The 57,671-nt window shown below is 36.6% G+C and carries 53 protein-coding genes and 2 tRNA genes; 44 read left to right on the top strand and 11 right to left on the bottom strand.

Translation table 11 applies throughout. The annotated features are described in order from the left end of the window. Window positions 1–680 precede the first annotated feature (680 nt). From G525_RS0114165 to G525_RS0114050, 23 genes are all read left to right on the top strand, one after another. The gene (locus tag G525_RS0114165) at window positions 681–1,016 is read left to right on the top strand and encodes a single-stranded DNA-binding protein (RefSeq protein WP_008992779.1); all 336 of its coding nucleotides are present in this window, start codon (window positions 681–683) and stop codon (window positions 1,014–1,016) included. A gap of 81 nt (window positions 1,017–1,097) precedes the next feature. Continuing rightward, window positions 1,098–1,478 carry a DUF6876 family protein gene (locus tag G525_RS0114160; protein WP_025743391.1) on the top strand — a complete coding sequence of 127 codons (381 nt, stop codon included), beginning with the start codon at window positions 1,098–1,100 and terminating at the stop codon, window positions 1,476–1,478. A gap of 11 nt (window positions 1,479–1,489) precedes the next feature. Further along, window positions 1,490–1,687, top strand: coding sequence for a hypothetical protein (locus tag G525_RS0114155; RefSeq protein ID WP_008992777.1), 198 nt, complete (start codon window positions 1,490–1,492; stop codon window positions 1,685–1,687). Window positions 1,688–2,218: 531 nt separating this feature from the next. Beyond that, entirely contained in the window at window positions 2,219–2,767 is a 549-nt protein-coding gene (locus G525_RS0114150) for a BfmA/BtgA family mobilization protein (protein ID WP_027126753.1), read from the top strand. After that, a complete protein-coding gene (gene mobB / locus G525_RS0114145) occupies window positions 2,767–3,795 on the top strand; it encodes a MobB family relaxase (RefSeq protein ID WP_027126752.1) in 1,029 nt (342 codons plus the stop codon). The genes G525_RS0114150 and mobB overlap by 1 nt, the downstream gene beginning before the upstream one ends. Continuing rightward, window positions 3,792–5,237 (top strand): type IV secretory system conjugative DNA transfer family protein, encoded by a 1,446-nt coding sequence (locus tag G525_RS0114140; protein WP_027126751.1) that lies wholly within the window; start codon window positions 3,792–3,794, stop codon window positions 5,235–5,237. The genes mobB and G525_RS0114140 overlap by 4 nt, the downstream gene beginning before the upstream one ends. Window positions 5,238–5,311: 74 nt before the next feature. After that, window positions 5,312–5,707 carry a hypothetical protein gene (locus tag G525_RS0114135; RefSeq protein WP_228547182.1) on the top strand — a complete coding sequence of 132 codons (396 nt, stop codon included), beginning with the start codon at window positions 5,312–5,314 and terminating at the stop codon, window positions 5,705–5,707. Window positions 5,708–5,825: 118 nt separating this feature from the next. Next, entirely contained in the window at window positions 5,826–10,241 is a 4,416-nt protein-coding gene (locus tag G525_RS0114130) for a CusA/CzcA family heavy metal efflux RND transporter (RefSeq protein WP_027126749.1), read from the top strand. A 16-nt stretch (window positions 10,242–10,257) separates the two neighbouring features. Beyond that, complete coding sequence (locus tag G525_RS0114125) at window positions 10,258–11,517, top strand: efflux RND transporter periplasmic adaptor subunit (RefSeq protein WP_027126748.1); 1,260 nt, start codon at window positions 10,258–10,260, stop codon at window positions 11,515–11,517. A gap of 108 nt (window positions 11,518–11,625) precedes the next feature. Next, window positions 11,626–11,964 (top strand): P-II family nitrogen regulator, encoded by a 339-nt coding sequence (locus G525_RS0114120; protein ID WP_027126747.1) that lies wholly within the window; start codon window positions 11,626–11,628, stop codon window positions 11,962–11,964. 15 nt (window positions 11,965–11,979) lie between these two features. Then, the gene (locus tag G525_RS0114115) at window positions 11,980–12,402 is read left to right on the top strand and encodes a Fur family transcriptional regulator (RefSeq protein ID WP_027126746.1); all 423 of its coding nucleotides are present in this window, start codon (window positions 11,980–11,982) and stop codon (window positions 12,400–12,402) included. Between the two features lie 44 nt (window positions 12,403–12,446). Beyond that, window positions 12,447–12,809, top strand: a complete 363-nt coding sequence (locus G525_RS0114110; RefSeq protein ID WP_027126745.1) for a SpoIIAA family protein — start codon at window positions 12,447–12,449, stop codon at window positions 12,807–12,809. Further along, on the top strand, window positions 12,806–15,334 hold the full coding sequence (locus G525_RS0114105) for a heavy metal translocating P-type ATPase (RefSeq protein WP_027126744.1): 2,529 nt from the start codon (window positions 12,806–12,808) through the stop codon (window positions 15,332–15,334). The genes G525_RS0114110 and G525_RS0114105 overlap by 4 nt, the downstream gene beginning before the upstream one ends. Before the next feature lie 37 nt (window positions 15,335–15,371). Continuing rightward, window positions 15,372–15,806: a Fur family transcriptional regulator gene (locus G525_RS0114100; RefSeq protein WP_026753622.1), complete on the top strand. Its 435-nt coding sequence runs from the start codon at window positions 15,372–15,374 to the stop codon at window positions 15,804–15,806. Between the two features lie 80 nt (window positions 15,807–15,886). Further along, the gene (locus tag G525_RS0114095) at window positions 15,887–17,203 is read left to right on the top strand and encodes an APC family permease (protein ID WP_027126743.1); all 1,317 of its coding nucleotides are present in this window, start codon (window positions 15,887–15,889) and stop codon (window positions 17,201–17,203) included. Between the two features lie 9 nt (window positions 17,204–17,212). Then, window positions 17,213–17,389, top strand: a complete 177-nt coding sequence (locus G525_RS22395) for a hypothetical protein (protein WP_164674149.1) — start codon at window positions 17,213–17,215, stop codon at window positions 17,387–17,389. A gap of 23 nt (window positions 17,390–17,412) precedes the next feature. Beyond that, the gene (locus tag G525_RS0114085) at window positions 17,413–17,772 is read left to right on the top strand and encodes a SpoIIAA family protein (RefSeq protein WP_027126742.1); all 360 of its coding nucleotides are present in this window, start codon (window positions 17,413–17,415) and stop codon (window positions 17,770–17,772) included. Window positions 17,773–18,231: 459 nt separating this feature from the next. Beyond that, the gene (locus G525_RS0114075; RefSeq protein ID WP_027126741.1) at window positions 18,232–18,774 is read left to right on the top strand and encodes a hypothetical protein; all 543 of its coding nucleotides are present in this window, start codon (window positions 18,232–18,234) and stop codon (window positions 18,772–18,774) included. A 33-nt stretch (window positions 18,775–18,807) separates the two neighbouring features. Then, the gene (locus G525_RS0114070; protein ID WP_027126740.1) at window positions 18,808–20,766 is read left to right on the top strand and encodes a heavy metal translocating P-type ATPase; all 1,959 of its coding nucleotides are present in this window, start codon (window positions 18,808–18,810) and stop codon (window positions 20,764–20,766) included. 506 nt (window positions 20,767–21,272) lie between these two features. Next, the gene (locus G525_RS0114065; RefSeq protein WP_027126739.1) at window positions 21,273–22,124 is read left to right on the top strand and encodes an RteC domain-containing protein; all 852 of its coding nucleotides are present in this window, start codon (window positions 21,273–21,275) and stop codon (window positions 22,122–22,124) included. A gap of 276 nt (window positions 22,125–22,400) precedes the next feature. Continuing rightward, window positions 22,401–22,679 carry a helix-turn-helix domain-containing protein gene (locus tag G525_RS0114060; protein ID WP_025743375.1) on the top strand — a complete coding sequence of 93 codons (279 nt, stop codon included), beginning with the start codon at window positions 22,401–22,403 and terminating at the stop codon, window positions 22,677–22,679. 99 nt (window positions 22,680–22,778) lie between these two features. Further along, a complete protein-coding gene (locus G525_RS0114055; protein WP_245577802.1) occupies window positions 22,779–23,372 on the top strand; it encodes a hypothetical protein in 594 nt (197 codons plus the stop codon). Next, complete coding sequence (locus G525_RS0114050) at window positions 23,369–24,031, top strand: P-loop NTPase family protein (RefSeq protein WP_110355858.1); 663 nt, start codon at window positions 23,369–23,371, stop codon at window positions 24,029–24,031. The genes G525_RS0114055 and G525_RS0114050 overlap by 4 nt, the downstream gene beginning before the upstream one ends. Before the next feature lie 2 nt (window positions 24,032–24,033). Here the strand turns inward: G525_RS0114050 and G525_RS0114045 are convergent, their stop codons facing one another. Continuing rightward, window positions 24,034–24,459, bottom strand: coding sequence for an exodeoxyribonuclease X C-terminal domain-containing protein (locus tag G525_RS0114045; protein ID WP_027126737.1), 426 nt, complete (start codon window positions 24,457–24,459; stop codon window positions 24,034–24,036). Window positions 24,460–24,694: 235 nt separating this feature from the next. Between G525_RS0114045 and G525_RS0114040 the strand changes: the two genes are divergently transcribed. From G525_RS0114040 to G525_RS0114030, 3 genes are read left to right on the top strand one after another with little or no spacing between them, the layout of a single operon-like run. Then, entirely contained in the window at window positions 24,695–26,809 is a 2,115-nt protein-coding gene (locus G525_RS0114040; protein ID WP_027126736.1) for an ATP-dependent nuclease, read from the top strand. Next, window positions 26,806–28,581 (top strand): ATP-dependent helicase, encoded by a 1,776-nt coding sequence (locus tag G525_RS0114035; protein WP_027126735.1) that lies wholly within the window; start codon window positions 26,806–26,808, stop codon window positions 28,579–28,581. Before G525_RS0114040 ends, G525_RS0114035 begins: the two co-directional genes overlap by 4 nt. Window positions 28,582–28,641: 60 nt before the next feature. Further along, window positions 28,642–30,351, top strand: a complete 1,710-nt coding sequence (locus tag G525_RS0114030; protein WP_027126734.1) for a hypothetical protein — start codon at window positions 28,642–28,644, stop codon at window positions 30,349–30,351. A gap of 72 nt (window positions 30,352–30,423) precedes the next feature. On the opposite strand, the gene G525_RS0114025 is transcribed toward G525_RS0114030, so the two are convergent. Beyond that, window positions 30,424–31,089 carry an N-acetylmuramoyl-L-alanine amidase family protein gene (locus G525_RS0114025; RefSeq protein WP_035479736.1) on the bottom strand — a complete coding sequence of 222 codons (666 nt, stop codon included), beginning with the start codon at window positions 31,087–31,089 and terminating at the stop codon, window positions 30,424–30,426. Window positions 31,090–31,255: 166 nt separating this feature from the next. Here G525_RS0114025 and G525_RS0114020 point away from each other — a divergent pair, with 166 nt between their 5' ends. From G525_RS0114020 to G525_RS0113980, 9 genes are all read left to right on the top strand, one after another. Then, the gene (locus G525_RS0114020) at window positions 31,256–31,543 is read left to right on the top strand and encodes a hypothetical protein (RefSeq protein WP_025743366.1); all 288 of its coding nucleotides are present in this window, start codon (window positions 31,256–31,258) and stop codon (window positions 31,541–31,543) included. Next, window positions 31,543–31,827: a hypothetical protein gene (locus tag G525_RS0114015; RefSeq protein WP_027126732.1), complete on the top strand. Its 285-nt coding sequence runs from the start codon at window positions 31,543–31,545 to the stop codon at window positions 31,825–31,827. The genes G525_RS0114020 and G525_RS0114015 overlap by 1 nt, the downstream gene beginning before the upstream one ends. Then, complete coding sequence (locus tag G525_RS0114010) at window positions 31,814–34,216, top strand: TraG family conjugative transposon ATPase (RefSeq protein ID WP_025743365.1); 2,403 nt, start codon at window positions 31,814–31,816, stop codon at window positions 34,214–34,216. The genes G525_RS0114015 and G525_RS0114010 overlap by 14 nt, the downstream gene beginning before the upstream one ends. Before the next feature lie 35 nt (window positions 34,217–34,251). Next, complete coding sequence (locus G525_RS0114005; protein WP_425402524.1) at window positions 34,252–34,809, top strand: conjugal transfer protein; 558 nt, start codon at window positions 34,252–34,254, stop codon at window positions 34,807–34,809. Further along, window positions 34,809–35,648, top strand: a complete 840-nt coding sequence (locus tag G525_RS0114000) for a hypothetical protein (protein ID WP_034230060.1) — start codon at window positions 34,809–34,811, stop codon at window positions 35,646–35,648. Before G525_RS0114005 ends, G525_RS0114000 begins: the two co-directional genes overlap by 1 nt. A 21-nt stretch (window positions 35,649–35,669) precedes the next feature. Beyond that, on the top strand, window positions 35,670–36,296 hold the full coding sequence (locus tag G525_RS0113995; protein WP_027126730.1) for a conjugal transfer protein TraK: 627 nt from the start codon (window positions 35,670–35,672) through the stop codon (window positions 36,294–36,296). After that, window positions 36,277–37,251, top strand: coding sequence for a conjugative transposon protein TraM (traM, locus tag G525_RS0113990; protein ID WP_025743361.1), 975 nt, complete (start codon window positions 36,277–36,279; stop codon window positions 37,249–37,251). Before G525_RS0113995 ends, traM begins: the two co-directional genes overlap by 20 nt. Window positions 37,252–37,264: 13 nt before the next feature. Then, window positions 37,265–38,065 carry a DUF4138 domain-containing protein gene (locus G525_RS0113985; RefSeq protein WP_027126729.1) on the top strand — a complete coding sequence of 267 codons (801 nt, stop codon included), beginning with the start codon at window positions 37,265–37,267 and terminating at the stop codon, window positions 38,063–38,065. A gap of 84 nt (window positions 38,066–38,149) precedes the next feature. After that, the gene (locus tag G525_RS0113980) at window positions 38,150–39,016 is read left to right on the top strand and encodes a cation diffusion facilitator family transporter (RefSeq protein WP_025743359.1); all 867 of its coding nucleotides are present in this window, start codon (window positions 38,150–38,152) and stop codon (window positions 39,014–39,016) included. 53 nt (window positions 39,017–39,069) lie between these two features. Here the strand turns inward: G525_RS0113980 and G525_RS0113975 are convergent, their stop codons facing one another. The 6 genes from G525_RS0113975 to G525_RS0113950 all read right to left on the bottom strand — a co-directional run bounded on the left by G525_RS0113975 (window position 39,070) and on the right by G525_RS0113950 (window position 43,822). After that, a complete protein-coding gene (locus G525_RS0113975) occupies window positions 39,070–39,591 on the bottom strand; it encodes an ORF6N domain-containing protein (RefSeq protein ID WP_025743358.1) in 522 nt (173 codons plus the stop codon). 21 nt (window positions 39,592–39,612) lie between these two features. Further along, window positions 39,613–40,878, bottom strand: coding sequence for a site-specific integrase (locus tag G525_RS0113970; protein ID WP_027126728.1), 1,266 nt, complete (start codon window positions 40,876–40,878; stop codon window positions 39,613–39,615). 254 nt (window positions 40,879–41,132) lie between these two features. Further along, window positions 41,133–41,207, bottom strand: a tRNA-Pro gene (locus G525_RS0113965). Further along, window positions 41,198–41,446 carry a GIY-YIG nuclease family protein gene (locus G525_RS21825; protein WP_027126727.1) on the bottom strand — a complete coding sequence of 83 codons (249 nt, stop codon included), beginning with the start codon at window positions 41,444–41,446 and terminating at the stop codon, window positions 41,198–41,200. Before G525_RS21825 ends, G525_RS0113965 begins: the two co-directional genes overlap by 10 nt. A gap of 147 nt (window positions 41,447–41,593) precedes the next feature. Further along, window positions 41,594–41,680, bottom strand: a tRNA-Ser gene (locus tag G525_RS0113955). 96 nt (window positions 41,681–41,776) lie between these two features. Then, a complete protein-coding gene (locus G525_RS0113950; RefSeq protein WP_027126726.1) occupies window positions 41,777–43,822 on the bottom strand; it encodes an HD family phosphohydrolase in 2,046 nt (681 codons plus the stop codon). A 130-nt stretch (window positions 43,823–43,952) separates the two neighbouring features. Between G525_RS0113950 and G525_RS0113945 the strand changes: the two genes are divergently transcribed. Together G525_RS0113945 and G525_RS0113940 are read left to right on the top strand one after the other, a co-directional pair. Then, window positions 43,953–45,131, top strand: a complete 1,179-nt coding sequence (locus tag G525_RS0113945) for an acetyl-CoA C-acyltransferase (RefSeq protein ID WP_027126725.1) — start codon at window positions 43,953–43,955, stop codon at window positions 45,129–45,131. A 102-nt stretch (window positions 45,132–45,233) separates the two neighbouring features. After that, window positions 45,234–45,983: a C40 family peptidase gene (locus tag G525_RS0113940; protein WP_027126724.1), complete on the top strand. Its 750-nt coding sequence runs from the start codon at window positions 45,234–45,236 to the stop codon at window positions 45,981–45,983. 158 nt (window positions 45,984–46,141) lie between these two features. Here G525_RS0113940 and ytxJ read toward each other — a convergent pair whose 3' ends face one another. Next, window positions 46,142–46,549, bottom strand: a complete 408-nt coding sequence (ytxJ, locus tag G525_RS0113935; RefSeq protein ID WP_027126723.1) for a bacillithiol system redox-active protein YtxJ — start codon at window positions 46,547–46,549, stop codon at window positions 46,142–46,144. Window positions 46,550–46,900: 351 nt separating this feature from the next. On the opposite strand from ytxJ, the gene clpB reads away from it, so the two are divergent. From clpB to G525_RS0113910, 5 genes are all read left to right on the top strand, one after another. Next, on the top strand, window positions 46,901–49,513 hold the full coding sequence (gene clpB / locus G525_RS0113930; RefSeq protein WP_027126722.1) for an ATP-dependent chaperone ClpB: 2,613 nt from the start codon (window positions 46,901–46,903) through the stop codon (window positions 49,511–49,513). Between the two features lie 177 nt (window positions 49,514–49,690). Next, complete coding sequence (locus G525_RS21035) at window positions 49,691–50,110, top strand: hypothetical protein (RefSeq protein ID WP_051209950.1); 420 nt, start codon at window positions 49,691–49,693, stop codon at window positions 50,108–50,110. A gap of 533 nt (window positions 50,111–50,643) precedes the next feature. Beyond that, the gene (gene deoC, locus G525_RS0113920; protein WP_027126721.1) at window positions 50,644–51,306 is read left to right on the top strand and encodes a deoxyribose-phosphate aldolase; all 663 of its coding nucleotides are present in this window, start codon (window positions 50,644–50,646) and stop codon (window positions 51,304–51,306) included. 30 nt (window positions 51,307–51,336) lie between these two features. Beyond that, window positions 51,337–52,035 carry a purine-nucleoside phosphorylase gene (gene deoD / locus G525_RS0113915; RefSeq protein WP_027126720.1) on the top strand — a complete coding sequence of 233 codons (699 nt, stop codon included), beginning with the start codon at window positions 51,337–51,339 and terminating at the stop codon, window positions 52,033–52,035. A gap of 23 nt (window positions 52,036–52,058) precedes the next feature. After that, complete coding sequence (locus G525_RS0113910; protein ID WP_027126719.1) at window positions 52,059–52,568, top strand: SixA phosphatase family protein; 510 nt, start codon at window positions 52,059–52,061, stop codon at window positions 52,566–52,568. Here G525_RS0113910 and G525_RS0113905 read toward each other — a convergent pair. Continuing rightward, window positions 52,561–53,322: a DUF6503 family protein gene (locus G525_RS0113905; RefSeq protein ID WP_027126718.1), complete on the bottom strand. Its 762-nt coding sequence runs from the start codon at window positions 53,320–53,322 to the stop codon at window positions 52,561–52,563. The genes G525_RS0113910 and G525_RS0113905 overlap by 8 nt on opposite strands. 90 nt (window positions 53,323–53,412) lie before the next feature. On the opposite strand from G525_RS0113905, the gene smpB reads away from it, so the two are divergent. Both smpB and G525_RS0113895 read left to right on the top strand, forming a co-directional pair. After that, the gene (smpB, locus tag G525_RS0113900; protein WP_027126717.1) at window positions 53,413–53,871 is read left to right on the top strand and encodes an SsrA-binding protein SmpB; all 459 of its coding nucleotides are present in this window, start codon (window positions 53,413–53,415) and stop codon (window positions 53,869–53,871) included. A 303-nt stretch (window positions 53,872–54,174) separates the two neighbouring features. Further along, window positions 54,175–56,655 (top strand): DUF5686 and carboxypeptidase regulatory-like domain-containing protein, encoded by a 2,481-nt coding sequence (locus G525_RS0113895; RefSeq protein WP_027126716.1) that lies wholly within the window; start codon window positions 54,175–54,177, stop codon window positions 56,653–56,655. 36 nt (window positions 56,656–56,691) lie between these two features. On the opposite strand, the gene G525_RS0113890 is transcribed toward G525_RS0113895, so the two are convergent. Continuing rightward, window positions 56,692–57,333 (bottom strand): protein-L-isoaspartate(D-aspartate) O-methyltransferase, encoded by a 642-nt coding sequence (locus tag G525_RS0113890; RefSeq protein WP_027126715.1) that lies wholly within the window; start codon window positions 57,331–57,333, stop codon window positions 56,692–56,694. Window positions 57,334–57,671 lie beyond the last annotated feature (338 nt).

Genomic DNA, 57,671 nt, shown 5'->3' with positions numbered 1-57,671 from the left:
TTGGTTCTATAATCCGTTCAGCACTTTCCCGCTACATTTCGCAAAAAGCTACATTTCGGGCAAAGAGCTTCTCTATAAAAAATCTTGGACCCAATTCCCGTTTTTGGTTTTCCATTCCGCTTCCCCTTCCCGCTTCGCTGGGAAGGAACGCTACATTCCCAAACCAAAACCGTGAATCCAGTCCGCTTGTAATCGGAAAGTCAAAGCCTCGATTTTCTTAACAGAATTAACGGCAAAGCCTACTTTGGTCTTTACTCGATAATTCTTAAAAACCGAACCTTTGCCTCACACATTTTAAGGGGTTTATAATAGATGAAGCCTTTATTGTTTTTCGGGACAGCGAAAAACAGGTATGGCATAACCAATTCTAAAATAAAGCCATTTGCTCTGTTCGCTTAACTGTCGGTACGCTCTCGTCACAAATGGCTTTATAAGAATTGCTAATACCATTATGGAACTTGTCAAGACTGTACAAGTTTTAGGCAAAAATAAGGTTTCTACTTCCTTGAAAATCCAAGGATTTTACTACGTCGCAAACACACCTGATTTATTCCCTAAAAGTCTTGACAAAACCCACTTCATCCATTGTGCGGAGCACGAAAGAAATCATACAAACACCCCTTAAAATTTAATTCAGTTTAAATCAAAAAGGGAAATATTAATCTTTTAAATCTTTTATTATGAGTACTATTAAAAATCACGTACAGTTAATTGGAAATGTTGGGCAAGAGCCAACCATTACGAACCTTGAAAGCGGTAAGAAAGTAGCCCGTTTATCATTGGCAACCAATGAATACTACAAAAACGGCAAGGGCGAAAAGCAAACGGATACCAATTGGCACACCGTTGTCGCTTGGGGCAAAACTGCTGAAATTATCGAAAAGTATGCCGAAAAGGGCAAAGAAATCGGAGTTGTTGGAAAACTAAAGACCCGAACCTATACCACGGACGATGGCAATCAACGCTATGTTACCGAAGTGATAGCCGATGAAATCCTATTATTAGGTAGTAAGTAAAAAGTAAAGAGGGCACTAATACCAGTTTTCAATTAGTTTGTGCCCTCTTCTTTTCATCATTAATTCTAAAAAGATATAACAATGAAAGCACAAGTTAACGAAATAAAAGAAGGATTGCAACATTTTCACGGTTCTGAAATGTTCTATCAAATCCCATTAATACGCACCCGATTTACAAACGGACTGAAATATTTAGCCAACGTAGCAGAGTGTTTTTGGCTCATTACCGATGTTTCAGTAATCGCCAAAAGTTTGCTAAACCGAAGCCATTTTATAACAATAGATTTTAAAAGGCTATCGGAAGAGGAACAGGATTATACAGGCTATGAAGCTGAAATAATTTACAGCGATGGAAATGGGAATATATTTGAAATACACCGATACAATTTTACCGATTTTCCTTTGGATGAACTACGGTTGTATTTTGTGGATAATACGTTGATGCTTACAAGCGAATATTAAAAAGTAAGGCTATGATTTATCTAAATTATAACAACCTCGATGACGAAACCCAACAACATCTACTTTCCGTTTCAAAAGAAGATATAGAAAGCAAATTTGGGAACGACCTTAAAGCCTACGCCAATGAACATCATATGGATTATGATAAGATATTGGACGAAGAAGCGATAAAAAATCTATATTCATATCAGTACGTTTTTAACATCTAAAATAAAAACAAGAATTAAGACCTTTGAACTTTCAGAGGTCTTTTTTTGTGCTTTACTTTTTTCAAATTTACAAGAGCCAATATTCAAAAACTCGACGTCTTAAATTTACTTTTTTATAAAAATCCTATTTTTTGGTATCAAAACTAACCATTTGGAAACAATCTGTATTTCAATATTATATCTAAATAGAATATCTTTAAAAGACTGTTAGCAGTATCAATTTAAAGTATCGTTATCCCATTTTGATTTGACTTTCGCCGATAATGATACCCATCAAAAATTAAACATATCGGAATTTTTTATTCCGAAAAAAAGCAACTGACTTTTCAGTCAGGTTGTTTGAAAAATTTTGTCCCTGCGGGACGAATTTGAGAAGCAAGAGGGTAACACGCCAAGGCGATGTTAACGATTGGTTTTTAGTTGTAATTATTTGATATTCAAATAATTACTGGTTATATAAAATAGAGAAATAACAAAGTTTTACAGTAAATCCTTTTGAAACCCCTATAAAACGGCAATTTTTTACAGTAAATGAGTTCAAATCATCAAAAGAAATACAGTTTTTCTGCCATTAGTATTAAACCTAAAGTGGCAACTCGCTTTCGGAAATTTTCCAAGGAAATTACCCATTCACATACTGATACGTTGGAAGCAATGATGAACTTTTTCGATTTGAACGAGCTATCCCCAAATGAATCTTTGGGTGCAAATATGAAGACTTTAGAGAATAGCTTAAAAAAACGAATCAATGCACTTGTAGCCATTATTAGGGATATTGAAAAAAACCAGACCAAACCCACCAATGCAATGTTGGAACTGCTCTTTCAGGAGAATCCAAAAGAGGAAGAAGCACAAGAAGAATTATTTGAATTTGAACAACAGGAATTGATTACAGAAAATGAGGAACTGAATCATTATCGAAATCGGTACGAAGAAGTTCAACAACAATTCCATTCCGTAAAATATGATTTAGAAAAAATCATTGATAAGACCACTTATGTTAAAAGCAGTTTTGGAGGTGGCTATTTAAAACTGGATTTAAGCAAAGATGAATTTGAAAACATTAAACAAAAATTATAATGTATATCACAGTAACCAAACAGACATTAGATGGCAATTATGCACAGAGCGTTTCCGATTTTGTCGCTTATCTCGAAAAAGAAAACGATGACAAATCCATTGATGAAATGGAACATTTTTTCAATCAGTATGGCGAAGAAATATCAGGTAAGGAAGTCATCCAAGAAATTGACGGAAATACGGCTAAACTCAAAAAGACCGAACCAAAGTTTTATTCCATTACAGTCAATCCGAGTGCTTATGAATTGAAGCGATTGCAAAATCATTCCGAGGAACTGAAAAAGTACACCCGAGAATTGATGAAAGAGTACGCTAAATCTTTTAATCGGGAAATAAACGGACGAGCTGTTACTGTAGATGACATTATATACTATGCCAAAATTGAGCATCAGCGTACGTATAAGGGAACGGATAGGAAAATTCAGGAGAACCAACCTTATGCCACCAAGATACTTCAAATTAAGAACGATATCCGGAAAATTAAAAGTGGCGAATTAGAAGGCAACATCAAAAAATTACAGCAAACGATGTCCCGATTGGAAAAAGAAGCACCACATCAACAAGATGGAAAACGCATTGTTAGAGGGATGCCTAAAGAAGGCTCTCAAAGCCATATCCATATTATTGTGAGCAGAAAGGATATGTCCAATAAATACAGTTTGTCCCCTGGTAGCAAGTACAAAGCTTCGGAAACCGTTTTTAATGGCAAACCTGTAAAACGTGGTTTTGATAGGGACAAATTCTTTAAGGCTTCTGAAAAAACGTTTGACACTCTATTTCAATACAAACGAAACTATGTTGAAACTTATAAGGCACGTAAAACATTCCTGAAAAATCCAAAGTTGTATTTCTCAATTCTTTCGGGATTGCCAACCAATGAAAAGGCAACTGCCTATAAAATACTTGCCAAATCTGGTGTACCCATAATGAATATTCCAACAAACAAAGTACAGTTGGCATTAAAGATAATCAACAAGTTTAAAAAAGGGATTGACCGAGCAATACAGTCGGGTTCTATTGGGATATGAGTATGTCAATACCACATATCATCCTTTTTATTGTTGTTCCGGTATTGTTTGTCAGTACAGTTTTATATGTGTTTCTTCATCAAGAAGAGCCCAAAAACGGAGATAAGAAATATCAGGTACGCTTTAAACTTCGTCGTGGAAAATTTCAAATCGAAAATATCAAGCGAGGTGCATCGATTATTGGCTCTGCGGGAAGCGGTAAAACAGAAAGTGTTATCTATAATTTTTTACAGCATTTTGGTACCCATCAATTTTGTGGTATCATACACGATTACAAGGATTTTGAACTTACCGAAATTGCCTACCCATTATTTAAAGAAAAGGATATTAAATTCTACACCATTGCCTTTGACCAAATCCATTATCGTGTAAACCCAATTGCCCCAAGATATTTGCCCAATGAAGAAAGTGTGAATGAATTATCCAAGGTACTCATTGAAAATCTTTTGGAGTTTAACGAATCCAATACAAACAGTACCACAAAATTCTTTAGTGATGCTGTTGAAGGTTTGATGGGTGGAATGATTTGGAAACTAAAAACGTCCAATCCTCAATATTGCACCCTGCCCCATTTGATTGCTATTTTTCAATCGATGACTACCAAACAGTTGGTTACTTTTGTGAGTTCAAATATCACTTCCCGAAGTATGGCAAGTGCTTTTATCAACGGAATGGATTCTGACAAGCAAACGGCGGGTGTAAAAAGCACATTGGCCAATGCCTTTAAAAAGATAGGTTCACAACAGTTGTTTATGGCTTTGTCAAAAGATGAAGTACCATTGAATATCAACAGCAAGGATAATCCTGCTGTTATCTGCATTGTGAACCATCCCAAATATGAATCGGCTTACTCGCCTATCATCGCTGCAATTATGCACACAGTCATCAAGCAAATGAGCGTGAGAGGTCAACAGTCGTCCTTTTTAATGATGGAAGAAGCCCCTACCATAAAGCTGCTTAATATGCACCGCATTCCCGCAACTTTAAGAAGCTATGATATTGCCACAATTTACGTGATGCAGGATAAAATACAGAATGATATGCTATATGGAGACAAAGCGAGTAAGGCTATTTTGAGTAACCTTTCCTATCAGTTTTTCGGCAAAGTTAATGACCCAGATACTGCAAAATATTATGAGCGTTTCTTTGAGATTGTCCGTATGGAAACCACAAGTATAAATCGTGGACACAATCTAAATTTTGATACACGGATTACCACAGGCGAAAAAGAAGTTTCCAAACGCAGGGCAGATGTTTTCTTTCGTTTGAAACAAGGCGAGTTTATAACTTTTGCTGATGGCGAGGATAAAAGAGTTCAATTTAAACTACAAGTGATTAAAAGGGAAATACCATATCCTCATCGACATTTTACAACCGATGAATTAAAGCTCAATTTTGAACGGATTTATAGAGAGGTAAAATCTATATTTAAGGTTAACTAAAATTAGTCTATAAAGAACAACCGTAGTTTTTGCACAGCCTGTGCATCGATTAATTTGTATCTTTGTCAAACTTTATGAAAATATTCTTTTCCATATCAATGTCAATTTTATTCTTTTTTCAGGGAATTAGCATTGATATGGACTTTTGTGGACCAATTAAAGAAATTTCAAGCATTATTACCCATTATCAAGACCATAAAGTTTATGGAGACTCTTTCCTTGAATATGTAGTTGAAGATTACATTGACAATGATGCAAAAAATGAAGGGCATCATAATAACCCAGATAAGGAGAATACACCAGTCCATTCCCATCATCAATGTTGTCACCCTTTAGTATTAATTATTGCGAACAACAATTCGGTTTTAACCAATCGACTAAAGTTTGAAGAGAAAAAACAGTTTAACTTACATAAAGTAAACTTCACTTCCAGATATCTGGAATCGCTTTTCCAACCCCCTAAAGTATAATTCAGTTTTTTTTAGGATAGCTATATCCTACCGTGATGCTTTTCAAAGTAAGTATCGCATCATAAACGCATTGCATTTCTTTGCATTGCGATGTTTAAACTGAATTAATACTTTTTCTATGATTAACAAAATCATTTCATTTTCCATTAATAACAAGTTTATTATTGGGCTCTTTATAGTGGCACTTGTAGGTACGGGCATTTGGTCTATGGCCACTATAAATCTGGGTTCTGTACCCGATATTACCAACAACCAAGTACAGGTTATTACAGTTGCCCCAAATTTAGGTACTGAAGACATTGAACAATTTGTTACTTATCCGGTAGAATTGGCAATGGCAAATCTACCAGACGTTATCGAGCTGCGTTCGGTGTCTCGTTTTGGATTGTCAGTTGTTACTATCGTATTTGAGGACGAGGCAGGCACATATCTTCCCCGGCAATTAGTGCAAGAGAAATTAACCGAAGTTGCCGGAGAAATCCCCGAAGGCTTCGGCACGCCATTTATGGCCCCAATTACCACAGGTTTGGGCGAAATCTACCAATACAGCCTAAAAGTAAAGGAAGGCTACGAAGATAAATACGATGCAATGGAGCTTCGTACCATCCAAGATTGGATTGTAAAACGCCAAATGGCATTAGTTCCAGGAGTCGTCGAGGTAAATGCTTTTGGAGGATTTGTGAAGCAATATGAAGTAGCCATAAACCCCAATAAGCTAAAAAGTTTCGGTATTACAATGAACCAGGTCTTTGAAGCCCTTAAAGTGAACAATGCCAATACTGGAGGTGCCTATATAGAAAAAAATAACCAAGCCAATTTTATCCGTGGCGAAGGCTTGGCCCGAAGTATCGCCGATTTGGAAAACACAGTTGTAACTACTCAAAACGGTAGTCCCGTTTTAATACGGGATGTCGCTGAAAAGGTTGGATATGGCAGCCAAGTACGCTATGGCGCTTTTACCCAAGATGGACACGAATCTGTGGGCGGACAAATTTTAATGCTGAAAGGCGAAAGCCCAGGCGACGTGATCGAAAATGTGGAAAAGCGTATTGTAGAAATTCAAAAATCCCTGCCGGAAGGCGTTTATATTGATGCTTTTTTAAGTCGAAGTGAACTTATTGAGGCAACCACAAGTACCGTTAAAACAAATCTAATAGAAGGTGCCCTTATTGTCATATTTGTTTTGGTCTTGCTTTTAGGAAGCTTCCGTGGTGGCTTGATAGCAGCGTCGATAATCCCTTTATGCCTATTATTTGCATTTATTTTGATGAAACAATTTGGCATTTGGGCAAATTTAATGTCCTTGGGTGCGATCGATTTTGGGATTATTGTAGATGGTGCGGTGATTATCGTGGAAGGAGCGGTTTTCCACATTCATCAACGGATGAAAAAATCCACAACCGCCATTAACCAAGCTGAAATGGATGAAATCGCCTATGACTCTTCAAGTAAAATGATGAATTCTGCCTTCTTCGGTCAACTAATTGTTCTTATAGTTTTTACACCTATTCTGTTTTTGACCGGTGTGGAAGGGAAAATGTTTCGACCAATGGCATTTACATTTGGTTTTGCCGTTTTAGGGGCAATTATTCTTTGCCTTACCTACGTACCAATGATGTCATCATTATTTTTAAAACCTGCTAAAAATCAAAATAGTTGGTTTGCCAAATTTGAAAACAAGATTGATAGGTTCAGTGATAAAATTATGGGGGTTCTGAATCGTATCTATCTGCCTATATTAAATTTTGCACTTCGCTTTCGGGCAGGTGTGGTTATAGGCGCGGTTGCCTTGCTTTTGATTGCAGGATTTATTTTTAGCAATATGGGAGCAGAATTTGTCCCTAAATTTGATGAAGGCGATATTGCATTTCAAGCATTGATAAAACCAGGGAGCAGTCTTTCAGAATCTATTGAGGCCTCAGAGAAACTTCAGAATTTAATCAATGAGTTTCCGGAAGTAAAAACAGTAGTTTCAAGGATTGGTGTGGCTGAAATACCAACAGACCCAATGCCTATGGATATTGCCGATAGTTATATTATTCTTGAAAAGGACAAGAGTAAATGGACATCCGCAGATAGTAAAGAAGAACTCATAGAAAAGATTCAAGAAAAAATTTCAGTAGTTCCCGGCGTAAATTTTGTGTTTACACAACCTGTAGAACTTCGTTTTAATGAATTGCTGACTGGTGTCCGTGAAGACGTGGCCATCAAATTGTACGGAGAAGATTTGGACGTTTTGGCAGACAAGATACAGGAAATCGCGGCAGTAATTAGGACCGTTCCCGGAGCGGCTGACATTAATGTGGAGGCTACAAGTGGTTTGCCACAAATGACGGTGGTATATAACCGTGCGAAAATGGCACAATACGGTGTAACCGTTGATAAGCTGAATGATTATGTAAGTGCTTCATTTTCAGGAGAACAGGCAGGAGTCATTTTTGAAGGGGAAAAACGGTTCGATGTGGTCATTCGTTTGGCAGAGGAATATCGACAAGACATCAATAGCTTAAAAAACCTTTATATAGACCTGCCAAACGGTGCACAAGTACCATTAAAGGAGGTGGCAGATATCAGCTATAAACCCGGACCAATGCAGATTTCAAGAGACAATACCTCTCGTCGTACTTCCGTGGGCGTGAATGTTCGTGGGCGCGATGTAAAATCGATGGTCGAGGAAATTCAACAAAAATTGGAAACGGATGTTAAACTGCCACCAGGTTATTTTGTAACCTACGGCGGATCATTTGAAAACCTACAACGAGCATCAGACCGATTGATGATTGTAGTCCCAATCGTTCTATTAACAATATTTGTTCTGCTTTACTTTGCTTTGAATTCAGTTACACAAGCCTTGATGATCTATATGGCAGTGCCTTTGGCGGCCATTGGTGGCGTTTTCGTTTTGTTGATTCGTGGAATGCCTTTCAGTATTTCCGCGGGAGTCGGATTTATCGTGCTCTTCGGAGTTGCCGTATTAAACGGACTCATACTCATAAATAAGTTCAATGAATTAAAAGACAGTGGAATGACAGATTTAAAAAAACGTATATATGAAGCTACGCACGAACGTTTACGTCCAATTTTATTAACAGCCATTACAACAATTATGGGCTTTATCCCAATGGCGATTTCTACCTCTGGTGGTGCCGAAGTACAGCGGCCCTTGGCGACAGTAGTCATTGGAGGAATGCTTACGGCAACATTTCTGACCTTGGTGGTTATTCCTATTCTTTATTATTGGCTTGAATCGAGAAAGGAACGAAACAATAACGATGGAGGTGTAAGCTATGTCAACAAATCAACGAACATTGTAACCGTATTATTGATGGTTGGCGGTTTGATGGCTTCTGGAACTGCTTTTGCCCAAGACACCAATCAAAATGGAACAATGCCAAAAACCTTGACTGTAGATGAGGCCATTGCTATGGCAAAACAGAATTATCCATCGCTTAAGGAAAGTCAGGCATTTATTGAACGGGAAAAGGCACTAAAGGGAACGAGTTTTGACCTTGGTAGCACACAAGTTTTCACGGGCAAAGAAGAATATGGCAATAATCTTCCTGGAGTGCAAACAACCGTTGGCGTGCAACAGGGCAATATCGATTTGCTTTCAGGATTTTCAAAATCGAAGTTTTATAAAGAGCGCATTGCCTTGGGAGAAAAGTTTTATGTGGCCAGTGAACAACAGTTGGTGCGCAATGTGATGCAAGCCTATGACCAAATTAATTATTACAAGGCACAGTTGCGTTTTGCAGACCAATTGGACAGTATTTATGCCAATTTTAAGTCCGCTGCCCAACTTCGGTATGACACTGGAGAAACAGGCAAGTTGGAATTTATTTCAGCCTCTTCCGAATTTCAACAGATTCAAGTGTTGAGGCAACAAGCTTTTGATGATATTGAAATTGCCAAACGTGCCTTAAAACAATATTTGGGAACGGATGAAACCATCGAGACGGTAGATGGTTTTTACGAGCCATTGGATTTTATGGCGACATTGGATTCAACTTCGGTTGCCAATAACCCAATGTTGCAATATGCCTTGCAAAATGCCGAAGTAAGTAAAGCAAATGTGGGCGTTGAAAAATCGCAATTCCTACCGAAATTCAGTTTATCATATGGCAGGCAGGTTGTGGATGATGTTTCAGGGTTTAATACCTATCAGGCAGGTATTAGTATTCCGTTATGGTTTTTTCCGCAGAAGTCAAGGGTTAAGGCAGCCAAGGCAGACGCAATGGTAGCAGAGAATCAATATTTGGAGCAAAAAGCGGTTACAGAAAGTCGTGTTTCACAATTGACCAAATCACTCGAAAAAACAAAGAAGATTTTGCAATATTACGAAGAAGGCGCACTATTGTTGGCAGAAGAACAAATTACCACAGCGCAGTTGGCTTCTAAAGAAGGCGAAATAGATTACGTCAATTATATCACCATTCTTAATAGTGCCATCCGTATTAAACAAAACCATTTACAATACATCAATCAGTATAACCAGCAGACCATTGATATGCAATATCAATTGGGCAATTTATAACCTTAAAAAAAGAGAAATGAAGAATATACTATTAGTTAGTACCGTATTATTTACACTTATGTTTATGAGTTGTAATGATGCCCAAAAATCTGAACTTGGACATAATGAAGCCGAAGGTGTATCAAAGACCAATGAAGTTGGAGAAGATGCACACGGCGAAGAAGGCCACGTTGAAGGAGAGGAAGAAGGTGGTCACAGCGAGGAAGAAGGCGTTGTAGAACTTACAAAGCAACAAGCTGAAACCATCGGTTTGGAAATGAAATCTTTGGAGGAACGGAATTTAGGGAACAACATTAAGGTAACAGGTACGCTGGAACTTTTCCCACAGGATAAGGCGAATATCAGTCCGTTTGTTGGTGGAAATGTGAGTTCCATAAAAGTAATACCTGGAGATAATGTAAGTAAAGGACAGGTATTGGCATATATAGAACACCCAGATATCATTGCAATGCAACAGGAATATCAGGAAAAAAATGACGAACTGGTCTTTTTGAAACAGGATTTTGAGCGCAAGCAGACTCTTTATGACAAAGGTGTTTCTTCTGGAAAGGAATTTCAGATGGCGCAGTCAAAATTTCGTTCCACAACATCCAGCGTCAATGGTTTGCGGTCCCAATTGAGACTGTTGGGCATTAATCCGGACAAAGTGGCTGAAGGCCAAATATATTCCGCTGTTCCCATTACCACACCCATAAGTGGCTATGTGGATGAAGTAATGATTAGCCTTGGCGATTACGTGGCGCAACAATCCAAAATGTTCTCAATAAGCGATAATTCAAAGATTTATGTCAACTTCAAAATATATGAGAAGGACATAAAGCAAATCAAGAAAGGACAACAGATATATTTTTCTACGGCCTCTCGTCCAGATGAACTGCTTAAAGCAACCGTTCGGTCTGTGGGTAAAACATTTAACACCGACCCAAAAGCTTTGGAAGTTCTGGCAGATATTGAAAACGAGGATAAAAACCTATTGCCGGGTATGTACGTGGAAGGGCGAATAGTGCAAGGTGAGAAAAAAGGTTTCGCCGTACCGGAAGCCGCCGTTATAAAAGAAGGCGAGCAATCCTTTATTTTTATTCTGGATGAAGATGGAGAAATGGAAGCGAACAAAATGAAATTTAAAATGATACCCGTAACGGTTGGTATTACTGATTTAGGCTTTGTTGAAGTCAATCTGCCTGCCGAAGTTTCAAAGGACGCCAAAGTTGTCATAAACGGAGCTTATAATCTCTCTTCGGAAATGGTTAAAGGCGAACTGGAACACGGACATTAATTCAATAATAATCAAAGATTTTGATTCCGGGTTTGTTTATCGTCTTAATTAGTTAGTTAAAAATTAGAAAACAGGCTCGGTTCAAAATTGATTTAAAATATTCATAATATGAAGGAAATAAAAGCATTTATAAAACCGAACCGAATCCAAAGAGTCATTGAAGCACTATCAGATAATGGATTTAAAAGTATGACCCTTTCACAAGCAGAAGGAACTGGCGCCTTTAAGTCAAAAGGTGCAAGACCGTCGTTGGATTTTCACGTGACAGATAGTCCAGTGGTTAAGTTGGAACTGGTCTGCCAAAATGAGGAAGCCCAAGTGGCCATTGAAACAATTATAGCCAACGCCAAAACCGACGGACCTGGAGATGGTATTATTTATATAGCAAATATTGAAGATGCCTTTCAGATTAAATCTGGAGATTCCTTAAAACGGTACGACCTATAAAACACTTTGTTGCAAATGGAAAAAATAGTCCAACTACTTGAAAGCAAAGGGATACGACCTACGGCTATGCGCCTAATGACTTATAAACGTTTGGTGGAATTAAAGGTAGCCATCAGTCTTGGCGATTTGGAAAAGGATTTTAAGGTCAGTGAAAGAAGCACCCTATTTAGGACTATGAAAGCGTTTGAAGAAAAAGGTATTGTGCATCAAATTGAGGATGGGACAGGTGTTATAAAATACGCCCTTTGCGAAGAAAATTGTGAGTGCGAGGTCGGCAACGACCTTCATTTACACTTTCATTGCAACAATTGTAATGAAACTGTCTGTTTAACAGAGCATAAAATCCCTCATATCAACTTACCTGATGGCTATATTACCGAGGATATCAACTTGGTGGTAAAGGGCATTTGCGAAAAATGCAGCGACAATCTGGATTAAACGTTTGGTTTTTAAATTCAATTATCATTTATAAATAGTGAGCAATGATAACAATCTATAAAAAAGAGGCTACTGTATATATGGTGGCAGAGAATAAGCTGGATGCCAAGGATTATGAAAACTTGATACCGGTCTTAACAGAACATATAACTGCATATCAGGAAGTTTCCTGGTACATTGAAATGCAAAATTTTGAAGGCTGGACGGTAAGTGCCTATTGGAAGGGCATTGAATTAAATCTTCCGAATGAAACGCATTTAAAGCGTGTTGCTTTAGTGGGTAGCGTTAAATGGCAGGAGCAATTTACCGAGGCATTGCTTCCTTTTTCAGAAGCTCATATAAAATTTTATAAGCCAGAAGAAAAAGACGATGCCAAAGAATGGATAAAAAAAAATAGTAAAAAATGAAAAAAATACAACTAAAAATTCCAGTTATCCTTCCGCAAGTTCCAAACGAAAAAGATACTTGTGTTGAGCGGCTTATAAAAGAATTACAGGCTAAAGAGGGCATCGAAAAAGTACACGTTGCCGATACAAAGGAAGATGACACACCACAGCTCTGTTTTCATTATGACCCCGATATCATTTCTATAGACCGCATTCAATCCCTCGCCGAACGGACTGGTGCTGAAATTACCGAAAAATACGGGCATTTGCTCATTGAGGTTAAAGGAATCAGACATACAAGACAGGCACGTTCCATAGAGAAAAGTCTTTTGGCAATCAATGGGGTTTTGGAGGCTTCCGTTTCGGCCTCTGGAATGGTGCGCCTTGAGTTTGATAAAAAGCAAACAAATTTTGATGAAATAAGTAAACAGATTGAAAAGGAAGACCTTCAGGTTAAGCGGAGTTCTTCAAACGAAAATAATTACACCGAAGCATCCAAAAAAAAACAGGAACGTTCAAAGAAGGAAGATACTAAAGAGCAAACTTCCACAGAGGGCCACGAGCACAAGGAGGGCGAGACCCACGAGGAAGGAGAAGAGCACGCCCACGGTGGGGTTTTCGGTAAAAATACGGAGCTTATTTTTTCCATTATCTGTGGGGCACTTCTCGGGATAGGTTTCGGGCTTTCTTATGTGGAATCCATCCCGGATTGGGTCAGTCTTACTTTGTACATTGGCGCGTACTTTTTCGGTGGTTTCTTTACGGCCAAGGAAGCGGTTCAAACTGTGGCCAAGGGTGGTTTTGAAATTGATTTTTTAATGCTGGTCGCTGCCATTGGTGCCGCCATTCTGGGAGAATGGGCAGAAGGTGCACTGTTGTTGTTTTTATTTAGCCTTGGGCACGCCTTGGAACATTACGCAATGAACAAAGCAAGAAAAAGCATTGCCGCGCTTGCAGACCTTGCACCAAAAACAGCCTTGCTTAAAAAAGATGGTAAGACTGTAGAAGTTGGGATTGAGAAATTGAGTATTGGCGATATTATAGTGGTCAAGCCCAATAGTAAAATATCCGCAGATGGCGTCGTGGTCAACGGAAAAAGTAGTGTAAACCAAGCACCAATTACTGGGGAAAGTGTACCTGTGGACAAAATCCCTGTGGAAGATAAGGACAGAAACTATTCGGCAGACGATGATATCAAGGATGAAAACCGTGTGTTTGCTGGAACTATCAACGGTAATAGTATGTTGGAAATTAAGGTAATCAAAGAAGCCAAAGACTCTACCCTGTCCCGATTGGTTAAACTGGTCAACGAGGCGCAGACCCAAAAGTCCCCCACACAGCTGTTGACCGATAAGTTTGAAAAATACTTTGTGCCATCCGTACTGATATTGGTTGGTGTCTTGCTCTTTGCCTTTCTGGTCATTGATGAACCGTTTAGTGCCAGCTTTTACCGTGCAATGGCGGTATTGGTAGCTGCAAGTCCCTGTGCTCTGGCCATTTCAACACCAAGTGCCGTATTGAGCGGTGTGGCGCGAGCAGCGCGTGGTGGTGTACTCATTAAAGGTGGGAGACCGCTGGAAGATTTGGGCGAATTGACCGCTTTGGCTTTTGATAAAACAGGCACGCTTACCGAAGGCAAGCCCAAACTTACCGAAGTAGTACCATTGGGGGATATTGAAGAAAATGAACTGTTAAAGATAGCCGTTGCCGTTGAAAACTTGAGCGACCACCCTTTGGCCAAAGCCGTCGTAAGGGATGGGAAAGAGCGTCTGAAAGGTACTGATATTATCGATGCGTCAGATTTGGAAGCAGTTCTCGGAAAAGGTATCAAAGCTTCTTTGGGCAAGGATAAAATCTATATTGGAAACCTTGACTTGTACGAAGACCTCGATGAAGCAAAACCATCCGAAGATATATCGAATAAAGTAAAAGAACTTGAAGGTGGTGGAAATACTACGATGCTCATAAGAAGGAACAAAGAATATATAGGTATCATCGCCCTGATGGACACCCCACGGGAAGCGGCCAAGGAAACACTGAAAAAATTAAAGGAAATCGGTATCAAGCGGATGATAATGCTAACCGGGGATAATCAAAAGGTTGCCGATGCCGTTGCTAAAGAAATTGGGTTGACCGATGCCTGGGGAAGCCTGTTGCCAGAGGAAAAAGTAAATGCCATTAAAAAATTAAAAGAACAGGAATCCAAAGTCGCAATGGTAGGCGACGGTGTGAACGATGCCCCTGCAATGGCAAACAGCACCGTAGGTATCGCAATGGGTGCAGCGGGCAGTGATGTGGCCTTGGAAACTGCGGACATTGCCCTAATGGCTGATAAACTGGAAACACTGCCCTTTGCCATAGGTTTGAGCAGGAAGGCAAAGGCCATTATCAAGCAAAACCTTTGGGTCAGCCTCGGTATTGTGGCATTGCTTATCCCATCGACCATTATGGGTTGGGCCAATATCGGTATTGCAGTGGTCATCCACGAAGGCTCAACATTACTTGTGGTTTTTAATGCGTTAAGGCTTTTGGCTTATAAGAAATAAATTTAATAAAAAGGGTTGCTTTTGAATCAAGGTTAAAATGACCAAAACGGAAAAAATATTATCATATCACGGTATTCGCCCTACTAAAATGAGGTCGAAGATATACAAGTTCCTGAAAAGGAAACAAAGTGCCGTGTCCTTTTCCGATTTGAAAAAGGCTTTTGTTCAAAAGAGCGAAACCAATAAAACAGCAAACAGAACTACCTTTTATCGCAACCTCAAGATTTTTGAGGATAAAGGGTTGATTCATCAGATTAATGATGGGGTCGGAGTGGCAAAATATGCGATTTCTGATGAAAACGCCAAAGGTAAATACGGTACAGATTTACATATGCACTTTCATTGTACCGATTGTAGGAAAACAATCTGTTTACCAAATAAAATATCGGAAGAGAGCTTGCCAGACGATTATGAAGTGAACGATGTGAACCTTGTATTGAAAGGAATATGTGAAAAATGCAGGAAAAAATAACAGGTGGGAGTACTTGAACCTTGAACCTTTGCGCCCAATGGTCCAGTTCAGGTTTTTTCCACCCTCTTTAACTAAAAAATATGGCAGAACTAAAAAAATCTTTGGGTACGCTTCGACTTACCTTTTATGGCGTTGGCACGATTGTGGGTGCAGGAATCTATACCGTGATTGGTGCAGCTGCTGGACAAGCGGGCACAGACCTTTGGTTGAGTTTTATTTTTGCAGCAATTGCGGCTAGTGTCTCTGCAATGTCCTATGCAGAGTTGTCCTCTACCTATCCCAATGCTGGTGCGGAATTTATTTTTGTACGCAAGGCATTTCCAAAAATTGATATTCCGTCTTTTCTCACGGGTTGGACGATTGCGTTTCATAGTTCGGCCACCATTGCAGCCGTGTTACTTGCCTTTTCGGGGTATTTCAATACGTTTTTTAATATGCCCTCTCTTCTAATAAGTTATGGCATTTTATTGGTGTTGTCATTAATTAGTATTACAGGCATCACAAAATCGTCGACAGCAAATATTATTATGGTCAGCATTCAACTTTTGGGATTGTTATTATTGATAGTATTTGGACTTTTGGAAACTGGTCCACCCAAAGCAGAATTTTTTAAAATTGAATCGATTTCTGGAACTTTGGCGGCCACAGCTACACTGTTCTTTATCTATACTGGTTTTGAACATATGGCAGCTTTGGGTTCGGAAGTTAAGAACCCAGGGAAAACAATTCCCCGTGCATTTTTAATGACTATGGTAATAACTACAATAATTTATTTATTTATTGCTTTTACGGTTTTGAATATTGCAGACCCTTCCGCTTTGGCAAACGTGGATTCGCCACTTTCTCTTGCAGCTTCCAATCTCAACAATTGGTTGCCTGTGGTATTGGCTATCGCTGCACTTTTTGCTACGGCTAATGCTGCTTTTAGTGGTATCATATCCATAAGTAGGCTGCTTTTTGGAATGGCCAGTGTCGGAGAACTTCCAAAGTTTATGACCAAAACCAATGCACAGAAAGTACCGTGGGTTACTACTATTGTAGTTATGGCAGCAGTTGCGGGATTTTTATTGTTGGGCGATATTAAGATTGTAGCAGGTATGTCTTCTTTAGGCGCTTTACTTGTTTTTGTTGCCGTAAATGTCGCACTTATCGTGCTTCGGTTTAAAGCACCAGAGCAAGAACGACCATTTAAAGTTCCTTTGGCTATAGGACGAGTGCCGATTTTACCCATTTTGGCGATACTTATAAGTCTATCATTGATAATCCAATTTAATTGGCAGGTTTATTCAGCGTTCGTAGGTGCTGTTATCGTGGGTATTGTGCTTGATTATTTTTTGGACAAAAAGTCAAAAGATGAAATAGACCCTGAAAAAGAAAAGGAACTTTTTAACCATTAAAATGAAGCTATGGACTGGATGTTTGAAGATTTTAAAACTGACCTAGATACCTTAAATCCTATTGTACGAGAAAAAGCCCTGTCCATAGCAAAAGAACTAATTGAAAAAAAAGATATTTCAGCAAAAGAAGCTTTATCAGAAGGCATCATAAGGGCGGAAGAATGGTTTTACGATTTAGAAGGATAATTATTAATTAAAAACTATATAAAATGTTACAGATAATCGAATTAAAAGAAAAAAATATTGTTGCAACAAAAGCTTCGGGCAAATTGAGAAAAGAAGATATAGAAAAAATCCATCCACTTATCCACGCCATACTGGACAAAGGAATGAAAGTCCGGTGGTATTTTGAGATGGTCAACTTTACAGGTTGGGATTTACCTGGTTTATGGGAAGACCTAAAAATGGACACAGCCCACGCCACGGACTATGAAAAAATAGCAATGGTAGGAGATAAAAAATGGCAGAATTGGATAACACAATTTATGAAGCCTTTTACCAATGCCGATATTAAGTATTTCAATATAGACCAAAAGGAAGATGCCAAAAATTGGATTGAGAGCCAGTAAGCTTACTTCCGTAAAAGACAGACGATGAATAAAAAAAGCATTCTTATTACCATTTTAATTGGGTTTGCCATAGGTGTTTTTATCCTTCAACCTTTTGGGATAACAATTTTCACGTTTAGCAGCCAGAATTACAAAATCAATTGATGGCAATATTTAATAAATAATTTCATTGAAATTTTAAATATCAATGGGAATCAAATTTTTGAGAACACTCTGTTTGGCTTATTAGGTGCAAGTGTTGCGCTAATTTATTATTTCGGTAAACGAGAAAAGGATATAGATAACAAGTAGCGGTAAATCGTTATAGGAATGAGCGAAATTTTTTATTTAAATAAGTTAAGTGAAAACTTAATTAATAGCAGGCAGCTTTTATGATGCTTTTTAAAGCAAAATGATTAATAGTATTAAAAGCAAAAGTAGAAGCTGCTTTTTTAAATTATACAAGTAAAGATGCGCATTATGAATATTAAACATTGTTTTTTAATAATCTTGTTGGTTAGTTATTATAAGGTAAATGCCCAAAAAGTTTATACAACTGAAGAAGGTCATATTATGATGATGACTTTGGTTGATGATAAACCCATCAAGGCAGAAAGCCATAAATTGGCACTATATCTTGATTATGATTCCAAAGTGGTCAATGGTGTACTCGACCTTAAGACTTTATCAACATATAGTCCTAAAATCAATGCCCTTTTAGAACAGCGGGAAGACCCTTTAATACTTCGGTTTACTGGCACTATTCCATCACAGGATTTTTTATCAAAACGGCACGACCCTATCAACTTTAATTGGCTGATAGATGTTACTTATCAAGGGAAATCCTTTAAATCACAATTTAAAGCAACCATTACCCATATAGAACAAGGAGTAAGTATGTCCTGCCTGATAAGTGCAACCGGACAATTATTGGTTTCAAATACTGGTTTGGATTCCTTAATAGAGGGTATCGATGATACCATAGAGGTGCAGTTTGCCCAATTGGTGTTGAGATTGGAATGACTGTGAATTTAAATAAAATTATAATTGATATAAATGAAAAAAAAGAAACTGAATTTAAGAGATTTAAATAAAACTTCATCCGATAATCACAAGCGCAATGATGGCCACAACCATAGCAGTCCGGAAAGTATAGGGAAATTTAAAATTTATGTACCAGCAATTTTCAGCTTTGTAATGCTGATTATTGGTATTGCGATGGATTATTTTGACGTAGCTTTTTTTAAAGATTGGATACGTATTGTCTGGTATGCAGTCGCATATCTTCCAGTAGGTTTTCCTGTGATAAAGGAAGGTTGGAACAGCATCAAAAATGGCGATTTCTTTACCGAGTTTTTATTGATGTCCATCGCAACCATAGGTGCATTCGCCATTGGCGAATATCCCGAAGGTGTGGCAGTAATGTTGTTTTATGCGGTAGGCGAATTGTTCCAAAGTGCCGCCGTTAAAAGAGCCAAGAGAAGCATCAAGGCATTACTAGATGTAAGACCTAATGAAGCCTTGGTCTATAGGAACAACAATTATGTTTCTGTAAATCCCGAAATCGTTGCTATTGGCGAAAAAGTGCAAGTCCGTGTGGGCGAAAAAATTCCTTTGGATGGTATTTTATTGTCCGAAAAAGGCTCGTTCAATACCGCAGCATTAACGGGCGAAAGCAAACCTGACACCATTGCAAAAGGAGAAAAAGTATTTGCAGGAAGCATCAACCTTGATGGCGTTATTGAAATCGAAACCACCAAGGAATTTAAAGACAGTTCCATTGCCCGAATCCTTGATATGGTCCAGAATGCCACGGCTCGTAAATCAAAAACCGAATTGTTCATTAGAAAATTTGCAAGAATCTATACACCTATTGTGGTATTCTTGGCGATTGGATTAACATTTTTGCCCTACTTTTTTGTGGATGATTATGTGTTTAACGATTGGTTATATAGAGCATTGATATTCTTGGTAATTTCCTGTCCGTGTGCCTTGGTTATCTCTATTCCGTTGGGTTATTTTGGTGGATTGGGAGCAGCTTCAAAAAATGGAATTCTCTTTAAGGGAGCATCTTTTTTAGATGAAATGACAAGGATAACCACAGTGGTAATGGACAAAACCGGAACCGTGACCAAAGGTGTTTTCAAAATCAAGGAAATAAAAACCATTGATTGGGATGAACCCGAATTTATGAAATACCTAATGGCAATGGAAGAACAATCCACCCATCCCATTGCCAAGGCCATAATGGAATATAAAGCCGATGGCGAAGATTTTCAGGCAAAAGAAGTAACCGAAGTCGCAGGAAAAGGATTAAGGGGAATGGTCAATGGCAAAACTGTTTTAGTTGGGAATAAACCATTGATGACTTCAAATAATATCGAAGTTCCATCTGAAACCGACAACATTGTAGAATCCATCGTAATGGTTTCCATTGATGGTAAATTCGCTGGCTATGTCATCATTGCAGACGAATTGAAAGAAGATGCCCACGAAGCCATCAAACAAATTAGAGAATCTGGAATTTCCAAAATCATAATGCTTTCCGGCGATAAGGATTCCATAACCCAACAAGTGGCAAAAGAAATGGGTATTGATACTGCAAAAGGCGGTTTGTTACCAGAAGATAAGCTCAACGAAGTTGAGCATTTGAAAAAACAATTTAATACTAAAGTAGCCTTTATAGGCGATGGCATCAACGATGCACCGGTTTTGGCAGCGAGCGATGTTGGCATTGCAATGGGTGGTTTGGGCAGCGATGTGGCGATAGAGACCGCAGATGTAATCATCCAAACAGACCAACCAAGTAAAATAGCTAGAGCCATAAAAATAGGACGCTCTACAAGACGCATCGTTTGGCAGAATATTGGGTTGGCCTTTGGTGTAAAAGCAGTGGTTTTGGTTTTGGGCGCAGGTGGTCTGGCAACGATGTGGGAAGCAGTTTTTGCCGATGTAGGCGTGGCCTTGTTAGCCATTCTGAATGCGGTTCGATTACAGAAGATGAATTGGAAATAGTATAAAAGAATGTCTCAAAAAAGAAGAAATAGAAGAAACAAAAAAAATCGGAAATCATCGAATACCGACATCACAAAAAGAGATAAGGTCAAAGGTATTCTTATGATAATCCTTATGGTAATAGCCGCATTTCTGCTTTATTTTTTTGTGCTAAAAGGAAATATTCATAAGCATTAATGAATTAAGATAATAAAATATTCCAAGTGGTTTGTGTGGCTACAAAAATTGAAGTGGAAATGATTGATATATAGTAAAAATGATATTCTATGTCGGAAAATAGACGGAATAGACGAAATAAAAAAAGCAATAAAGTACCCTCTGTAAAAAATAGTATTACCAAAAAAGATAAAATAATTTGGATTAGTATTCTAATCGTTGTTATTGTGTTAATCTTCTTTGTACTGTTCTTGCAATTCCTAAAGTACTTTATATCTATTTAATTAATTACAATTTTAAATGCAACGCTATTGCAGAAGATTAAGTGAAAATAATGATACCCAGAATGAATGACGACAAATTACGACGATATATTAAAAAAATTAGACAATAAATTAGATATTCTTGAAATAGAAGAACAAGATATTTTACTCAAAGCTGAAAAAGGGATTAAACTTGCAAAACAGACCCTTAAATCAGTTAGAAGTATCGTAGTTGATTATGAATTTGAAACCAAATTAGAGGAAATTCATTTCTTTAAATGTACTAAACCAAAAATTTATAGCAAACTTATTTATTACGTAAAATTATTTAACATTGAAAGTAAAAGACCCAGGGGAAGCAATAAATCGCAAGTAAAGTATTTGAACAATTATATTGAGAAACTTCAAACCTACTTTAACGACAATCTTGATTTTTACCATTATTACCGCAGGGAAGCTACTGTATTTGATGAGCAATATTTTTTAAGAGGCAAGGCAGATATTCGGTTGTTCCCAGACTCATTTCACTTTTTTGTTGATGAAGAATTTGCAACAAGCCACGATAGTACCGTGGCCTCAATTTTAGCCTACGACCTTTTGATTGTACACTTAAAACGGGAAATTGATAAATTGGAGAATAATGGAAATTATGCAAGTTTAAGATTGTTACAAAGTAAAACCAAAATTACCTGGACAGCCCACAAAATATATTTAATTGAACTGATATACGCTTTGCACAGTACAGATGTCATTAATAATGGTACTGTTGACATTAAAGATATTGCCTATTTTGTTGAAAAAACATTTAAAGTAGACTTGGGCGATTATTACAGGGCTTTTTTGGAAATACGGATGCGTAAAAATGGCAGAACCAAATTTTTGGATATTCTGAAAAAGCAGTTGACCAAACGGATGGATGATACTGATAACGTAAAATAAAACACCCAAGATGCTTCAACTTGGGTGTTTCTTGTTTTATGGAAAATCTCATTTTATTTGGTGGTTTTTAGATAGGGTATTTTTTCTGAAGAAGTACCAAAACCCTCTATTGTATTACATTGAAAATGAGAGAAGAAAAACACCCAAGTAGGCCTAACTTGTGAATAAAATCCAGCAAACTACCCCAATTTTGTAGAACGAAAGTCAAATCAGGTCAGGGGCTATCATTTTAGATGAAAGCAAAACGGTAGTCCCTTTCTTTTAATCCGTTCTATTATGCCCACAAGTATTATTACCACAGACGACCTTCGAGAATTCAAAATGGAACTGCTCGATGATATCAAGGAACTACTCAATAGCCAATCTGGTCATATTACCAAAAGGTGGCTAAAATCCCCTGAAGTAAAAAAGCTTTTGGGAATCTCTTCTGGCACGTTACAGAATTTAAGAATTAATGGCACATTGCCCTACACCAAAGTAGGGGGTGTACTCTATTACGATTACGAAGAAATAATTAGCGTAATGGAAAATAATAAAGTTCATAACAAATTCTAAATCGTTTTGGAGCAGGTCAATTACATTAAGCACCTAAACGCTGTATTCTTACAATTCTCAAAGGATAGCCGTTTAAATCCCACGCACATAAGTTTGTACGTGGCATTGTTTCAATTATGGAACAACTATCACTTTCCGACAGAATTCTATATCAATCGAGAAGAAGCGATGCGGTTTTCCAAGATTGGTTCAAAAACTACCTACCATCGCTGCATCAAAGAACTACATCATTGGAAATACCTATTATACGAACCCTCACATAATCCATTTAAAGGCAGCAGAATCAAGATGTTCAATTTTGGGACAAGTGATGGACAAGCTCTGTACCCAAACCCTACCAATATCGGAACAAGCAATGGACAAGCGGTGGTATCTATAAACAAACATATACAAACAGGAAAAAACAAAGCAAATGATACTAAACTTGACCAACCAAAAAATGAAAATGAAGTCATTGATTTTTTTGAAAAGGAAAATTGGCCAGAATTGGAAGCCAAAAAATTTTACAACCACTACCAAGGCATCGGTTGGAAAGTAGGTGGAAAAACAAAAATTGTCGATTGGCACGCCACAGCTCGAAACTGGATGATAAAGGCCGAAGAGCTAAAAGAAGAAAAAACAATGGTTGCAGTTAGCCAAAATACGGACAACCTAAAGACAAGTTCCAACAAAAATTATAATGAACCATTATGAATCCCCACAAACCACATATCATTACCGAGGGTAGCGTTCAATACACCTTGGGAGAACTGAAAGACAATCAAATGCTTTATGATTTTGATAAAATGCTAATTTATCTCAATGCCAAAGGAAAACTACTTTTTGGCAAGAAATTCAAAATTTTTGAAGAAGACCGTGATATTATATTCAAGCTCTGTAATTATTTTATCAGGGATGAAGCTAATTGCAAAAAATTAGACATCGACCGCGATAAAGGGATTTTGCTTTCTGGTCCTGTTGGTTGTGGAAAAACCAGTTTAATGAAACTGTTACGCCATATTGTGCCACATCAGAAATCGTATGAGGTTATACCCACACGAAACATTGCCTTTGCCTTTAATAATATTGGGTACACCATCATTGAAAATTACGGCGACAAAAAGTTTTATTGTTTTGATGATTTGGGTGTAGAACCCACCGGAAGGCATTTTGGAAAAGATTGTAATGTAATGGGCGAAATCTTACTTTCACGTTATGATTTATTTTTAAGTCATAAAACTAAAACACACGCAACTACAAACCTCAATGCTAAAGAACTGGAGGAACGTTATGGGAATAGGGTACGTTCAAGGATGCGACAACTGTTCAATTTAATTGCCTTTGATAAAAGCAGTCGTGATAAAAGGGATTAAATCTAATTTTGGTTTTCTTCCTCTAAAAGAAGTAGTTCGTGTATCATATCGCTTTCATCCAAATATTGAGCCAACCATTCTTGTTGGGAAAGCCAATTGATATACTCTTTATCAGATTCCCAAATAGCTTCAACATATTCCCCTCTATATTTACCGAAACTAAATTTCGTTCCAGAATCTTGTCCCTCAACTTCAGTATCGAACAATTTGTAATAGGTTTCTAATAAACCTTCTTCTCTACACCTGTAATACAGCCATTGTTTTTTATAGCCTTTGTATTGCCTTCTTTTTTCAAGATATTTTACCATTTCAACATCAGATAAGGCCTTAAATGAATTTCGTTTGGTTTTTGGTTTAAACAACCATCCAAAAGTCATCCCCAAAGTATTTTGAAGTACGTTCAAAAAGAAAATTGCAATTGCTCTCATTTTATTTGCACTAGAGTTTATAACACTCTAATTAGGCTTAATTTACGAAAAAAAACCAAAATTTTGACTTCCAGAAGTAAAGATATATTCTTAATAAAATTTTAACAATTTGTAGGAAACCGTAAGAATTTAAAAAGACATTTCAGTATATTTATAGGCGATTACGCTTAAAATATTAATGTTTAAAAAGCTAATGGGAAATCATTGGCTTTTTTATTGTTTCAAAATAATTATTATGCATATAAGTTCACTATCCATTAGGAATTTTAGAAATTTCTATAAATCAAAATTCATTTTTAAAAAAGGTATAAATACTATTTTAGGAGAAAACGGTTCAGGTAAAACCAATCTCTTTTTTGCTTTACGAGTTTTAATTGATGATAAACTTCCAAGATATATAAGATTTAATGAGTCTGACTTTAACCGAGGTCTGGGTAAATGGGCTGGACATTGGATAATTTTATCGGTTACTTTTGACGAACTGGATGCGAGTGAAGAAGCACAGGTACTGGCAGTACAATCTTCGGGAGATATGGAAGGCAGCAAAAAGACTGGAAGTTACTCGGTGTACTTTAGACCAAAATATCAGTTTAGAAAAGAATTATATGATTATTCACAAACCGCAGGTAAAAGTGTAGCAGGGCTTCAGCTTTTTTTTGATAAACTTACGATTGATGATTATGAAACGTCTTACTTATGCAGAGGCTCTGGAGATTTTAGTGATGACACTACCTATAAAAAGTATGTTGGCGATTTTGATGCTGTTGAATTCCCAAACCCAGATGATAAAGAAGAATTGATTTTTGGAACGTTTCTGCCGAGGGAAATAAGTGTGCACAACGAGGTTTCTTGTACGTTCATTAAAGCACTTCGAGATGTCGAAAGCGACTTACGTTCCTATTCTACTAATCCATTGATTAATTTATTACGAGGAAAGGAAAAAACTATTGAAGTTTCAAAACAAACGGACATCATTGATAGCGTTAACAAACTTAACGACCAAATTAGTTCTCTCAAAGAAGTAAAGGATGTGAAAGATGGAATTGACAAAAGTATTAAGGAAGCTGTGGGTACTACTTACGGCCCTAATATAGATGTCAAATCAGAACTTCCAAATGATATGGAAAAACTACTGCAATCACTCAAACTATGGGTTGGCGACCCAGATGAAGAAGGTTATATGGGTAAAATATGGGAGTTGAGTTTGGGAGGTGCAAATATGATTTACCTATCACTAAAGCTATTGGAGTATGAAAAAATCAGAACGGATAGAATTGCAAATTTTCTTTTAATAGAAGAACCAGAAGCACATATTCATACGCATATTCAAAAAACCCTTTTTGATAATGTGCAAACCAATAAAACACAGGTTATTATTTCAACGCATTCTACTCACATTTCATCTGTAAGCCGAATAAGTTCAGTAAATATTTTAAGCCGAGGAAATATGCAGACTTTGGTATATCAACCATCTAACAATCTTGATGATGATTATATAACAAGAGCCGAAAGGTACTTGGACGCCATAAGAAGCAACTTGCTTTTCGCGAAAGGCGTTGTTTTGGTTGAAGGCGATGCAGAACAGATTCTCATTCCTCAAATGTTTAAAAAAGTCTTTGGAATTTCGCTCGATGAAATTGGGATAAGTCTCGTAAACATTGGAAGTACAGGTTTTAAAAATGTTGCAAGGCTTTTCCATAAGGATAGAATTCAGAAAAACTGTGCCATACTAACTGACTTGGATGCCAGTATTGTCAATTTACCTGCAAATGAAGTTGATGATTCTGCTTATGAAAAACATTGTAGGGCATCGCAAATTAGTGGAGCTGAAAGAAAAAAGGAATTGGATAAATTTTGTGACAAAAACGACTTCTTGATTCCTTTTTACTCTAAATACACCTTTGAAGTTGATTTCCTTTTGAATGGGAATAGCCACGAATACGTACAATCACTTCCTGAAATTTTCAAACAACAAGCAGCTATTGATTCTTCAAAGAAAAAGTTAGAAGAAAAATCAGTTTCGATTGCAGGTGTAGAAGTTTTACGATTGGCTGATAAAAAAGGCAAAGGTTGGCTGGCGTTGGTTGTTGCAGATAATTTAGTTTACAATACTTATATTCCTGAATATATTTTGAAAGCCGTTGCTTTTGCATCTTCGCATTTAAATAATGCCTCTAAAGCTAAAACCGCTAAATACAGGTTACGAAAAATTAGTCGTAGTAAAAATGATAGTTATTACGATGTAGCAACAAAAATTAGTTTTAAGGATAAAGAAGACCAACAGGTTATTGATGACTATATAGCCAACTTTCCTAATGACCAATTTACTAAATTTTTATCGTTTATATGATTTTAGATACTTTAAGCGACCAACAAAAAGATGCCGTTGTTAAAGATGGAAATGTACTTCTTACAGCTTGCCCAGGAAGTGGAAAAACACGAGTGATTATTCATAAACTCGCTTATGCTCTAAAAAATATTGATGTAAACAGTAAACAAAGGATTGTCGCTCTAACTTTTACCGTAAGGGCTTCCGAAGAAATATATCGCAGATTAAACGCAATGGGAATTAATAGTAATCGGGTTTGGTCTGGCACTTTGCATTCATTTTGTCTCGAATGGATTATAAAACCCTATTCCTGTTATTTACCTGAACTTGAAAACGGCTATTTAATTGCCGATGAAACTTATGCCTCGGATATCATAAGTGAACTTAAAGAAAAGCATAAGTTAAAACCTATTGACCCGATTAATTTCAGATTCAATAGGGACGGCACATTTGCCGAACCAAAAACAATTCAAAAAAGAGTCCTTAAGGATTATCACGAAAGGCTACAAACAGAGAAGTTAATTGATTTTGAGCTTCTACTATACTATTCATACAAACTCTTAACCAAGCATCCTAAAATAAAAAAAACGTTATCGAACATTTTTAGCCTTATATGTGTTGATGAATATCAAGACACGCAAGATTTGCTTTACGCAATTATTTCGTCGATTGTAACAACTGGGGAAGGTAGCTCAAATCTATTTTTAGTAGGAGATACAGACCAAGCAATTTATGCATCTTTGGGTGGCATTGCCAAAAGTTTGGAAGAAATACAGGAAGAGTTAAACACTTTACCTATTGAGCAACTTACGCTTTCTGGAAATTATAGGTCCACACAAAGAATTATCGACTTTTACTCTATATTCCAGACAAACCCAATTAAAATTGAAGCTATTGGTACTAATAAAGACGTTGATAGTATAATAACGTACAATAACACCATTGACAAAGGATATTTAGTAGATGAAATTGGACGACTTATAGAGCATAGTTTAGATAATGGAATTCCAGAAGATGAAATATGCGTATTGGTTCCGCAATGGTGGTTAATAACTACTATCACAAAACAGTTGAGAGCTAAACTACCAGATGTAAATTTTGATGCTTCAGGTTTAGCACCAATGTCAAAAAATCGAAATAACATTTGGTATAAGTTATCGAGGTTGTTCTTAACGCAGCCACAACCAAAAATATATTCATTGCGATACAAATGGTGTTCTGAAGTAATTGAAAACTTTAAAGAACATACCAATACTGAATTCAGCGAACAATATCAAACAGAGCGAAATGTATTGAAATTGATTAACTCGATAACATCCAATGAAACTGAAGGTATCGATTATCTTAATGATTGTTTTGACCAGTTTTTAGAGGCTGTTGGGATTGACCAAACTATTTACGCACAACTTCTTATAAATAGGAAGACCTTTTTCGATGTAATAAAGAGCCGTCTTGAAGACCCAACGTTTCAAGTTCCAAGTGACATAGCATCATTTATGAGTTTTTATAGAGAAATGTCAGGCGTCGTCATCAATACTTGCGTTGGTGTTAAAGGAGAAGAATTTGAAACCGTTATTGCTTATGGTTTGCTAAATGGGTATATCCCACATTGGAATGACATTTTTACTGGAGACCCTGTTGCCGCTTCAAAAAAACTACTTTATGTTATCTGTTCAAGAGCCAAAACCAATTTACACTTGATATCAGAAACTGGCAGACAAACCAAAAAAGGAAACCCGTTAGAGATTACCCCAGAATTGCAAAATCTTAATTTTGAATTTGATGAAATATAAAAAATGTTGTAATCCATTTGTAACGATTTGAAAAATTAAGGATAGTGTTTTTAGGATAAAATGAAGAAAATAGATTTAGAGAAAAAATCATTAGAAATTCAAAAAATAATCTCTCGTTATACAAAAGAGAGCTTTGTATGTTTTTTTGCTGATTTTATTAGACACCATCCAGAAAGAAGCAATATTGGATTTTCAAAAAAATTCAAGTCAAAATTAAAAGATTCTTTATATCTGATAATGTTAAGACTCTCTACACCATTGGCAGGCAAGGAAGAACTTCATTATTCAGAAAAAAATGATTTAGTACTTCAGCAAGTTGCTGACATTCTTTTAGAGATAGTTAGTTTCTATTTATCAGAAAATTATGAGGGAAATGAATTTGATGAGATTTCTGATAAAAGACAAAAATTACTTGTTCACGAATTAGCATTCAAAAATTACTTTCAAAACGGAATATTAAATTATAGAGAACAAGAGGTAAATAAGGTTATTAGGATGTTTAAACCTTATCAAGATAAAATACAGGAAAGATTAGAAATCGATTTAAAAACCTTAATTAATTTATGCAATCATTCTGAATTAATTTATCGTGCAAAGTCAATAAATTCAAAGTCATTTATTTTAGACAAAGGCTTTGACAAACTGGCTCGACAATCTGCAAATGGATTATTAGCAGAGAATGAGTTTACAGATAAGCTGTTAGAACTTTCGAATGAGACCCAAGAAAGTTTTTTGAATTTTTTTGAGAAACCCCACCAATGTTTACTTTTTGCCAAACAAGATTTTCACCTCTCTTTTGAAGAAAAACATATTGATATTTTCTGTGGCTTATTTTCAATTGATATTAAAGATAATCATAGTAATTTATTTTATTCCCAACAAAATCCTTTAGAAAATAAACCGATTATAAGAATTAGTGATAATCAGTATTTAAACGTATATCAAAAACAATTGCCTTCAGCTCTATATGATTTACTTTATACCACGCTTACTCAAACAAAAAAGGAAAAAGAACAAGTAAATTTCCGTAGAGGAAAAGTTGTTTTGGAAAGCCATACTTTGGATATATTTAAAAAATTCTTCAAAAAATCAAAAAGGATTAAAATTTTCACCAACTATTACATAAACAACGAGCCAGAAGAAAAAGATATATTAATCCTTGTGGATAATAACGCCTATATCATTGAATGTAAGGCTTCAAGATATAGAGAACCACGAAGGGTTACGGAACAAGCATACCAAAGAATTAAATCTGACTTTAACGACTGTATTCAAAAAGGTTATGACCAATGCTATCAGGTTGAACAGGAATTGTTAAACAATGAAAAGGTTATTGTTAGCTTGAAAAATAAATCGGAGGTAATTATCACGAATGAAATTCACGAGATTTTTTGCATTGTAGTTACTTCAGAAAGATTTGCTTCCATACAAACCGATTTAGGATTAATGCTTAAAAGGAAAAATAATGAAGACCCTTACCCTTGGTCAATATATGTCGATGATTTAGAAACTTTTTTGAAAGTGCTTTACAATAGTTTCAGTAATCCATCCAGAAAGATTTTTAACTTTTTGGAGCATAGAGAATTACTACACGGAAGATTAATAACCAATGATGAATTGGATGTATGTGCTATGTTCCTAAAAGACCCAAAGAACTTCAAAGAAATATGTGAAAGTGAATATGTTGTTTTTACTGACCCAACCCTACAAAATTATTTTGACAAGTTATATTTTGACAAAAAACTAAAATTTAGGATTGAGGATTTTTAGTTTTAATTATCTCTTTGAAGATAGTTATAATAATCTTTCTAATGCTTTTTACAATTTCCATAAATATTTCCTTCATAACCCAACATTTAAATAGTTATACAATCCCATTAAAATGGCCAATGCCATTGCTCTTATATTTTTGGGCTTTAAAAAATAATCTGCTTCATCGGTGCTCGAAATAAAGCCCATTTCGATGAGTATAGCAGGGCGAATTTCGATATTTTCACGTAGCACTTGAAAATTTGCGAATCGAACTGCTCGTTTTTTAAAGTCCAATTTCAGAGTGCTTTCTTCCAAAATGGACAATCCCATTCCGATAGATTTCTTTATAAGTACTTCTTCATCGTTGGTATTATGCACGTAAATGTCCATTCCTTTTGCCGATGTGTTAGAGGCATTGCAATGTAACGATACAAACACATCAGCCTTTAAGCTTTCAGCTAATCGACTTCTATCGGATAAAGAAATTAAAGTGTCCATATATCTGGTCGAATACATATCAAACTCGTTATTTAAGAGGGTTTCATTTAGCCTTATAATCTCTTTGGCAATACTTAACGATACATCCTTTTCTTGAATACTATTTGTACCGATTGCACCAGTATCTTTTCCACCGTGTCCAGGGTCGATGATAATGACTTTTTGTTGACCGAAAATCACACAGAATTGTAGCATCAAAATCACAAAACTGACGTTTTTGGGCGTTACCCACTTCCAAAATTTTAGAGTTATCAACATCGCACTTTTCAATTTTCATAAAATTTGATACCAATTCGCATCAAATAAAAACAATTGACATCAAAACTTATTTTATTCACAATTTACTGATTATCAGTTCTTTGTATTGCAATATACACTATTTTTCAAATATCAAAATTGACGTAAAATCTAAATCACTTTGATTATGAAAAAATCACATTATGTAACCATCTTATCATTACTTATTTCAAGTACAACTTTTGCACAAATTGGAGGTATCGAAGATTCCGTAAACGATGTTTCTGATACTATCCGAACCATTTTCCCCATTATTTTGGGCGTTATCTTTTTAATTGGATTCCTATTTAATGCTGGACATTTCTTTGGCGAAAATGCCGATTTAAAAAAAGGGATTACCCGCGTACTGGTCTTTGTATTGATTGCGGGAGCAGTCGTGGGCATCTTTACGTACCTCATTAGCATCGTAGTGTAATGAAACGATTCGAGGTCTATAAAAACATACGCAAGCGAGCCGTGATTATGGGTCTGCCCATATCATTGTTCGCTTTAATGATGACCGTTGTTATCGGTTCATTGCTGTTCATCATCTTTTCGTTCAGCTTTACTGTTATCATTTCAGTATTTCTATTGAACGGTGCACTGTATATCGTATTGACTCACATTACCAAAAACCCTGCATTGATGCACATCAAAAAGGTATTCCCACAAACAATTAGTAACAAAAAAGGAAGTCGTCTGTACTATGAAGAAAATTAACCTATCGGCATATCATCCTATTTTGGATATTCAAGACCATATCGTGTTCGCTAATAACGGCAATGTGGTATTGGGCTATCAAGTGGACAATCCTGAAATCTATTCCCTCGCGGAAAAAGATTTTGAGGATATTCACGGTTCGTGGTTTCAAGCGTTTAAATCATTGCCTATTGCCACGGTTATCCACAAACAGGACATCTATCAGAAAGCTGAATATTTGGCGGAAGAACTTCCGAACAAAAGCTTTTTGCAACGTGCCACACACGATTATTTTAAAGGTCGGGAATTCATTAAACATTCTTCTTACCTATTCTTTATACTTCCGCACAACAAAGCTTTGAACGCACCGAAGTTTACCAACCCATTCCGCAAGGTCGAAAAGGGTATTCATAAGCAAATGGACCATAACGTTCAGGAATTTATTGCTTCTGTTAACGATGCCGTTTCCTTTGTAAATAACAGCCGGAAAGTGTCATTGATACCTTTGGGTATCGATAAAGTCTTGTCATTGACCAATGCTTATTTTAATGGATTCAACGAAGGATTTGATACCGACATTCTATTGAAAAAAGCGAATATTGAAATTGGCGACCATCATTTTGATGTGCTGGCCATCAATAGCGAATTGTGTTATGGCGATGTGGTTCAGAGTAGCAAGACCAATGATAAATTTACTTCGGACGACTTTGTATTCCACCAAGGATTTATTGACGGATTAGGGTTGAATCTCAATGAAAATCATATTGTCAACCAAATCATTTATTTGGATGATAAGCACAAATGGCGAAAGCTGTTGGACAAGAAAATTGAAGAACTCAAAAAGAGTTCCAATTTTGGAACACAGAACAAAGTCATCTTAAAGAAGATTGAAGACATTGTTACCAAAATCAATGAGGACGATAGTTCAAGAATTATTAGGGGTCATCTAAATATTATATTCTGGGATAAAGATGAAGCACAATTAGAAAGAATTGCTTCCAAAATAAAAACCGAATTCAAAGAATTGGATATAGTGCCTTATTATCCAAAAGGCGAAGAACGCAAGCAATATTTCTTAAACTCATATTGCTGTTTTACTTCCAATTTTTCTAATGAGGATTTATACGTAACCGATTTAAAACACGCTCTTTGCCTGTACATTAACAATACCAACTATCAGTCAGATGCCACAGGTGTCATCTTTAATGACAGACAACATAACATTCCTGTACTTAAAGATGTCTGGGATGAAAAGAAGAAACGCATCAAGGCAAGGAACTTTGCCATTTTCGCACCTACTGGAGAGGGAAAATCTTTTTTGGCAAACAATATTCTACGCCAATATTTTGAACAAAATGTTCGATTGGTCATTATTGATTTAGGTGGTTCATATTCAAAATTTGCCAAGCTCTATCCAGACGACCATATCATCCTTCGCTATGAACAGGGAAAAAATTTGGGTATCAATCCATTCTATATCTCTGATGTCAATGATTTGACACCAGAGCGATTGGAAGATTTGGCAATCTTCCTTTTAGAGCTCTTGGCTTCGGGCAAAGCAACGACTAAAGCTGAAGAAGTGGCGGTCAAAAAAGTACTTCGGTACTACTATCTACAAAATGTGGGTGGTACACATTCTTTGGAAAATTTATACCAGTTCGTTGATACAAAAAAAGACACCTTTTTAGAAGAACTACATATTCAAGAGCAACATTTCAACATCTACGATTTTCTGCACATTCTCTCTGAATATGTGGATGATGGCTTGTACAGCTTCCTGTTCAATGTAAGTGAAGACCAGACCTATAAAATTGAGGATAAAAGACTGATTGTTTTTGAACTTGATGAAGTAAAGGACAATAAGGAAATCCTTTCCGTAATGTTGAAGCTGATTAAATCTGCCATTCAAAGAACCATTTGGAGAAATAAAGCCGAGAGGGGAATCATCCTATTCGACGAGTTTGCCAAACAGCTCAAATTTGGAAATGTACTCGAAAGTGTAGAATTCTATTATCAAGCCATTAGAAAACAAAATGGAGCGATTGGGATTATACTGCAATCCATTAACCAATTGCCCAACAATTCCACATCGGCGAGTATTCTTGAAAACACCCAAGTAATTTACAGCCTTCGTAATGAAAAAGGCTATGCCGAATTAAAAAACAGGCTCAACCTTACCAGTCACGATTTAAACCAGTTAAAATCCATTCGTAACAACCTTACAGGAACACGAAAATATACCGAAATGTTCATCAAAATCGGAAAGGAAAGCAACATTTTCCGATTGGAAGTACCGCCCGAAGTCTTTGCTGCTTACCTCACGGATGGCAAAGAAAACGAAGACATTATGAAACATTTTGAAGAACACCAAAATATGGAGAAAGCCATTAAAATATTTATTAATTCTTAAAAATAAAAATTATGAGACACACTATCAGAAATCTAATGTTATCCGCACTATTTGTAGTGCTAATTGGAAGTAAGGCTTCGGCCCAGGGGATGCCTGTGTATGACAACACAAACTTTATCTCTTTTGTAAAATCATTATTGGAATCAGGTAAACAAACCGCCAATTTAATGAAGACGGTAAAATTCCTTAAAACCCAAAAAGAGAATATCGATAAGGTAAACAATGTCATCAAACAACTTCAAGCAGTCAGGGAACTGGCAAGAAACAACCAACGATTGTTTGATGTTGTACAGGATGATTTGAGGGAAATCCTCAATTCCCCTTTTATTAAACCAAATGAAGTTACACGCATTTCAGATTCCTTTGATGCCATCCTTCAGAACTCTATGGCTGGTATGGAATATATCGACCAAATATTGTCCAGCGACAATCTGAAAATGACCGATGCCGAACGTGCCGAAGTCCTTAAAGAAAAACAACTGGAATCCAAGGAAATGGTAGCGGAAATTGAGGCAAAAACCAGACGCTATCGAGAGATTATTCAATTTCGAGAAATGCAGTACAAAATCAATAACCGAGAAACCGATTACTAATGTCAGGTATTTTTTTAGGCATAGGGTTAGAGTTTGTGGACACTATTTTTCAAACGATAAAAAATAGTGATTTCTCACAATACACTATTGTAGGAATGAAGACACTCGCCCTCTTGTTTTTTCTCATCAACATCCTAAAAAAGTACAATGAAGGTGTAGCCAATAATGAGGGTTATACGTGGGGATTGACCCCTGCGGAACTGGCCAAAAACTTTGCAATAGTGATTTTAGTCATTTTTTCCACACAGGTATTAAGTGTTTTCGACACCATTTTGGTGGCCATTGAAAACCAATATCGGGACACGGCACCCGCACTTCTTCCTTTACAGATGCAAGATATTGACATCGAACAGGATGTAAGTGCTTGGGATGCCACCAAAAAAGCAATGGCAATGCTTTATGAAGCATTAGTAACACCTTTATACGGCTTAAAAATACTATCCTTTATTGCCGGAATATTTCTCTGGCTATTGGATTTGTTTATTTACCCCTTATTCCTTGCAGAACGATTCTTTTTGCTGGGCATAATGCAAGCCTTTTTCCCTTTGGTCATCAGCTTGGCGGTTTTTGAAAAGTTCAGGTCGTTGGCATACAACTTTTTTAAGCTTTACGCTGGCGTATATATGTTAGTTCCTGCCTTCTTTCTGGTCAATGTTTTCGTGAATAATCTTTATACCGAAATCAATACAAATTTCTGGAGCGACTTATTTGGTACGGATTGGGGGAGTAATTTTTTCGCACCGCTTTTACAGTTAGGGTCTATCGGATTTATTGTATTGCTGAAATTCAAATTATATAAACGAGCGACCTCGTTCACTTTTAAACTCTTTACAGGCTGATAAAGCAATAATAATTTACAGATGAAAACACCATATAAGAATATTTACAACATCTTAAAGCTCAATCGCTTTATAGTATTGACCGTCGTTATTGGAGCTGTGCTCACGTGCGTCATTTCCGTTTTGATGGTCATAAAGCTGCATAAAGAAACAGTTAATAATGCTTTTGTAGTCAATTCGGACGGAAGTGTTATTCCCTTGAAACTGGTATCTCAACAAGAAAATTTAAAAGTAGAAGTCTTGGCACAATTGGAGTTGTTTCACACTTATTTCTATAACATTGATGCCAGCAATTACGAAAAGAACTTGGAGAAAGCCCTTTGGTTGGGTAATAGTTCTGTAGATGCTCTGTACCGACAGAAAAAAGCCGATGGAGTTTATAACCGTTTGTTGCAATACTCGTTGGTTCAAAAAGTATTGAATATCGAATCCAAAGTTGATATTCAAAACGAACCCTACAAGTTTGAAACGAAAACCATTTTTGAAATCAATAGAGGTACTATCACAGATACTTATGAGTTGACCACTATTGGAAATTTGATTCACGTAGATAGAAACTTTTCAAACAATACCCACGGACTGCTAATTACCAACTTTTTTGAAAGCACATTACGAAAATTAGAAAATTATGAAAGTAGAAAAAAATAAAATAGTCTTTGCCATCGTGTTGGTATGCATCCTGCTTTTTATAGGTGGCTATGCAATGCTTATATTGGGCGAGGACGAAGAACCGACCATTGAGAACAACCAGATTCCTGTACCGGAACTGGAAGACGACCAAAAGGAATACGATTCCAAATTGGATGCCCTAAACGACTTAAAGGAAGTTAGGGAAACCAACGCACCCAGCATTTATGATGAACGGCTGTTGGATTCCACAGGCGTATATGACCCTGATTTATTGGACAAGAAAAAAATGCAGATGGTAGATAGCATTTACCAACAAGGGCAGATTCGATATTCAGATAGAACGTTTGAAAATATTAATCCAAGATACTATCCACCAAAACCACCTGTTAAGAAGGAAAAAGACACAACGGATGCTATTGAAGAGCAAGAAACGAACGTGGAAGCCAAAGAACGTGCTTTGGAGCATCAACTCTTTTTTGCTTCGCATCCTATTGAAAATGAGGATTTGAATTCAAAAAATACCGATGATTTCATTTATGTACGAGTAGATGGCACACAAACAGTTAAAACCAATTATCGCTTACAAATGCGGTTGATAAAAGATGCTACCATTTATGGACAACGCTATTCCAAGAATACGCCTATTTATGGATTTGTCAATTTTAAACCCAATCGCACCATCATAGACATTGAGAATATCAATCATCAACCAGTAAAATTGAAAGCCTATGATTTTCAGGATGGTAGCGAAGGCATTTATGTTGAAAACAGTTTTAGAGCAGAAGTTACCAATGAAATTGTTGGCGATATGGTGGACGACATTAATATTACTGGTGTTCCGCAAGTAAGCGGTTTCAAGAAAATATTCCAACGTAACCATAAAAACGTAAAGGTTACGATAACCGATAATTACAAACTCATTTTAAGACTTCCTAAAACAAAATATCAAGGAAAGCCCATAATGGGCAATTAATAAACTCACTCTTATGAAAACATATATCACATTACTGTTATTGATTTGTTCAATGTCAATTTCAGCACAGCAACCCCTTGACACTATTTACGCCAACGACCAGAAAAACGTTGCCCTGTTTTTTCCAAACCCTATTCGACAAGGAATTACAGGAGCTTCCAATTTTGTATTCACCTATAATCGTGAGAAAGAGCAGTATTTCGGTTTGTTACAGGCGAAGCCTGGAACAGAAAGCAACCTATTGACCGTTACAAGTGATGGTCGCGTTTATTCTTATATTTTGAAATATTCTGAAAAACTTCCAGAACTGAATTATTTTATCAATGAAAATGAAAGCATTGGCAGTGAACTTCCGGAAAAGATTAAGCAGAAGCCAGAAGTTAAACCGTTGAACGAATATGCAAATAGAATAACACATTTTCAAAAATTCAGCGAGTATTTATTAAAATCCAACTTTGAGCGTATTGAAACCAAACGCAAAAAAGGAATTAAAGTCCAATTACAAAAAATAGCGTATGATGCTTCTGAAGTGTATTTGGTTATAGAGGTCAAGAACAGGTCTGGAATCGATTTTGAAATTGACTACATTAAAGTTTATAGAACCAACGGAAACAAAAAGCGTAAAGCCTCTTACCAAAGATTACAACAAGAAGTTATTTACAAACACAAAATGCCATATTCCATTACTGATGGAGAAAGTCAATGCTTTGTGTATGTAGTTCCAAAGTTTGTTTTAGGCGACAACGAAAAGTTAATGCTGGAGCTGAAGGAGCTAAAAGGGAGCAGAAAAATGATTTTGGAAACCAAAATTTAAGAGGTGTTTATCACCTCTTTTTTTTGTGATTAAAAAAGTATCTTTGTTATAAATATAACAAATTTATTGACAACTAAAATTAGAATGAATAACGAACAAACCGCAATACGAACAACTTATTTCAGCATAATTGGGAATACTGCTTTAGCCTTAATTAAAGGACTTGCGGGATTTTTTGGAAATTCTTATGCTTTAATTGCAGATGCGATTGAATCGACAACGGATATTTTTGCTTCATTTTTAGTTTTATTAGGTTTTAAATATGCAAAACGACCAGCGGACGAAAATCATCCCTATGGACACGGCAAAATTGAGCCATTAATTACCTTTGGAGTTGTTACATTCCTTGTTGTTTCTGCCACAATAATCGCCTATGAAAGTATTCAAAACATTCAAACACCTCATAAAATCCCGAAATCTTGGACTTTGATTGTGCTAGGTCTAATAATAGCTTGGAAAGAAATCTCATTTCAAATTGTAATTAAAAAAAGTAAACAAACAAATAGTTCATCATTAAAAGCAGATGCTTGGCATCATAGAAGTGATGCCATAACTTCGGTAATGGCCTTTATCGGTATTTCGATAGCAATCATATATGGAAAAGGTTATGAAACAGCAGATGATTGGGCTGCCTTATTCGCTTCTGGATTCATTTTATATAATAGTTATTTAATATTACGTCCAGCTTTAGGAGAAGTTATGGACGAACAACTTTATGACGAACTGATAATTGAAATTAGAGAAAAATCAACAGAAGTTCAAGGTGTTTTAGGAACAGAGAAATGTTTTATTAGAAAATCCGGAATGAAATTCCACGTGGATTTACACGCAATTGTGAATAATGAAATTTCGGTAAAATCTGGTCACGACATTGCTCATAAGTTAAAAGACCATTTACAAAAAGAAATACCGAATTTAGGACACATACTAATTCATATTGAACCGAATTAATAAAAGCAATATATTCATAAAAATTGTCTATTCTGATAAGCAAAGAAAAGTTACTAATCTTTCCTATCCGTTTTAAAACCAATTCGTTCCCTGTTATGCTGTTCAATCTGTACCTTGTCCTTTTGCAGTAAATAATTCAAAGCCTGATGAATGTCCTTAAATTTGATATTCATTTCTTTTTCAAGTTGGGCTATATGTTCTTTAAGGTTGCTATAATCTGTAAGATGCTGCCGTAACGCTACAAATGCACGCATAATAGATATATTTACGTCAATGGCCTTGTCGCTGTTAAGTACGCTAGAAAGCATTGCCACGCCCTGTTCGGTAAAGGCAAACGGAGTGGCAGGACTAAATTTAATGTTCTCTGGAAGGTTGTCACAATTTGTGATAACCTCTTTCCACTCATCTTTTGAAAGCTGAAACATAAAATCATCGGGGAAACGTTTAAGATTACGTCTAACCGCTTGTTTTAGTACTCTAGTTTCTACTTCATAGAGTTCAGCAAGGTCAAAATCAAGAATAACTTTGTTTCCTTGAATATTATGGATTTTATTTTTTATTATAGATAGTTCCATTGTATTTTTAATTAACTGGAATTATGAATTTTGAGAAACCACTTTAGAGATAGATTCATTTTCTATCTCATTGAATTGAGCCCTTAATTTTTGCATATCATCACTTACTTTACGTTCAATGACTTTAGCATAAATTTGGGTTGTAGATATTCGGGAGTGACCCAACAATTTTGAAACCGTCTCAATGGGCATACCATTACTTAATGTAACCGTTGTAGCAAATGTATGTCGGGCAATGTGGAAAGTAAGGTTCTTTTTAATACCACAAACATCAGCAATTTCCTTTAAATAAGAATTTAGTTTTTGATTTGAGATTTTAGGAAATATACTTCCTTGTGATATTGATTTACGGTTGCTCTTGTATTTTTCAACAATTTGCATCGCCTTTGGCAACAAAGGTATTCGTATGGGCTTTGTCGTCTTTTCCCGTTTGTAATAAATCCAAAGTTCGCCATCGATGCCAATACAGATATTATCCGCAGTTAAATGGATGACATCGATATAACTTAAACTGGTATAGCAACTAAAAACAAACAAATCCTTTACCAATTCCAATCTTGGAATGCTAAATTGTTTATTTTCTATCTCTTGAAGCTCTTCGAGACTTAAAAAGCCTCTTTCGTTTTTAATGAATTTAGATTTGAAATTGATAAATGGGTCGCGTTGAATCCAACCCAATTTAAACGATAAATTTATCATCTTTCTAAAACGCTCGATATGCTTCATTACGGTATTGTTGCCCATTGGCTTTTGATGGTCTTCTGGTATGTAGTCCCGGAGATATTTCTCAAACTTTATGATAAAGTGATAATCAAGTTCCCGTAAATAAAGGTCTGTGGTCTTATAGAATTTCGATAAAAATTTGGAGATATAACTCTGTGTAGTGTAATAATTTTTTTGTGTTCCCCACTTTAATTTGTTTACCATATCTTCATTATGGTAATTGATAATATCTGTAATGGAACGATTATTTTCGTCATTACCGAAATATCGAGCCTTAACGACCTGTGCGGTAATCAATTTATGCTCATTCATTAAATCGCGATAACATTTAAACAGATGATTGTAAGTTTCATCTAAATAACTGTTTAGAATTCTTGATTTCTGATTTGTTCCCCGAGCTCTGTTTTTATGGACATCCCAATCAGACACTAAAACTTTTCGTTTTAGACTGATGGTAGCTCGCTTGCCATTTACCGTAATTCTTGCGTAAATAGATGCTTGGTCATTTTTTGCCCTGGAGAAGTCCGCCCAGAACAAAATACTGAAGGTGGTAGATGTTTTCATTATTTCGTCTTTTAGTTAACAATAATTCGTTGTTATCAGACGAAAGTCAAATCACTTATAAAGATACATTTATTTATTGATTAGCAGACCGTTGGTCATAAATCTGGTCAACACTTTTTGAAATTTTAATTTGTTATCCGATTTGTTGACATTTTTAATCAAAACATATCAATTCTTATGATATTCTTAAAAACAGAAAAACCTGTAAATCATACGATTAACAGGTTTTTGTTATAGATTGATACTATAATTTGTCGGGGTGGCAGGATTCGAACCTGCGACCTCCGCGTCCCAAACGCGGCGCGATAACCGGGCTACGCTACACCCCGAATTGGTTATCTTCAAAATATCTTTTGGTTCCTCGTTTTTTAATTTTTTTCTCTAAAATTAGCGCTTCCGATCTGTTTTCTACCTTTTGAGTAAAAACCAAATTCCACGGTGAACCAGTTTTAGTTGATGGAACCAAACTTTTATTGTGTCTTACAAATCTTTTTTCGATATCATCCGTTTGACCGATATAATATCTTGAACGTTTTTGGCTATACAATATGTAAACCGTATAATCCATAATTTTTATCTTTGGTGGTCACGCCTCAAGCGTGACGACCTCCGCATCCCAAACGCGGCGCGATAACCATGCCTTTGTTTTGGCAGGCCGGGGTAGACCTGTCACGCCTTAGCGTGATACACCCCGAATTGGTTATCTAAAAAATTGCGGAGAGACGGGGATTCGAACCCCGGGTACCCGCAAGGGTACGCTTGTTTAGCAAACAAGTCCTTTCGGCCGCTCAGGCACCTCTCCAATATATTTAAAAGAACATCCTTTAAATGCGGATGCAAATCTAGCCTTTCATTCCAAACAAAGCAACTATTTTTTGAACTTTTTCTGCTTAATTTTTTATTCCGGATATTCTATCCTGAGATGGAAGATGTTAGCTAATTTATTTTTTAGTATTTTCTTGATGGATTCAATTTCTTTGAAAGTAATATTGGCATTTAAAAACTGTCCGTCTTCCATTTGTTTATTAATAATATTCTCAACAAAATGATTGATTTTGGTTGACGAAGGATCCTTTAAACTTTTTGAAGCTGCCTCTACACTATCGCACATCATTAAAATTGCGGTTTCCTTACTAAAAGGTTTTGGACCTGGATAACGGAAATCAATTTCGTCCGTCTCAATATCAATTTCCTTTTCCTTCATATAAAAATAATACACCACACTGGTGCCATGGTGCGTCCTGATAAAATCAATAACCCGATCTGGCAAGTTATACTTCTTCGCTATTTCAATGCCATCAAGAACATGATCAAATATAATCTTTGCACTTTCTCGTGCCGACAATTCATCATGCGGATTGATGCCGGTCGATTGGTTTTCCGTGAAGTAGGTAGGATTTTTCATTTTGCCAATGTCATGGTAAAGTGCCCCTACCCTAACCAACATGGCATTCGCTCCTATTTCGTTAGCAGAAGCTTCAGCTAAATTGGCAACATTCAAACTATGGTGAAATGTTCCTGGCGCCTTATTGGACAGTTCCTTTAACAATTTAGCATTGGTGTCAGAAAGCTCCAAAAGCGATACATCTGAGACCAATCCGAATAATCGTTCGTAAATATAGATTAGAGGCTGCACAAACAACGTGGCGAGTCCACATAAAATGAACATTCCAAAAGCTTCATAGCTCAGATTAACAATACTGCCCTCATGAATAACGAAAAACGCAAAATAGGTTATGATATAAATAAGCGTGATTTGTCCTACTGAAATAAATAAATTAGCGCGTTTATATAATTCAGATACCGTGAGAATGGTTACAATACCCGCAATAATCTGCAAAAACATATATTCATAACTGTTTGGCACAATAAAGCCAAGCAGTAACACGGTCAAAACATGAGTAAACAAGCCTAATCGCGCATCAAAAAACGCCTTTAAAACCAGTGGAAGCACACAAAGCGGCACCACGTAAACATACTTGGTATTGTAACTCACAATAAGCGTGGTCAGCAAGACCATTAATAAAATATTAAAAAAGATGAAAGTCACTTTAGTATTATCCAAAAAGACTTCAATCCTGTATTTTCTCAAAAACAACAACAACATCAACAAGGTCAATGCCACTAAAATGGAGTAGGAAACCACGACCCATGTATAGTTTGAAGAACTCCAAACCTGTGATTCGTATTCTGATTCCAAGGATTTCAAAATATCATATTTATGACCTTCAACCAACTCTCCCTTAGAAATAATTAGGGTTTCTCTCTCAATATTTCCGCGGGTTGTAGATATTTTATCCAATTCCTCATCCAATGCATTTTTAGTAATCGATTTATTGACCTTTAAATTGGGTTCAATCAAATCAAAAAATAAGGACACAAAAACCGACTTAAACTTGACATTGCCGTTCTCCTCAAGCTGCTTCTCCAAATGCCTCCTAAAAGCATCCAATTTAGAAAGTTCAGAATACGTGGTGGTGGCTATTTGGTTTTGTCCATCCAGCAAAACAACGTTCTTATCATTAGGGTAATTATAGTCTTCTTCTAGAACACCATTCCTGTAGATCTCTGACAGAACTGTTTTCCCGATTTTGAATAGCTCCGTCTTTTTTCGTCCCAGAGAATCATTAAAAGTAGCGTTGAACTTCTTATTGTAATCATCAAATACAAAATCTTTTATCTCCTCATTAATATCAAAATAAACAGAACTATTTTCTACAATTGCAGATTTTTCCTTTTCTAATTCCTCCGGTGATTTCTGAATGGCGAAATCAAAAGGTGCGTAGAGATTTTCAGATTGCCATGGTTTGTTCTTATCAAAACTGTATTTAAATTTCCCACTTTTTGGAAAGAGGTAAACAATTAAAAAAGTAGTTCCTATAAACAGGAGAATTTTGTAAATAAGTGAATGATTCTTGTACCACTTGTTTATAATGTTTTTCATCAAAGTCGTCTCAATTGTCTTTCAAAAGTAATAAATTATAAAGGGACTTGTTGGTTTAACGTCAGGTTTCATTCCAAAATCAATTAAAAAATGTTTAATTTTGCGTCAATCAAATCAAAACCCTATAAAGATGAGTAAAGAAGTAGTCATTGTATCTGCAGCAAGAACACCAATCGGTAGTTTTTTAGGAGCTTTATCCACAATTCCTGCTCCAAAATTAGGAGCCATTGCCATTAAAGGGGCATTGGATAAAATCAACCTGAAACCTGAACTAGTTCAAGAAGTGATTATGGGAAATGTAGTGCAAGCAGGAACAGGACAAGCGCCAGCTCGTCAAGCAGCTATCTACGCTGGTATTCCTGATACCGTGCCTTGCACAACAGTTAATAAAGTATGTGCTTCAGGAATGAAAGCAGTGATGCAGGCAGCCCAAGCGATAGCGCTAGGTGATGCGGATGTGATCGTTGCTGGAGGGATGGAAAACATGAGCATGATTCCTCATTATTTACATGCGAGAAATGGAACAAAATTTGGACCAGCCACATTGATTGATGGGATGCAAAAAGACGGCTTGGTAGATGCCTATGATGACAACGCCATGGGTGTTTGTGCAGACGCATGTGCCACAGAATATAAGTTCAGCAGAGCAGATCAGGACGCATTTGCTGTTCAATCTTATGAAAGATCAGCGGCCGCTTGGGAAGCTGGAAAATTCGATAATGAAGTAGTGCCTGTAGAAGTACCGCAGCGTCGTGGAGATGCTATTGTTGTTTTCAAGGACGAAGAATATACGAATGTAAAGATCGACAAGATTCCGTCATTGAGACCTGCATTCACGAAAGACGGAACCGCTACCGCGGCCAACTCTTCAACTATTAATGATGGTGCCGGTGCTGTAGTTTTAATGAGCAGGGAAAAGGCTGACGAACTCGGTTTAAAACCATTGGCCATTATAAAAAGTTATGCTGATGCTGCACAAGAGCCAAAATGGTTTACCACTGCACCTGCGAAAGCTTTGCCTAAAGCATTGAACAAGGCTGGTGTTTCAATAAATGATGTTGACTTTTTTGAGTTTAACGAAGCATTTTCCGTGGTTGGATTGGCAAATATGAAAATTTTAGGTCTGAATGATCATAACGTAAACGTGAATGGTGGCGCTGTTTCTTTAGGACATCCGTTAGGTTGTTCTGGGGTTAGAATTATTATTACTTTATTAAATGTATTAGAGCAAAACAATGCTAAAATTGGTGCTGCCGCAATCTGTAATGGTGGCGGAGGTGCATCTGCAATTGTGATTGAGCGCGTTTAATTTATCGATAAAATCTTTCTTAGTGACCCTATTTTTAAATTACAGATTTCTATTTAATTATTCAATAATCCATAAAAATAATAAATAGATAATTTCATTTCTATGCCATACGGAATTGCCAATTTAAGCATCGTCCCCTTAAGAATAGAACCCTCTGACATTTCGGAATTAGTTTCTCAGGTGTTATATGGCGATGTTTTTAAGGTTATTGAAAAACGAAAAAAATGGAGTAAGGTCCGTTTGGACTTTGACCGCTGTGAAGGGTGGATTGACAACAATCAATATCTAGAAATTTCCGAAGTGGATTATAGCGCTTTGATGGGATGTCCTCAAAAATTATCATCTGATTTAATAGAATTTGTGCAAGACAATGACGACCAATTGTTGACCATTCCGCTAGGCTCTTCACTAACGGGGTTAAGCTTTCTTAACCATCTATTTGACGGCAATAGCATTGAAGGTCTTCAACCAAAATCGAACCTCATTGAAACTGCTTTTTTATATCGGAACGCCCCTTATTTGTGGGGTGGCAAAACGCCCTTCGGCATTGATGCTTCTGGTTTCACACAAATGGTTTACAAACTAAATGGCTATAGATTGTCTCGCAATGTTGAACAGCAAGCCAAACAAGGTGAAGCCTTAAGTTTTATTGAAGAAAGCGAACCTGGTGATTTGGCGTTTTTCGACAATAGCGAAGGCCAAATTGTACATGTTGGCATAATGATGCCGGACAATTACATCATTCATGCCCATGGAAAAGTACGCATTGATCGGCTGGACCATTCTGGCATCTACAACATAGATACTAAAATACATACCCATAAATTGAGGGTCATTAAAAAAATCATATAAAAAAGGGTATTACGCCTAACAACACTGCTGTTACTTTTTTATTTAAAATAAAAAGGAGCAAAAACAATAATGTGATGCTCCTTTTTCTGTATCAAACCACTGATAACCTTATTGTTATTATAAGCGTATTTTTGAATTCCCTAATCAATATTAAGGGATTAGAGAAACTTTTCTAGGTCCAAAGTATTGATTCCACTGTGGCTGTCATGTGCTACCACCACCCCATTCTTAATAACCAATAATTGAGGCGACTCATGCATCACCTGAAATTTTTCCGCAATCTCAGCTGAAATAGCTCTATAATTCAGCAAATCCAAGTAATATAGGTCAGCCTCAGCTTCTGACAGCTTATAATTTTTCTTAAATTGACTGATAACCATTCGACTCACACCACAACGGGTAGAGTGTTTAAAGATATATTGTGTTTTTGATTTAGACTTTTCTGCAATGTTTTCCAATTGTTCAACCTGGTTCAAATCAATCCAAGGCGTGACATTTTGTTGTTTCGATTTATCCGACTCGTTGGTTGAGCCAGTGGAGGCAAATAATTTATCAAGTAATCCCATTTTAGTATCTTTTAATATTTGGCGTTATTATTTATTGACGATTATCGTCTTCTCTAAACTTTTCACTTATGAATTTATTTTGGCGTTAAAGTTATTCTAAACAGACCTATTATTACCCAAAATCTAAATAACTTTATAGTAAAGTCGGCGAAAGTATAAACATCTTACAAACTGACGAAAAGTCGCATACTTATTAATTTTTACCGACATTTTGTCGCATTCTGTGACTTGGTAGGATATTTGAAACGCAACAAACAACGAACATTTTACATTTTATTCCTGTACGGATGAAATTAAAAATAGAAGTACTAACATATAAAACAAGATTCCCGATTTGTCGGGCAGCATATTATGAATTTTAATAATTATACCATTAAATCACAGGAGGCCATTCAGCAAGCTCAGCAGCTTGCGCAAAGTTACGGCCATCAACAGATAGAAAATGAGCATATTTTCAAAGCTATTTTTGAAGTGGATGAGAACGTGCTACCGTTCCTTCTTAAAAAACTAAATGTCAATGTCAACTTATTGCAACAAACTTTGGATAAGCAACTTGAAAGCTATTCTAAAGTTACTGGCGGCGACCTAATGTTGTCTAGAGAAGCGAACAAAACATTAAATGAGGCCGCCCTCATTGCAAAAAAAATGAAAGATGATTTCGTCTCCATTGAACATTTAATTTTGGCTGTTTTCAAATCGAACAGTAAAATTGCACAAATGCTCAAAGATCAAGGGGTCACTGACAAAACATTGACCGCTAGTATAGAAGAACTTCGCCAAGGTGAAAGTGTAACCTCTCAAAGCCAAGAGGATACCTACAACGCTTTGAATAAATACGCCAAAAACCTTAACCAAATGGCAAAAGACGGCAAGTTGGATCCAGTGATTGGTCGTGATGAAGAAATTAGAAGAATTCTTCAAATCCTATCCCGACGTACCAAAAACAACCCGATTCTGGTTGGTGAACCCGGTACTGGTAAAACGGCAATTGCTGAAGGATTGGCACATCGCATTATAGATGGCGACGTCCCTGAGAACCTTAAGGACAAACAGGTTTTTGCTTTAGATATGGGCGCTCTTATCGCGGGAGCTAAGTACAAAGGCGAATTTGAAGAGCGGTTAAAATCAGTTATTAAGGAAGTAACTTCCAGCGAAGGAGATATTGTCCTATTTATTGACGAGATTCACACGCTCGTTGGCGCCGGTGGTGGACAAGGAGCTATGGATGCAGCAAACATCCTAAAACCAGCTTTGGCCAGAGGTGAATTGAGGGCCATTGGAGCTACAACGCTTGATGAATATCAAAAGTATTTTGAAAAAGACAAAGCCTTGGAGCGCCGTTTCCAAAAAGTAATGGTCAATGAACCAGATACTGAAAGCGCAATTTCTATTCTTCGTGGGATTAAAGAAAAATACGAAACCCATCATAAAGTCCGAATTAAAGACGAAGCCATTATTGGCGCCGTTGAATTGTCTGAACGCTATATAACAAACAGGTTTCTTCCAGACAAAGCGATTGATTTGATGGACGAGGCCGCTTCCAAGTTACGCATGGAAATCAATTCTAAACCAGAAGAACTGGACGTTTTGGACCGGAAAGTCATGCAATTGGAAATTGAAATCGAAGCGATCAAACGTGAAAAAGATGAAGCCAAGTTAAAGATGCTTCGCTCTGACCTCGCCAATCTAAAAGAAGAGCGCAATGAAATCAATGCGAAATGGAAAAGCGAAAAAGAAGTGGTGGACAATATCCAAACGACAAAATCCAACATTGAAGATTTTAAAATGGAAGCCGAACGTGCCGAGCGTGAAGGCGATTATGGTAAAGTAGCTGAAATTCGTTATGGAAAAATAAAGGAAGCACAAGAAACGCTTGAGAAACTTCAAACGGAATTACGTGAAAACCAATCCGGAAGTTCTCTGATTAAAGAAGAAGTAACCTATGAGGACATCGCAGAAGTGGTGGCCAAATGGACGGGAATTCCGGTAACCAAAATGCTGCAATCTGACAGAGAAAAGCTTCTAAAACTTGAAGAACAATTGCACAAGCGCGTGGTTGGGCAGGAAGAGGCCATTGTCGCTGTGAGTGATGCCGTAAGAAGAAGTCGTGCTGGGCTTCAAAATGCCCAAAAGCCTATTGGAACCTTTCTATTTTTAGGAACCACAGGGGTTGGTAAAACCGAATTGGCAAAAGCACTGGCAGAATATCTCTTTGACGATGAAAGCGCAATGACGCGAATAGACATGAGCGAATATCAAGAAAGACACAGCGTCAGCCGATTGATTGGTGCACCTCCAGGATACGTAGGTTATGATGAAGGCGGGCAGCTAACGGAAGCCGTTAGAAGAAAACCATATTCTGTGGTGTTGCTTGATGAAATAGAAAAAGCCCATCCTGATACTTTCAATATTTTATTGCAAGTCTTGGATGAGGGCCGATTGACAGATAACAAAGGTCGTGTTGCCGATTTCAAAAATACGATTATCATTATGACTTCCAATATGGGAAGTGACATTATCCAGCAGCGTTTTGAAGCGACAAAGGATATTGAATCAGCCATGGAGTCCGCAAAAATTGAAGTGTTGGGATTATTGAAACAAAGCGTACGCCCTGAATTCCTAAATCGTATTGACGACATTATTATGTTCACACCACTGACAAAACAAAACATTTTGGAAATAGTAGGCTTGCAATTGAAGGGCCTAACAAGAATGTTGGCAAAGCAAGGCATTACTTTTGATGCGACAATGGAAGCGACTGCGTATTTAGGAGAGAAAGGCTTCAACCCAGAGTACGGCGCACGCCCTGTAAAGCGTGTGATACAAAAAGAAGTCTTAAACGAACTGAGTAAGGAGCTCCTCTCAGGAAACATATCTACAGACAGTATTATTCTGCTAGATTCATTTAATGACAAATTGGTCTTTAGAAACCAAGGAGCATTGGTAGACGAAGTCCAAGAATAGCAAACGTTGACATGCTCAATGTTGGCGTTTAAAAAGTCCGTAAGGATTTTTCATAATAGTTGGTTGGTTAGTTAGGAACAGCACAAGTCTTGCAAAAGATAAGTGCTGTTTTTTTTTATTTGGGAAAACATATATTATATTAGATGTAGATTAAACATTGATTTTAAAATCGAACACATGGGCATCATAAAATACTATAGTTTAGAAGATTGTGAAGTGTTTGTTTTTGATGAATATATTATCAATCAAGTGAGGGAAGGCGTCGTGATTGAACCACATCACAACGACTTTTTAAACGACATAGTGCACAAGCATTTTAGTGGCAAAAAGATGGCGTATATTTCAAATCGCGTAAAATCCTACGGCGTAAACCCATTGATCTATCCGGAAGCGGAGAAAGTTCCCAACCTAATTGCTATTGCCATCATTCCAAAAACCGCACTTATGCGGAGAAATGCCGAATATGAGCAAGGTTTTTATAAAAAACCCTATGGAATCTTCAATAATTTAAGTGATGCCATTGCATGGGTACATGAGTTGTTTAATAACGATGAAAGTGTTGTTGAAAAAGTTAAAACAAAATCATCTAAAAAATGAAGCCTTGAAACGGCTTTCTGGTTGTTTTTTACTAGCTGGGGCATAGTCGGTAGTGATCATCCTGAGAGTTACCCATAACTTCCCAATCATTTTCCTGCACTTCTATAATTAGCTCTACCTATTATCTGCAAGTCCAAAAAGATGGACGCTCTCTAAATATGGCACTGTCTATATTATGTCTGACATTCTGTATTAAATCTTCGATGGCCCTATAAAAATCAAGCCAATTGTCATAGACAAATACTTAGGTTGCAACCGTGCGGGGGTTACTTTAAATAAATTTAAAATGAATGTTAAACATAATATAAAAGTAGGCAACTTCTCCGCTAATGGTAGTCTTTTTGCACTGTTCAAACGTAAGTATAGCAGAGGTACGCTGAACAAAAAAATGTCAAAACATCTAATATTCTCATAAAAAGGAGATTAATGAAAATTCGCATTTTCTTTTTTACCGTTCATCTAAAAAAACAGAAAAAACTCTAAACAAATAACCGTTTGTCGTAGTTTTACGACACTTAACCTACAAAACACTTATGACTATTAATCAATTTATTGATCATACGCTTTTAAAGCCAACCACTACTGAAAGAGAAATCATCGATTTGTGCAACGACGCAAAAAAATATGATTTCTATGCCGTTTGTGTCAATGGATGCTATGTTGCGTTGGCCAAACAATTACTTTCAAAAACCAATGTAAAAATTGCAACTGTTGTTGGTTTTCCTTTGGGCGCCATGGCTACTGAAGCTAAAGTTTTTGAGGCTAAAAATGCCATTAATGATGGAGCTGAAGAAATTGACATGGTTATAAATATGGGCTTGTTAAGAAGCAAAAATTATGTCGCTGTTTTTAAGGATATTTCTGATGTCAAGAGGGCCATTGGTAAAATTCCGCTTAAGGTCATCCTTGAAATAAGTGAGCTTTCCAAAAATGAAATTGTTAAAGTTTGCGAAATCTGTTTGGATGCTAAAGTGGACTACATCAAAACCTCAACCGGTTTCTCTAAAGGTGGTGCTACTTTGACGGCTGTAAAAATCATAAAAAAAATAGTAAAAGACCAAGCGAAGATAAAAGCCTCAGGAGGCATCAAAGATCTGGAAACTGCACTTAAATATATTGATGCAGGCGCAGATCGGATAGGCACATCCTCCGGTGTTGCAATGATGACCGATAAATCAGCTACAACAAAATATTAATTTCTATCTTTAGGAATTAATCCAACGTCTATGAGTGTGCATATCGAAGCTAAAAAAGGAGAAATAGCTGAAACCATTCTTCTTCCAGGGGATCCGTTAAGAGCAAAATGGATTGCCAATACATTTTTTGAAAACCCAAAACGCTTTAACAATGTTAGAGGCATGCTTGGATATACGGGCACCTATAAAGGCAAGCGTGTTTCAACGATGGGCACAGGAATGGGCGTCCCTAGCATTTCCATTTATGCCCACGAATTGATTACAGATTATGATGTGAAAAACCTGATAAGGGTTGGAAGTGCTGGGTCTTACCAAGAACATGTCAAGTTAAGAGATATCGTCTTGGCTATGGCTGCATCTTCTACTTCGGGAATTAATGAACTCCGCTTTGGTGGTGCTGATTTTGCGCCTACTGCCGATTTTGGCCTTTTTCAAAAAGCGATTGAAGCAGCGAAAAACAAGAATATCTCTTTAAAGGCAGGAAACGTTTTGACCAGTGATGAGTTTTATGCCGATGATTTTGAATCCTATAAAAAATGGTCGAGATTTGGTATTCTATGCGTTGAAATGGAAACTGCTGGACTTTATACAGTTGCCGCCAAACATGACGTCAATGCTCTAAGCATCTTAACTATCTCAGACTCATTGGTTACAGGAGAGCGCACCAGTACAAGTGAAAGAGAAACTACTTTTAAGGAAATGATTGAAATTGCGCTGGAATTGGCTTGATACTATTTATTAAAAAACAAACCATGATACGATATTTGGCAATGATCTGTTTTGTTCTATTGTCGGTGAATTCATTCGCCCAAAAGAACCATTCTTCAGAAATCACCACCTATTATTTTATTCGACATGCTGAAAAAGATCGAAGTGATCCTTCAGAAAAAGATGCACATCTCACTGGGGATGGTTATAAAAGAGCAAGGCATTGGAGCGAAATCCTACAACACATTCCGTTCGATGCCGTATATTCTACAGATTACAACAGGACCAAAGAGACAGGGCAGCCTACAGCTGCAAAAAATCAATTGGACATGATCACCTATAGCGTAAGCAATGGTTATGATGATGCTTTTAAAACCGCAACGCGTGGAAAAACGGTTTTGATTGTAGGCCACAGCAATACAATTCCTGATTTTGTAAATGCGGTGATTGGAACTAAGAAATATGTCGATATTGATGATGCCAACAATGGCAACCTTTATATCGTAACGATTAGCAACGACAAAACTACTGACCTCGTGCTCACAATTAATTAAGTGCTTTTACCGTAATGTTTTTAAGTTCTATCCTAGAAAGTAATTGCAACTTATCCGCAATGAATAAGGCGTCAATATTCACAAAATCAATATTTGAAGTGGTAGGTTTGTAGTTGTTATAATCTGCAAACCGTAAGCCGTTCACCTCCCTAACATTGAAAGCTTCTCTAAACCGAAATCCCTGGCCGTCTATCTCTTTATAGGAATAAGCTAAATAATCTACCGTCAGCCGCCCTCTGCTGATCCAATATATAAATTCATCCTCATAATCTTCACCGCCACCGTCTTCTGAAAATGTGACTTTAATTTTATGATACTCATTTCCTTTTATTTCTGTTGTACCTAAATATTCCTTATGAACAGCCTTCCCGTCCAAACCATATGGAAGGACAGCAAAATAATGCACAGAATTGACAGAAGCACTATATAATGAAACGATGGAATCAACAAGATGCACTTTTTCCCCATTTCTATAACGTTCAAATCCGGAGTTGCTCAGCACATCTCTAATTTCAGAAATTGAATCCTTAAAATGGCGCTCCAATTGAAATTTTCCATGGTCGCGAAGTGCTCTATAATGGATGTCTCTAAAGTCAAAACTGATATTTGAGTGGTCAAATAAACGCCCTCCTGCAACTTCTATCGATTTTTGAATGATAGCTTCAGCAGATGCCGTATCAATTGTTTGCTGTTCTTTTTCCTTACAATTGAAAAAGGTTACCAGTACCACTAAAACAAAAAACTTCCGAAACATATTTTAATTTTTTATATGAATTTGTAAATTTAAAGATTACGGATGCGTCTTCCGCAAAAGTTATCTTAAATGTTTTATCTTTGGCTTCCTATGCAAAAAAACATCAACATAAAAAACAGAAAAGCGCGTTTCAATTATGAAATTTTGGATAAGTATACCGCAGGAATTGTTTTATCAGGCACGGAAATAAAATCCATCAGAAGCGGCAAGGCCTCTATTGCCGAAAGTTTTTGTGAATTTAACGCCAAAGGAGAGCTTTTCGTGATCAATATGAATATTGAAGAATATGCATTTGGAAATTACTACAATCACAGACCAAAAGCTGAACGTAAATTACTTTTGAACAAAAGAGAACTAAAATCGCTCAACAAAGATGTTCAGACCAAAGGCTATGCGATTGTTCCCTTACGCTTGTTTATAAATGACAGAGGCCTTGCCAAAGTGGAAATTGCTTTAGGTAAAGGAAAAAAATTATATGACAAGCGCGATACTATTAGAGACCGCGAAAACAAGAGAAATCTTGATCGGATTAAAAAAATCTATAGTTAGAACTTCAGAATAGACCAATTTCCATTACTTCAATTGCATTTATTATGATAAATAGTATCGGGAAAACCCTATTCAAACATAAAATTTTTAATGCACTCCGCTTTTCGATTGTAGATCTTAGCTGCCAAAACACTTATTTACTGCGGTAATGTAGAGATTCCACAAAACAATTTCTCATTTGAAGAAATTCAATTATTTAAGATTGCTATAACAAATACAAGACGTTTTTATAACTAAGTTTGAAATGTTCATAGGCAACCATTTCTATATTAAATGCGTCTATAGAAATAGAACCCTAACTTTATGTTTAAAAATTTACTCGCTTTTTTGCTTGTTATGAGTAGCCTACAGGCCTTTTCTCAAATAAAAGGTCGCATCACAGACCAAAAAAACGAGGCACTTCCCTTTGTCAATATCTATATAGAAAACACATTTACCGGCACCACAAGTAATGATGAGGGCTACTACGAGCTCAATCTTGTTAAATCTGGCACCTACACGATCGTATTTCAGTTTTTAGGCTATAAAACGGTGAAGAAAAAAGTAGAAATTGAGCATTTCCCATATCTGTTGGATGCCACACTTATTGAAGAACAAATTTCATTAAATGAAGTTGTCATTAAAGCTGATGAAAATCCTGCCGATATCATCATGAGAAAGGCCATTGCGGCTAGAAAAGTGAATCTAGAAAAAATTAACGCCTTTAAAGCTGATTTCTATTCGAGAGGCTTAATCCGCATCAAGAATGCACCTCAAAAATTCTTTGGACAGGAAATGGATGATTTCATGGTAGGCCTAGATTCTACGCGAAGTGGTATTTTATATTTATCCGAAACTATATCGGAAATTGAGTATATGCGTCCCGATAAATTAAAAGAAAAGATTATCGCTTCAAAAGTGAGTGGTGACAACAACGGATTTAGTTTTAATACGGCCAGTGATGTTGATTTTAATTTTTATAATAATACGATCGAATTGGGCAACCAGATCATATCTCCCATTGCCGACTATGCGTTTAATTACTATAAATATAAATTAGAAGGAATTTTTTATGATGACAAGGGAAACCTCATCAATAAAATTAAGGTAATTCCTAAACGCGAGAACGATCGGATTTTCTCTGGAACCATCTATATCGTGGACAATCAATGGACAATTTATGCCCTAGAATTGAATATTACTGGGATTCAGGCACAAATTCCGCCGGCAGAGGTCATCACCATCAAACAAAATTTCTCATATTCAGATAAAGACCAAATTTGGGTCATGATTTCCCAAGGACTCGATTTTAGCTACTCTCTTTTTGGTTTTAAAGGTGACGGACGCTATACTGCGATTTATAGCAACTATAATTTTGCAACTGAATTGACAAAAAAGTCTTTTGGAAAGGAGATTTTATCCTTTGCTGATCAAGCCAATAAAAAAGATTCCACCTATTGGAGAAGTATGCGTCCAGTGCCGCTAACCGACGAAGAAATTGGTGATTATTTATTAAAAGACAGCATTCAGATAGTGAGAAAATCAAAACCCTATCTCGATTCTATTGATGCCAAGAATAATAAATTCAAGATCCAAGACATCCTTTTCGGTTACAATCACAAAAATTCGTTTGAAGATTGGTCAGTTGGCTACAGTTCGCCCCTCTCCGATTTTCAATTTAATACCGTTCAAGGTTATAACTCGAAATTAAGTTTTTATTATCGGAAAAATCAGGACGAATACCGTCGTTATTTCTCGGCCAATGCCTCCTTACAATATGGTTTTTCTGATGAACGCTTAAGAGGAACGGCTTCTTTTGGTTACAAGTTCAACAATGTCAAAAAACCATTTCTGTCAATTTCGGGAGGTGTTATGACGGAACAATTTAATGACACCCAACCCATTTCTCCTCTGGTAAACTCCGTGAGCTCTTTGTTTTTTATGGATAATTACATGAAAATATATGATAGGAGCTTTGCACATATTGGTTATTCGCAAGAAGTTTCCAACGGCATTAACATCTATAGTTCATTAGCTTATGAACGCCGGAAAGCCTTAGTCAATACTACTGATCAAGTATTTTTTACGGATAGAAACGATGCCTATACCAGTAACGACCCTCTAACTCCAGGGGTATTTGGCATTCCCGCTTTTGATACCCATAACCTAATAAAATTCAACCTTAATGCCCGTTTTAATTTTGGTCAGGAGTATTTAAGTTATCCAGATAGCAAAATAAATATACCTGATAGCAAATACCCAACGCTTATTCTAGGGTATGAAAAAGGATTGGCAGCTTCAGAAAATCGCTATAATTATGATCAACTTAAAGTGCGCGTTACCCAAAGCTTAAGCGTTGGAAATAAAGGGGAATTAAAATATAATATCAAGGCAGGCACTTTCTTTAATGCCAAAGACATTGGATTCATGGACTACTACCATCCCAATGGCAACCAAACTCATATTGGAACATCAAGCACGTATATCAATGTGTTCAACAATTTGCCGTATTATGCCCTAAGCACAAACACCTCGTACTTGGAAATGCATGCTGAACATGATTTTAAAGGCCTTCTTCTAAGTCGTGTGCCATTGTTAAACAACCTCAATTACAATTTAGTGATTGGTGCCCATGCGTTCGCAACCGAAAGTCAACAGCCTTATCAAGAGTTTTCTATCGGGATTGACAATATCGGATTTAAGAAATTTAGATTTTTACGTGTGGATTATGTACGATCTTACCAAAGCGGCTATCAAGGAGATGCCATTATATTTGGATTGAAATTTTTAAATATTATTGAATAGCGCATTTGCAACAATAATTAAAAAGCACGGGACCAATTAATTTTTATCTTCTAAAAGTGGCACAAACCTAAATTCGCCATATTCATGCTTTTCAAAATCCTTTAGTCCATTTCTAATAAACAAGGTCATGGTTTGCACTTGGTCTCCAACAGGAATTACCAATCGGCCACCAACTTTTAACTGGCTCATCAAGGGTTTTGGGACAAAGGGCGCTCCGGCTGTTACTATAATACTGTCAAATGGCGCTTCTTCCTTTAGACCTTTATAACCATCTCCAAAAATTAATTTTTTAGGACGATACCCAAGTTTAGGAAGAAATTTACTGGTAATTTTAAAAAGTTCTAACTGACGTTCAATGCTGTAAACTTTTGCGCCCAATTCGCACAATACAGCGGTTTGATACCCACTACCTGTACCTATTTCCAAAACATTGTCTCCGGGTTTTATTTGCATGAGTTCGGTTTGAAAGGCCACGGTATAAGGTTGTGAAATGGTCTGATCAGCGGCAATAGGAAAAGCTTTGTCCTGATAGGCATGATCCAAAAAACTAGAATCCATAAATAAATGCCTTGGAATTTTACCGATAGCTTTAAGCACCTTTGCATCAGTAATCCCTTTATCCTTTACAATGTCAACAAGTTGCTGCCGCAACCCCTTATGTTTAAACGTATCTTTCAAAGCGGTGGTTAGATTTTAGGCTAAACTACTTCAAAAAAGAGCAAAAGACAAATCAAATTCCAAATTCCCTGTCTACCGACAGGCAGGCAAATTCCAAATTTTTAAATCTATTGTTTTTATTGAAATTCGAATGTGAAAGGATAGATTGTTATTCATTCTTTAGAACCCCTGATACGGTATTCAGTTTGTTGGTTTTGCACTGGTGGATGTGGAAAGCACACTTCAAGCTATTAACTTCCCACTTCGTGCTTCTTATTACCTTCCGGCTTGGTGCTTCTGACTTGGTGCTTCCAGCTTTTTTCTCTATCTCTTTTCTTTTTTTCTGCTTCAAAAAAAAG

Origin of the sequence: Gelidibacter mesophilus DSM 14095, from assembly GCF_000423005.1 — a bacterium.
GTDB classification, from domain to species: Bacteria; Bacteroidota; Bacteroidia; order Flavobacteriales; family Flavobacteriaceae; genus Gelidibacter; species Gelidibacter mesophilus.
Note: the sequence above shows the minus strand (reverse complement) of the source record. Positions and strands in the feature narration are given on the sequence as shown.

What these genes read in the sequence shown, in the direction of transcription:
- G525_RS0114165 (WP_008992779.1), top strand. Translation starts at nt 681, where the DNA reads ATGAGTACTATTAAAAATCACGTACAGTTAATTGGAAATGTTGGGCAA.
- G525_RS0114160 (WP_025743391.1), top strand. Translation starts at nt 1,098, where the DNA reads ATGAAAGCACAAGTTAACGAAATAAAAGAAGGATTGCAACATTTTCAC.
- G525_RS0114155 (WP_008992777.1), top strand. Translation starts at nt 1,490, where the DNA reads ATGATTTATCTAAATTATAACAACCTCGATGACGAAACCCAACAACAT.
- G525_RS0114150 (WP_027126753.1), top strand. Translation starts at nt 2,219, where the DNA reads ATGAGTTCAAATCATCAAAAGAAATACAGTTTTTCTGCCATTAGTATT.
- mobB (WP_027126752.1), top strand. Translation starts at nt 2,767, where the DNA reads ATGTATATCACAGTAACCAAACAGACATTAGATGGCAATTATGCACAG.
- G525_RS0114140 (WP_027126751.1), top strand. Translation starts at nt 3,792, where the DNA reads ATGAGTATGTCAATACCACATATCATCCTTTTTATTGTTGTTCCGGTA.
- G525_RS0114135 (WP_228547182.1), top strand. Translation starts at nt 5,312, where the DNA reads ATGAAAATATTCTTTTCCATATCAATGTCAATTTTATTCTTTTTTCAG.
- G525_RS0114130 (WP_027126749.1), top strand. Translation starts at nt 5,826, where the DNA reads ATGATTAACAAAATCATTTCATTTTCCATTAATAACAAGTTTATTATT.
- G525_RS0114125 (WP_027126748.1), top strand. Translation starts at nt 10,258, where the DNA reads ATGAAGAATATACTATTAGTTAGTACCGTATTATTTACACTTATGTTT.
- G525_RS0114120 (WP_027126747.1), top strand. Translation starts at nt 11,626, where the DNA reads ATGAAGGAAATAAAAGCATTTATAAAACCGAACCGAATCCAAAGAGTC.
- G525_RS0114115 (WP_027126746.1), top strand. Translation starts at nt 11,980, where the DNA reads ATGGAAAAAATAGTCCAACTACTTGAAAGCAAAGGGATACGACCTACG.
- G525_RS0114110 (WP_027126745.1), top strand. Translation starts at nt 12,447, where the DNA reads ATGATAACAATCTATAAAAAAGAGGCTACTGTATATATGGTGGCAGAG.
- G525_RS0114105 (WP_027126744.1), top strand. Translation starts at nt 12,806, where the DNA reads ATGAAAAAAATACAACTAAAAATTCCAGTTATCCTTCCGCAAGTTCCA.
- G525_RS0114100 (WP_026753622.1), top strand. Translation starts at nt 15,372, where the DNA reads ATGACCAAAACGGAAAAAATATTATCATATCACGGTATTCGCCCTACT.
- G525_RS0114095 (WP_027126743.1), top strand. Translation starts at nt 15,887, where the DNA reads ATGGCAGAACTAAAAAAATCTTTGGGTACGCTTCGACTTACCTTTTAT.
- G525_RS22395 (WP_164674149.1), top strand. Translation starts at nt 17,213, where the DNA reads ATGGACTGGATGTTTGAAGATTTTAAAACTGACCTAGATACCTTAAAT.
- G525_RS0114085 (WP_027126742.1), top strand. Translation starts at nt 17,413, where the DNA reads ATGTTACAGATAATCGAATTAAAAGAAAAAAATATTGTTGCAACAAAA.
- G525_RS0114075 (WP_027126741.1), top strand. Translation starts at nt 18,232, where the DNA reads ATGAATATTAAACATTGTTTTTTAATAATCTTGTTGGTTAGTTATTAT.
- G525_RS0114070 (WP_027126740.1), top strand. Translation starts at nt 18,808, where the DNA reads ATGAAAAAAAAGAAACTGAATTTAAGAGATTTAAATAAAACTTCATCC.
- G525_RS0114065 (WP_027126739.1), top strand. Translation starts at nt 21,273, where the DNA reads ATGACGACAAATTACGACGATATATTAAAAAAATTAGACAATAAATTA.
- G525_RS0114060 (WP_025743375.1), top strand. Translation starts at nt 22,401, where the DNA reads ATGCCCACAAGTATTATTACCACAGACGACCTTCGAGAATTCAAAATG.
- G525_RS0114050 (WP_110355858.1), top strand. Translation starts at nt 23,369, where the DNA reads ATGAATCCCCACAAACCACATATCATTACCGAGGGTAGCGTTCAATAC.
- G525_RS0114045 (WP_027126737.1), bottom strand. Translation starts at nt 24,459, where the DNA reads ATGAGAGCAATTGCAATTTTCTTTTTGAACGTACTTCAAAATACTTTG.
- G525_RS0114040 (WP_027126736.1), top strand. Translation starts at nt 24,695, where the DNA reads ATGCATATAAGTTCACTATCCATTAGGAATTTTAGAAATTTCTATAAA.
- G525_RS0114035 (WP_027126735.1), top strand. Translation starts at nt 26,806, where the DNA reads ATGATTTTAGATACTTTAAGCGACCAACAAAAAGATGCCGTTGTTAAA.
- G525_RS0114030 (WP_027126734.1), top strand. Translation starts at nt 28,642, where the DNA reads ATGAAGAAAATAGATTTAGAGAAAAAATCATTAGAAATTCAAAAAATA.
- G525_RS0114025 (WP_035479736.1), bottom strand. Translation starts at nt 31,089, where the DNA reads ATGTTGATAACTCTAAAATTTTGGAAGTGGGTAACGCCCAAAAACGTC.
- G525_RS0114020 (WP_025743366.1), top strand. Translation starts at nt 31,256, where the DNA reads ATGAAAAAATCACATTATGTAACCATCTTATCATTACTTATTTCAAGT.
- G525_RS0114015 (WP_027126732.1), top strand. Translation starts at nt 31,543, where the DNA reads ATGAAACGATTCGAGGTCTATAAAAACATACGCAAGCGAGCCGTGATT.
- G525_RS0114010 (WP_025743365.1), top strand. Translation starts at nt 31,814, where the DNA reads ATGAAGAAAATTAACCTATCGGCATATCATCCTATTTTGGATATTCAA.
- G525_RS0114005 (WP_425402524.1), top strand. Translation starts at nt 34,252, where the DNA reads ATGTTATCCGCACTATTTGTAGTGCTAATTGGAAGTAAGGCTTCGGCC.
- G525_RS0114000 (WP_034230060.1), top strand. Translation starts at nt 34,809, where the DNA reads ATGTCAGGTATTTTTTTAGGCATAGGGTTAGAGTTTGTGGACACTATT.
- G525_RS0113995 (WP_027126730.1), top strand. Translation starts at nt 35,670, where the DNA reads ATGAAAACACCATATAAGAATATTTACAACATCTTAAAGCTCAATCGC.
- traM (WP_025743361.1), top strand. Translation starts at nt 36,277, where the DNA reads ATGAAAGTAGAAAAAAATAAAATAGTCTTTGCCATCGTGTTGGTATGC.
- G525_RS0113985 (WP_027126729.1), top strand. Translation starts at nt 37,265, where the DNA reads ATGAAAACATATATCACATTACTGTTATTGATTTGTTCAATGTCAATT.
- G525_RS0113980 (WP_025743359.1), top strand. Translation starts at nt 38,150, where the DNA reads ATGAATAACGAACAAACCGCAATACGAACAACTTATTTCAGCATAATT.
- G525_RS0113975 (WP_025743358.1), bottom strand. Translation starts at nt 39,591, where the DNA reads ATGGAACTATCTATAATAAAAAATAAAATCCATAATATTCAAGGAAAC.
- G525_RS0113970 (WP_027126728.1), bottom strand. Translation starts at nt 40,878, where the DNA reads ATGAAAACATCTACCACCTTCAGTATTTTGTTCTGGGCGGACTTCTCC.
- G525_RS21825 (WP_027126727.1), bottom strand. Translation starts at nt 41,446, where the DNA reads ATGGATTATACGGTTTACATATTGTATAGCCAAAAACGTTCAAGATAT.
- G525_RS0113950 (WP_027126726.1), bottom strand. Translation starts at nt 43,822, where the DNA reads ATGAAAAACATTATAAACAAGTGGTACAAGAATCATTCACTTATTTAC.
- G525_RS0113945 (WP_027126725.1), top strand. Translation starts at nt 43,953, where the DNA reads ATGAGTAAAGAAGTAGTCATTGTATCTGCAGCAAGAACACCAATCGGT.
- G525_RS0113940 (WP_027126724.1), top strand. Translation starts at nt 45,234, where the DNA reads ATGCCATACGGAATTGCCAATTTAAGCATCGTCCCCTTAAGAATAGAA.
- ytxJ (WP_027126723.1), bottom strand. Translation starts at nt 46,549, where the DNA reads ATGGGATTACTTGATAAATTATTTGCCTCCACTGGCTCAACCAACGAG.
- clpB (WP_027126722.1), top strand. Translation starts at nt 46,901, where the DNA reads ATGAATTTTAATAATTATACCATTAAATCACAGGAGGCCATTCAGCAA.
- G525_RS21035 (WP_051209950.1), top strand. Translation starts at nt 49,691, where the DNA reads ATGGGCATCATAAAATACTATAGTTTAGAAGATTGTGAAGTGTTTGTT.
- deoC (WP_027126721.1), top strand. Translation starts at nt 50,644, where the DNA reads ATGACTATTAATCAATTTATTGATCATACGCTTTTAAAGCCAACCACT.
- deoD (WP_027126720.1), top strand. Translation starts at nt 51,337, where the DNA reads ATGAGTGTGCATATCGAAGCTAAAAAAGGAGAAATAGCTGAAACCATT.
- G525_RS0113910 (WP_027126719.1), top strand. Translation starts at nt 52,059, where the DNA reads ATGATACGATATTTGGCAATGATCTGTTTTGTTCTATTGTCGGTGAAT.
- G525_RS0113905 (WP_027126718.1), bottom strand. Translation starts at nt 53,322, where the DNA reads ATGTTTCGGAAGTTTTTTGTTTTAGTGGTACTGGTAACCTTTTTCAAT.
- smpB (WP_027126717.1), top strand. Translation starts at nt 53,413, where the DNA reads ATGCAAAAAAACATCAACATAAAAAACAGAAAAGCGCGTTTCAATTAT.
- G525_RS0113895 (WP_027126716.1), top strand. Translation starts at nt 54,175, where the DNA reads ATGTTTAAAAATTTACTCGCTTTTTTGCTTGTTATGAGTAGCCTACAG.